Here is a 57,244-nt window from a genome sequence, read left to right on the forward strand (position 1 = left end):
GCGGTGGGAGGCGTGTCGGCGCAGGTCACCGCGGCCGATGCCTCGGCCAGCGTTTCCGCGACGGCGGGCGGCGCGGCTTCCGCCGGCGCGGGCGCGCAGCAGCAAGGGGGCCTGCTGGGCGGCATCCTGAACGGCGCGGCGTCGATCCTCGGGGGCGGGCAGGCCGGCGGCGGCCTGCTGGGCGGCGTGGTCGGCGGGCTGGCCACGCGCAAGTAATCACGATCACGCGACGCAGGAGATCCCGACCATGCTGCACCATGATTTCATCACCCACTACGCGCACGCCAGCGCGCCGCAGCGCCCCTACCCCGACACGCCGCGGCCCGAGACGCTGCACGACATCTCGCAGATGCTCGGACGGCAATTGGCGGCCTACAGCGCGGCGAGCCAGTCGGCCCTGGCCCAGACGCTGGGCCTGCCGCTGGCCCAGGTGAAGGCGCTCGAGCTCGTGGTGGAATTCAACGCGCTGCCCACCGGCCAGCTCGCCCACCTGCTGGGGATCAGCGCGGGGGGAGCGACCGCGCTGATCAACCGGCTGGAGGCGGCGGGCTTCGTGCGGCGCAGCCGCCACTCGCTGGACCGGCGCATCGTCGTGATCCAGCCCGTGGAGGAAAAATGCGCGCCGCTGCTCGAGCAGCGGGCATGGATCGCCACGGAAGTCGCCATGCTCGCGCGGCGCTTCGATGCGCGCGATGTGGAAGCCGTACACGCGTTTCTCGAGCAATGCGTGCGCGCGCTGCGGTACGAAACGCAGATCTGGCTGGAGACGGGCGTGGCCTGGCAGTCCTGAGCAGGCCGCCCGTCTCAGGACTGCCCGAAGGCCAGGCGCGGCACCGCCGCCAGGAGGCGCCGCGTCATGGCTTCGCGGGGCGAGGCCAGCACCTCGGCGCACGGGCCGATTTCGACGATGCGTCCGCCGTCCATGACGGCGATGCGGTCGGCCAGGTACTCGACCACGCCGAAGTTGTGGGTGATGAAGAGATAGGCGATGCCCAGGTCGCGCTGCAACTCGCGCAGCAGATCCAGGATCTGGGCCTGCACCGACACGTCCAGCGCCGAGGTGGGCTCGTCGCAGACCAGCACCTTGGGTTCGACCGCCAGCGCGCGCGCAATGGCGATGCGCTGGCGCTGCCCGCCCGAGAACTCGTGCGGATAACGCGACAGCGTGTTGGCGGGCAGCCCCACGCGGTCGACCAGGCGGGCGGCAAGCGCGGCCCGCCCGGCCGCCGACAGGCTGCGCCGCAGCGAGGCCAGCCCTTCGTCGAGGATCTCGCCCACGCGCATGCGCGGATCGAGCGAAGCGTACGGGTCCTGGAACACGATCTGGATGTCCTGGCGCAGGCGCAGCAGCTCGCGGCGGCCCGCCGTCAGCACATCCACGCCGCCGAGCAGGGCCCGGCCCCTCACGCGCGCGCCCTCGGCCAGCCTGAGCAGGGCCTTGCCGGTGGTGGTCTTGCCGCAGCCGGATTCTCCGAGCAGCGCCAGCGTCTCGCCCGCGTGCAGGCGGAACGACACGCCGTCCACGGCCTTGACCCAGGCCGCGACGCGGCGCAGCGGCCCTTTGCGCACGGGGTAATGCACTTTCAGATCCTGCACGTCGAGCATGACGGGGGCCTGCCCGTCCGCGGACGCGCCCTGCGCGCCCGACCCGCCGCGCGCCGCCTCCGCGCGGCGGCCTTCTTCGGTAAGCGGCGCGCCGCGCTTCTCGAAGGTGGGAATGGCCGCGAACAGCTGGCGCGCATAAGGGTGGCGAGGCGCGCGGAAGAATTCCTCGGCGCTGGCGCTTTCGACGATTTCCCCGCCGCGCATCAGCGCCACGTGATGGGCCACGTTCTTCACCACGGCCAGATCGTGGGTGATGAGCAGCACCGCCATGCCCAGTTCGCGCTGGATGTCGGCCAGCAGGTCCAGCACCTGCGCCTGCACGGTGACGTCGAGCGCGGTGGTGGGCTCGTCGGCGATGAGCAGCGCGGGCTCCGCGGCCAGGGCGATGGCGATCATGATGCGCTGCTTCTGGCCGCCCGAAAACTGGAAGGGGTAATCGTCGACGCGGCGCTCGGGCTCGGGAATGCCGACGCGGCGCAGCCAGTGCACGGCCCGCTCGCGCGCCGCGGCGCCGCGCAGCGGGGTGTGGGCCAGCAGGGTTTCGACGATCTGATCGCCCACCCGCATCACGGGATTCAGGCTGGTGGAGGGCTCCTGGAAAATGATGCCGATGCGCCCTCCGCGCACGCCGCGCATGGCGCTTTCGGGAAGCAGGTTGAGGTCCTGGCCTTCGAGGTCGATCTGGCCGCCCACGATGCGGCCCGCGTCGGGCAGCAGCCGCAGCAGCGCAAGCGCCGTCATGCTCTTGCCGCAGCCCGACTCGCCCACCAGCGCGAAGGTTTCCCGGCGCGAGATGGCGAGCTGCAGGCGCTTGACGGCATGGGTCATGCCGCTTTCGCCGGCGATGTCGACCTGCAGGTCCCGCACCCGCAGCAGGGAGGCGCCGGGGCCGCTCATGACGCGTCTCCCCGCTTGCCCGCGCCGGCGTCCGCCGCGAGCGCGGCTGTGCGGCCCGGCCCGGTCGGGCCCGGCGCGCGCGCCGGGCGGTAGCGCCGGGTACGCGGGTCGAAGGCGTCGCGCACCGCGTCGGCGAAGAGATTGGCCGCCAGCACCAGCGCCAGCATGAAGATGAAGGCCGTCATGAGATTCCACCAGATCATGGGGTCGCGGGACATTTCCAGGCGCGCGCCGTCGATCATGGAGCCGAAGGAGTTCATGCTGGGGTCCACGCCGATGCCCAGGTAGGAAAGCACGGCCTCGTAGAGCACCAGCCCCGAAAACTCCAGCACCACCGTGATGAGCACGATATGCGCCACGTTGGGCAGCAGGTGGCGCGTCATGATGCGCCAGTGCGATACGCCGAAGGCGCGCGCCGCCTGCACGTATTCGAGCTCGCGCAGCTTGAGCGTCTCGGCGCGCAGCAGGCGGCACAGTCCGGACCAGCCGGTCAGGCCGAGGATCATGCAGAGCAGGAAGAGGCGCAGGTCGGCGCGGGCGGCCGAGGTGTCGTAGAGCCCGGCGTGGTTGTCGATGTAGACCTGCATCATGAGCGCGCAGGCCGCCACCAGCAGCACGCCGGGAATGGAGGTGATGGTGGTGTACAGGTACTGGATGGCGTCGTCCACCTTGCCCTTGAAGTAGCCGGCCGCGATGCCGAACACGATGGCCGGGGGCAGCATGGCGATGGTGGTGAGGCTGCCGATGACGAGCGCCGTGCGGATGCTCTTGAGCGCCTGCCAGAGCACGTCGTTGCCGATGCGGTCGGTGCCCAGCGCGTGGTAGCCGCTGGACAGGCCGGCCAGCGCCCCGGCGGCGAGGCACAGCAAGGCGAAGGTGACGGCCATGGCGCGCCAGGGAATGTCGGACTCGCCGCGCAGCAGCGCCGCCCGCGCCTGCGGCGCGCCGGCGCGCCGCCTCAGGCAGGCATACAGGATCGCGGCGCCGGCGGCGGCCACGGCCAGGCCGCCCGCCAGCCCCGCGGCCAGGCGCCGCGCCAGGTCGGCGCCGCGGTCGCGGTCGGGATCGGCCAGATGCGCGCCCGCGCCCCGCAGCAGCGGGAAATCGCGCACGGGCTTGCCGTCGATGAGCATGGTTTCCTTGGTGAACTGGCGCACGGCCAGCGGCTCGGAGTAGGTTTTTTCGGGGCGGGTGAGCACGGTGCCGGACAGCAGCCCGTCGAGCACCGACGCGACCGAGGGCGCATAGGCCGGCGCTGCGTCGGCGGGCGCGCCGGGCGCCGGCGGAAGCAGCGGGCGGTAATGCACGGAATCGGCCAGCCCCACGATGGCGAACGCGGCCAGCACCACGGCCGAGCACATGGCGGGCGTGTCGCGCGCCACCCGGCCCCAGGTGGACCGCAAAGCGGGGCTGCGCGACACACGCCAGGCATACAGCAGCACGCCCAGCGCCATGAGCCAGAGCGCGACGTCGGTCCAGAGGAAAACGAACTTGGGCATGGCGGCTACTCGAATCGGACGCGGGGATCGGCCAGCGTGTAGGAGATGTCGGCCAGCACGAGCCCGACGATGTACAGCGCGGAACCGAGGAACACCATGGCCCGCACCACGGAGAAGTCCTGGGCGTTGATGGCGTCGATGGTGTAGCTGCCCAGCCCCGGAATGCCGAAAAAGGACTCCGAGATCAGGCTGCCCATGAAGAGCAGCGGCAAGGCCGCCACGGTGCTGGTGAGTATGGGCAGCATGGCGTTGCGCAGCACGTGGCGCAGCAGCACCACGCGCTCGGCCAGGCCCTTGGCGCGGGCGGTGCGCACGTAGTCCTTGCCGATTTCCTCCAGGAAGAGCGTGCGGTAGAAGCGCGCCTCCGGCCCCAGGCGCGACACGATGGCCACCAGCACCGGCAGCGCCAGGAACTTGGAGACGTCCCAGCCCCACTCGAAGCCGGAAAAGGGCACGAGCCGCAGCATCTTGGCGAAGAGCCACTGCCCCGCAATGATGTAGAACAGGCTGGAGATGGACAGCAGCACGACGCAGAGCACCACGCCCCAGAAATCCAGCCGCGTGGCGCGGAAGTACACCAGCCCCAGCGAGAACATCACGCTGACGAACAGCCCCAGCAGGAAGGTGGGCACGGCCAGGGCCAGGCTGGGCCCCATGCGGGTGCGGATCTCGCGGCCGATGTCGCGGCCGCCGTCGGACGTGCCGAATTCCAGCGCCAGCAGCGGCACGGAACGCTGGTAGAACACCGTGTCGGTCAGGCGGGCCGCGCCCTGGGCGCCGCTGTTGTAGAAGAGCGGCTTGTCGTAGCCGCGCTCGGCCTTCCATTTCTCGATGGCGTCCTGGCTGATCCGCTGGCCGCCGATGGACAGCCGCGCCATGTCGTCGGGCGTGTTGACGGCGAAGAACAGCACGAAGGTCAGCAGGTTGACGCCGATCAGGATCAGCATCCCGTACAGCAACCGGCGCAGAACGTAGCCGATCATGGCGCCTCCTCGCGCGCCGGCGCGGAAAAGGCCGTCTGGCGCTCGCGCCGGCGCAGCGCGGCGTACGAAGGCCACACCGCCGCGGCCAGCAGCAGCGCGAACAGGCCCAGCGGCCACCAGACGGGCCGGTTCCATTCGTCGATCTTGCGCTGGCGCAAGGGGGCGTCGATCTTCATGTATTGCAGGGTGTTGCGCACCATCTGGGTGGGCTTGGCGTTGCCCACCCATTGCTGGTAGGCGCCGCCCGACATGGGGAAATAGCCGAACATCCAGGGCGCGTCGCGCTGCACGATGGCGACCATGCGCGCAATGAGCCGTTCTTTCTCTGGGCCGTCGTCGAGGTACTTCATCTGTTCGAAGAGTCTGTCGAATTCGGGGTTCTGGTAGTTGGCCGCGTTTTCGCCCCCGGTCCTGGCCTTGGCGTTCGGCCCGTAGAGCAGGAACAGGAAGTTCTCGGCGTCGGGGTAGTCGGCGTTCCAGCCCCAGAAGAACAATTGCGCGGAGCCGCTGCGCATCTTGTCCTGGAAACGGTTGTAGTCGGTGGCGCGCACGTCGAGCTGCACGCCGAGCTTGGCCATCTGGCGGCGCATCCAGTCGAACTGCGGATTCGAGCCGCCGCCCACCATGGAATCGTAGTAGAGCACCAGCGGCGCGCCGGTCTTGGCGTTGCGGCCGTCGGGGTAGCCGGCCTCGGCCAGCAGCCGCCGCGCCACGTCGATGGACTTGCGCACCGGCTTGCCGTCCACCACGTCGTACACCACCGGGTTGATGCCCTCGGGGGGCTCGCGGTAGCCCAGCACCCCGGGCGGCACCGGCCCGTAAGCCACCGAAGCCTGGCTGTTTTCGAAGACCGCGACGTATTCCTCCCAATCGAAGGCGATGCTGATCGCCTGGCGCAGCTTGCGGTTCTTCTCGGCCTGTTCGGGCGTGTCGCCCTTGCCCACCACGGGGTCGAGCCAGTTGAAGCCCATGTACCAGTTCGCCGTCTCGATGGTGGTGGGCAGCTTGATGCCGTGCTCGCGGTACTGGCGCGCCTTGTCGGCGCTGTCGGCGGCGGCCACCAGCATGGCCACGCCGTATTCGCCGCGCTCGATCTGGGGCACGTCGTAGTAGCCCTGCATGAACTTGCCGGTGAGCGGGATGGCCTCTTTCTCGACGCTGAACACCGCGCGGTCGATGAAGGGCGTGGGCTTGCCGCAATCGGCCAGCAGGCCGGCCTCGCGGTCGCCGGGCTCGCCTTCGCAGGGATAGGGCTCGCCGTGATAGTTGGGATTGCGGGCGAGCACGTGGCGGCGGTTCTGCAGCGACTCCACCAGCATATAGGGGCCCGTGCCGACGGGCCAGGTATTGAGCGAGAGATCGTGGGCGGCCATGCCCGGCTGGCTGTAGAAGCGGTCGGCTTCCCAGGGCACGGGCGCGGTGAAGGTCATGGCGAGCCAGTACTTGAACTGGGGATACTTGCCCTTGACGCGGATGCGCAGCGTATGGGCGTCCAGCGCCTGCACGCCGGTGAAGCCGTCGGGTTCGCGCAGGTCCAGCCAGGGCGCGGCGCCCTCCGGGGCGTCGCGGCGCAGGGCCTGGTCGCGCTGGCGCAGGCGGTCGCCGTATTCTTTCATTCCCTCCACGTAGCTGGCCATGAGCGTGTAGATGGGAGACACCACGCGCGGGCTGGCCAGACGGCGGAAAGCGTAGACGTAGTCGTCGGCGGTGAGCTCGCGCGTGCCGGTTTCGGGAAAATCGGGAATGGCGTACCTGCCTTCGAGATCGGCCGGCGACAGCGGGTAATAGGCGTAGGAGCCGTCGGGCCTGCGCGCGAAGGCCGGGTGAGGCTGGAAACGGATGCCGGGGCGGATGCGGATGTCGTACACGCTGTGGGCGATCTGCTCGCCCGGCGCGTCGGCCGGCAGCGGCCTGCCCCGGGCGTCGAGGTAGACCGGCGGGTCGATGGCGGCAGCCGCGCGCGGCACGAGCTCGTAAGGCCGCTTCAGGTAGTGATACCCGTAGAGCGGCTCATAGATGTTGTAGGTGTAGGGCGTCTCGTCGCCGGAATAGGAACTGGCCGGGTCCAGGTACTTGGGCGAGCGCTTGACGAACGCGGAATAGAGCGTGTTGCCGGCCTCGGCGCCGGCGGGATAGGGGCTGTTGATGGGGCTGTGCAGGGTGTTTTCCGGGGAGCAGCCTGACAGCGCCAGCAGCAGCAACACGGCTGCCGCCCAGAGCCGCTTCGATACACGCATGCGTAATGCTTCCTTTCTGGTAGCGGTTTGAGAGCCCGCCGACTTCCGCGGTGTCGGACGCCGAGTGAGAGCATATCGCAATCGACGCCGGCGCGGCACCGGCGCGCCGCCCTATTGCGCGGCGTCGCACTGCCGCTGCCGCCAGCAGTCGTAGCGCCACTTCCAGGGCTGGACCGCGCGTTTCTGGGCCCACAGCCCCCTGCCCTCCCTCTGCGCGGCCTTCTGCAGTCCGGGCATGGCGGGATCGCGCAGGTAGGCGCCCTGGCGGGCGGTATAGGCCCAGGCGTAGCCGGCCTCCACCTGGAGCCGGTTGGCGGAACGCCCGTCTTCGAGAATCAGGGCGCAGATGTCGCGCCCGTACTGGTCCTGCTCGTAGCACTGGGCGGTGAGCGTCTTGCCCGCCACCAGGCCGGCCAGGTGCTTGCGCGCGGCCTCGGCGTAGGGCTGGCCGGGCTGCTCCGCGCCATGCCCTTCCTCGGGCGCGTCGATACTGTCCATGCGTATGCGGCGCTGGCCGCCGGGCGCGCGCAGCGTGACGGTGTCGCCGTCGGCCACGTTGACGATGGGCCCCGTGAGGGTATAGCTGCCGGCGGGCACGCCGTCGGCGGGCGCCGCGTCCCGGCTGCCGGCCGGCGGAGCGGGCGCCCGCGGCTGCAGGTGGTTCACCAGGGCGCCGGCCGCCGCCAGGATGAGCGCCACGACCAGGGCGGTCAGCTTGCCGCCGTTGCGGAATGGGGGTTTGCCGCGCAAGATTGCCGGGCTCCTTCTCGTGTGGACAGGCTGGGGAAAACGGCTGGCAGTGTGCCACAGCCGCGTCCGGCGCGGCGCGGAAGCGGCCGTTTTTGCCGCGCCGCCCGCCGGCGGCCCTAGAGCCAGCCCGACTTGCGGAAGCGCCAGTACAGGAAGGAGCAGGCCGCCGCGATGACGCCCAGCGTGACGGGATAGCCCCAGTGCGTCTTGAGTTCGGGCATGAACTCGAAGTTCATGCCGTAGATGCCCGCGATGGCGGTGGGCACGGCCAGGATGGCGGCCCAGGACGCGAGCTTGCGGGTGATGTCGTTCTGCGCCGACTGGCCGATCATGAGGCTGGCCTCGAAGGCGAAGGCCAGCGCCTCGCGCAGCGAATTGAACAGCTCGTCCACCCGCAGCACGCGGTCGGCCACCTCGCCGAAGTATGGGCGCGCGAGCTCGTCCACCGAAGACATTTCCACCCGCGCCAGGCGGCGGCAGATCTCGGCCAGCGGCGAGACCACGGTGTGCACGCGCAGCAGGTCGCGGCGCTGCCGGTAGAGCCTGCGGATATCGGCGTCCTTGGCGCCGCGGATCAGCAGCTTCTGCTCCGCGCCCTCGACCACCGCCTCGAACTTGCCCGCCGCCGCCACGTAGCGGTCGACCAGCCAGTCCAGCAGCTCGGAAGCCACGTAGTCGCTGCCGCGCTTGAGCAGGTCGGGCGAAGCCTCCAGGCGCTCGCGCAGCGGGCTGTGGCCCGCCGTGGCGCCGCGCCGCACGGTGACGAGAAAGCCGTCGCCGATGAGGAACTGGGTTTCGCCGAAAGCCGGGCGGTCGCCCTCGACCTCGACCGTGATGGCGACGATGAGCACCATATTGCCGTAGTCGATGATCTTGGGCCGCTTGTGCGGCTCCAGCATTTCTTCCTGGTTCTTGGTGCAGGCGCCGAGCTGGCTCGTCACCTGGGCGAGCAGCTCGGGGCGCGGGTTGCGCAGCCCGATCCAGAGCATGCCGTCGGGCTGCCGGATATGGGCGCCCACTTCGTCGATCGGCACTTCGCGGGCGCGGCGGCCATTGACGTAGGCGATGGACGCGACGACTTCGCCGCCCTGCCCGGCGGCTTCGCGTGCTTCGGTGGTTTCCTTGAGCATAGACGACCTCAGGCGTTCGGCCCCCGCCTGCGCAGCGTGGAATACCGACGATGATAGCCCAGGGCGCGGCCCGGATCAGGAAAACAGGTCGCGCACGCGGCGCGTGACGTCGATGCGCGGCGCCTGCGGCGCGACGCGCCCGCCCCGGCCGAACGGCAGCTCGGGCGGCTTGGGCAGGTGCTCGAAGAGGGGCAGCATGGCGTCCGTGATGAACCGGGTGCGCGAACCATACACGTGGCGGTCGCCCATGCCGGTCTGCTGGTGCACGTAGAACCGCTGCGGCACGATGAGCTGCAGCCGCTCGCGCGCGCGCGTCATGGCCACGTAGAGCAGGCGGCGCTCTTCCTCGATCTCCTCGGCCGAGCCGGTGCTCATGTCGGACGGGATGCAGCCGTCGACCACGTTGAGCACGTAGACGGCCTTCCACTCCTGGCCCTTGGCGGAGTGGATGGTGGACAGGATCAGGTAATCCTCGTCGCGCAGCGGCGCGCCCGATTCGTCGCTGGTGGCGTCGGGCGGGTCCAGCGTGAGTTCGGTCAGGAAGCGCTCGCGCGAAGGGTAGCCGGCGGCGATGCGCACGAGCTGGTCCAGGTCGGCCTTGCGCACCCGGGCATCCTCGTACAGGCGCTCGATGTGCGTGGCATACCAGCGCAGGGCCAGGTCCACATCGGCCGGCCAGCGCAGCGCCGGATCGCACAGGGCTTCGTAGGTGCGGGCGAAGGCCCGCCAGTCTTCCTGGGCGGCCGCGCCGGGCTTGAATTCGCGCAAGGTGCGCAAGGGCTCGGCCGAGGCCGCCATGGCGTCCATCAGCCTGCCGGCGGTGGCCGGTCCGACGCCCGGCAGCAGCTGCGCCGCACGGAAGCCCGCCATGCGGCCGCGCGGATTCTCGGCCCAGCGCAGCACCGACAGCAGATCCTTGACGTGCGCGGCCTCCAGAAAGCGCAGGCCGCCGAATTTCACGAACGGGATGTCGCGCCGGGTGAGTTCCAGCTCCAGCGCGGCGCTATGGCTGGCCGAGCGGAACAGCGCCGCCTGCGACTTGAGCGCCATGCCCGCCTCGCGCTGCGCCAGCACCTGGTCGGCCACCCAGCGCGCCTGGCCGGCCTCGTCGCTCACCGTCACCAGCTCCGGCCGCTGGCTGGAGGCCCGATCGGTCCAGAGGTTCTTGGCGTAGCGCTCGGCGGCCTGGCCGATGACCGCGTTGGAGGCATCGAGTATGGGCCGGGTGGATCGGTAGTTGCGCTCCAGCGTCACCACGCGGGCGGGCCGCGCGAACCGGGAGGGAAAATCCAGGATGTTGCGCACCGTGGCGGCGCGGAAGGAATAGATCGACTGCGCGTCGTCGCCCACCACCGTCAAGCCTCGCCCGTCGGGTTTCATGGCCAGCAGAATGGCGGCCTGCAGGCGGTTCGTGTCCTGGTATTCGTCCACCAGCACGTGGTCGAAGCGCGCGCCCACGTCGGCCGCGATCTCCGGATCGGACATCATTTCCGCCCAGTACAGCAGCAGGTCGTCGTAGTCGAGCGCCTGCTGGTCCTGCTTGGCGGCCACATAGGCGCGGAACAGGGACTTGAGCTCGTCTTCCCACTGCGCGCACCAGGGAAAGGCCGTGTTCAGCGCCTCGGCCACCGGCGCCTGGCTGTTGACCACCCGCGAATAGATCGCCAGGCAGGTGCCCTTGAGCGGAAAACGCGACTTGGCGGCCGACAGGCCCAACTCGTGGCGCACCATGCCCATCAGGTCTTCGGCGTCGCCGCGGTCGTGGATGGTGAAAGACGCCGACAGGCCGATGCGGCCGGCGCAATCGCGCAGCAGACGCGCCCCGATGCTGTGGAACGTGCCCGACCAGGGCAGCGAGGGCGGCTGCGCGCCCGGGCGCAGCCGCATGACGCGCGCCAGCACCCCGCCCACCCGGCGCTCCATCTCCTGCGCGGCGCGGCGCGAGAAGGTCAGCAGCAGCATGCGCTGCGGGTCGGCGCCGTTGAGGATGAGATGCGCCACCCGGTGCGCCAGCGTATTGGTCTTGCCGGAACCGGCTCCCGCGATGACCAGCAGCGGCCCGCTCTCCCCGATGCCGCCGTCCGCGCCATGCTCGACGGCCTCGCGCTGGGACGGATTGAGTTCGGCAAGAGGGTCAGCCGACCCGGGCCGGGAATCGGGGCGCCCGGCTGCGGGGCGCCCGGCTGCGGGGCGCCCGGCTGCGGGGCGCTCCTGCCGGACCAGCGCGGCATCGGAAGGCGGAAAATCGGTAGCGGACATGGGGCGGGCCGCGGGCGGCCGTCGATCGGAAAACAGGAAATCGGGAACCGGGGAACGGAAACCGGAAGGCCGGCCGCGGATTGCTCCGCGCCAGCCGGGAACTGTATATTTATACAGAATTTTCCGAATTTCGTCCGACCTCCCTCATGCGCCTGCTCACGGGCACCGCCTCCTGGACCGACCCCACGCTACTGGCCTGCGGGCGCTTCTACCCCGCGCACGCCCACACCCCCGAAGCCCGGCTGCGCCACTACGCCTCGCGATTCGGCCTGGCCGAGGCCGACGCCGGCTTCTACGCCCTGCCCACCGCGCAGACCACGCACCTTTGGGCGCAGCGCACGCCGGACGGCTTCGTCTTCAACGTGAAAGCCTACCGGCTCTTCACCGGCCACCAGACCCCGCTCTCGGCTCTGCCCGCGGACGTGCGGCGCGAACTCGCCGGCTGGCAGGCGCCGGTCATCTACGCCGACGGCATGCCCGGCGACCTTGGCGACGAGCTGTGGCGGCGCTTCCTGCTGGCCCTGGAGCCGCTGCGCCTGCCCGGCAAGCTGGGCGCGGTGCATTTCCAGTTTCCGCCCTGGGTGCGGCGCGACGCGCGCGGCCTGGCGCGCGTGGCCGAATGCGCGCGGCGCATGGAGGATTTCCTGGTGTCGGTGGAGTTCCGGCACGCGAGCTGGTTCGACGGCCCGCGCGCCACGCGGGACACGCTGGCCATGGAACGCGAGCTGGGCCTGGCCCATACCGTGGTGGACGCGCCGCAAGGAGTGGACAACACGGTGCCCGCGGTGTGGGCCTGCACGCACCCCGATCTCACGCTGCTGCGGCTGCACGGGCGCAATGCCGGCCGCTGGGGCGCCCGGGGCGCGGCGTCGTCGGGCCGTTTCCAGTACGAATACTCGCAGGAGGAGCTGGCCGAGCTGGCGCAACGCTTCGTCCGGCTGGCGCGGGAAAGCGCGCAGGCGCACGCCGTGTTCAACACCAACTTCGAAGACCAGGGCATGCGCAACGCCGCGGCGTTCCAGTCGGCGCTACGGGCGTATTGAGACGCGGTCCGCGGGGCGCGCCACTTCGGCCAGGGCGTCGAGCAGCACCTCGAACTTGCGCGCGATGTCGTGCTCGGGCACGCAGGCATAGCCCAGCAGCAGGCCCGAGCGGCGTCCCTCCTCGCCCGCGTAGTAGCGCGACAGCGGACGCGTCAGCACGCCGCGCGCCCGCGCCTCTTCCACCACCCGCAGGTCGTCCATGCCGTCCGGCAGGTTCAGCACCAGATGCAGCCCCGCCTGGCTGGCGTCGCGGTAGAGCCAGTCGGCGCCCAGACGCCGCTCGATGAGATTGACCAGCATGGCGCGCCGCCTGCCGTACAGCATGCGCATGCGCCGGATGTGGGCGGCGTAGTGTCCCTCGGAAATGAAAGCCGCCAGCGCCGCGTGCGTCATGAGGTGCCCTTCGCGGTACAGCTCGGCGTGCGCCGCCTGGAACGCGGCCGTCAGGCTCTTGGGCAGCACCAGGTACGCCACCCGCAGGCCGGGGTAGAGCGTCTTGCTGAACGTGCTCAGGTAGATGACGGGCGCGTCGGGCTCCAGCCCGAGCAGCGAGGCGATGGGACGCCCGGAGAAGCGGAATTCGCTGTCGTAGTCGTCCTCGATGATCCAGCTTCCGGCCTGGCGCGCCAGGGCCAGCAGCTGGCGGCGGCGCGCCAGCGACATCACCGGCCCCAGGGGGTACTGGTGCGAGGGCGTCACGAAAATGAAGCGCGGCGGCGCGCTGCCCGCGTCGGCCGGCACGCGCATGCCCTCTTCGTCGACGGGCAGGCGCACGGTGCGCACGCCGTTGGCGTGGAACACGCTGCGCGCTCCCCAGTAGCCCGGGTCTTCCGTCCAGGCCGTGTCGCCCGCGTCGCCCAGGATGCGGGTGACGAGGTCGATGGCCTGGTGCGAGCCCTCGGTGATGAGGATCTGCTCGGGATCGCAATCGATGGACCGCGTGATGGCCAGGTGCTGGGCCAGCGCCTCGCGCAGCGCCGGCAGGCCGCCGCCGTAGGCGTAGGTGAGCAGGTCGGGCGCGGGATTGCGCCACAGCGCGCTGTGGATGCGGGCGAACTTCTTGTGCGGGAACTCGGTGAGGTCGGGCACGCCGGGCATGAAGGCGCCCCATTGGTACGGCGAGGCCGAGACGCCTTCGACGATGGCCGCGCCGCGCGGCGAGAGCGCGGGCCGCGGGGCGGCGGCGCTGGCCTGGCGCGAGCGTCGGCCGCTGGCGAGATAGGAATCGGGCAGCGAGGCGTTGACGAAGGTGCCGTTGCCCTGGCGGCTGCGGGTGTAGCCTTCGGCCTGGAGCTGGCTGTATACGTGGACCACGGTATTGCGCGCGATGCCCAGCTCGGCCGCCAGGTCGCGCGTGGCGGGCAGGCGGGTGTCGGCGGCGATGGCGCCCTCCAGGATGGCCTCGCGGATGCCCTGGTACAGCCGGCGGTTCATGGGGCCGCTGGCGTCGGCCAGGCGCAGCTGCAGCAGGTCGCCAACGATGGAGCGCAATTGGTTCTACCAGTTTTACTAAAGTGGTTCTTACAAATGGAGCCATAGTAGCATTAAATAGGTGTTTTACCGCCCCCCCTGTCTCCGAGGTTGAGATGAAGAATCAGGATCTGAACACCCGCCGTTCCCTGGCCACGCCGCGCGGCGTCGGCGTCATGTGCGATTTCTATGCGGTGCGCGCCGAGAACGCCACGCTGTGGGATGCCGAAGGCAAGGAATACATCGATTTCGCCGGCGGCATCGCCGTGCTGAACACCGGCCACCTGCACCCCAAGGTGAAGGCCGCCGCCGCCGCCCAGCTCGACAACTTCACGCACACGGCCTACCAGATCGTGCCCTACGAGGGCTACATCTCGCTGGCCGAGCGCATCAACCGCCTCGCCCCCATCGACGGCCTGAAGAAAACCGCCTTCTTCACCACCGGCGTCGAAGCGGTGGAAAACGCCGTCAAGATCGCCCGCTCGGCCACCGGCCGCTCCGGCGTCATCGCCTTCACGGGCTCGTTCCATGGCCGCACCATGCTGGGCATGGCGCTGACCGGCAAGGTCGCCCCCTACAAGCTGTCGTTCGGCCCCATGCCGGGCGACATCTATCACGTGCCGTTCCCCAACGCCACGCAGTCCATCACCGTTGCCGACTCGCTCAAGGGCCTGGACCTGCTGTTCAAGGCCGACATCGATCCCAAGCGCGTGGCGGCCATCATCGTCGAACCCGTGCAGGGCGAAGGCGGCTTCAACATCACCCCGCCCGAGCTGATGACCGCGCTGCGCAAGATCTGCGACGAGCACGGCATCCTGCTGATCGCCGACGAAGTGCAGACCGGCTTTGCCCGCACCGGCAAGCTGTTCGCCATGCAGCACCACTCGGTGCAGGCCGACCTGATCACCATGGCCAAGAGCCTGGGCGGCGGCTTCCCGATCTCCGGCGTGGTGGGCCGCGCCGAAGTCATGGACGCGCCGGCCGCCGGCGGCCTGGGCGGCACCTATGCCGGCAACCCGCTGGCCGTGGCCGCGGCGCATGCCGTACTGGACGTGATCGAGGAAGAAAAGCTCTGCGAACGCGCCGCCCGGCTGGGCGAGAAGCTGCGCGCCCATCTCGAGGGCCTGCGCGCCAAGGTGCCGGCGATCGCCGACGTGCGCGGCCTGGGCTCCATGGTGGCGCTCGAGCTGAACGACCCGGCCACGGGCAAGCCCGACGCCGAGGCGGTCAAGCGCGTGCAGGCCCGCGCCATCGAGCGCGGCCTGATTTTGCTAAGCTGCGGTGTGTACGGCAACGTTCTGCGCTTCCTGTACCCCTTGACCATCCCCGACGCCCAGTTCGACCGCGCGCTGGAGATTCTGTCCGAATCCCTCGCGGCCTGACCCCGGCGAACCCACCGGCTTCACGGCCGGCGCGTGCCGCGGGCGTTGCGCCGCGCCGCCCTGTACGGCGGCGCGGGCAGCGCCCGCGGCCTTTGCCGGCCGACCATCCAATCAAGGAGACTCCAGCATGACCCAACTGCCTCGCCCCCTGAGCCGTCCCGACCTGCTGCGCGATGCCTGCTACATCGACGGCAAGTGGGTGGGCGCCGGCTCCGGCCCCGCCATTGCGGTGGACAACCCCTCCACCGGCAAGACCATCGTCTCCGTGCCCAAACTGGGCCGCAAGGAAACCGAGCAGGCCATCGCCAGCGCCAACGCCGCGCTGCCCGCCTGGAGCGCCAAGACCGGCAAGGAACGCGCCGCCATCCTGCTGAAGTGGGCCCAGCTCATGATGCAGCACCAGCAGGACCTGGCCACCATCATGACCGCCGAACAGGGCAAGCCCGTGACCGAGGCGGCCGGCGAAATCGCCTACGCGGCCTCGTTCCTGGAATGGTTCGGCGAAGAAGCCAAGCGCATCGACGGCGACGTGCTGCAAAGCCCCAAGGCCGGGCAGCGCCTGCTGGCGCTCAAGCAGCCCATCGGCGTCACCGCCGCCATCACGCCCTGGAACTTCCCGGCCGCCATGATTACCCGCAAGGCCGGCCCCGCGCTGGCGGCCGGCTGCACCATGGTGCTCAAGCCCGCCCAGCAGACGCCGCTGAGCGCCCTGGCCCTGGCCGTGCTGGCCGAGGAAGCCGGCGTGCCGCCCGGCGTGTTCCACGTCATCACCGGCAGCTCGCGCGAGATCGGCGCGGCGCTGTGCGAAAGCGACGTGGTGCGCAAGCTGAGCTTCACCGGCTCCACCGAAGTGGGCCGCACGCTAATGGAACAGTGCGCGCCCACCATCAAGAAGCTCTCGCTCGAACTGGGCGGCAACGCGCCCTTCATCGTGTTCGACGACGCCGACCTGGACCGCGCGGTGGACGGCATTCTCGCCTCCAAGTACCGCAACGCCGGCCAGACCTGCGTGTGCGCCAACCGCATCTACGTGCAGGCGGGCGTGTACGAGGAAATCGCCAGGCGCCTGGTCGAGAAGGTCCAGGCCATGAAGGTGGGCGACGGCTTCGCCGACGGCGTGACCCAGGGTCCGCTGATCGACGCCAACGCGGTGGAAAAGGTGCAGGAGCACATCGCCGACGCCACGGCGCACGGCGCCAAGGTCATCGCGGGCGGCAAGCCGCACGCGCTGGGCGGCACGTTCTTCGAGCCCACCGTGGTGCGCGACGTGACGCAATCCATGCGCTTCGCCACCGAGGAAACCTTCGGCCCCGTGGCCCCGCTCTTCCGCTTCGAAACCGAGGAAGAAGTGATCCGCATGGCCAACAACACCATCTTCGGCCTGGCCGCCTACTTCTACACCCGCGACTACGCCCGCATCTGGCGCGTCTCGGAAGGCCTGGAATACGGCATCGTCGGCATCAACACCGGCATCATCTCCAACGAGGTCGGCCCCTTCGGCGGCGTGAAGCAGTCGGGCCTGGGCCGCGAAGGCTCGAAGTACGGCATCGAGGAATACCTCGAGATCAAGTACCTCTGCGTGGACCTGGGAGGGTAAGGTCCACCCCCGGAGCGCCACGGGCGCGTCCCCTCCAGGGAGCGCCGCCACGGACCGGCAAAGCCGGATCCGTGCGGCCCTGGCCGGGAGGGCCGCGCCAAGCCGCCGCGCTTCTTCCTTGTGAAGACATGAGGACCGGCAGGGCGTGAAGGGGCGGGCTTCGGCCCGCCCCTTTTGCCGCCTGCGCGCCCGGCTTATCCCCGCAAATTGTGGACAACCCGGCCGAAAAGTCCTGGACAGTCTTGAAAAGCCCTTTTGATTCAATCCCTTGCGGAATGCGATCAAATGCCGCCCAGGCATGCTAGATTTGCGCGTTGCCTGGACGAATCACGATGAGCAGAACATTCACCCGCGAAGAGACGCGCCGGCTGGCGGCCATCCTGGCCGACACGGCCCAGGCCGAAGTCATGCCGCATTTCCGCAACCTGCCCGAAGGGGCCGTGCGCGGCAAGAGCTCGGCGCGCGACCTGGTCACCGACGCCGACGAAGCCGCCGAGCGCATGATCAGCGCGCGCCTGGCCAAGCTGTACCCCGGCGCCGTGCTGATCGGCGAAGAGGCGTCCACCCGCAATCCCGCCCTGCTGAACATGCTGGTCGATGCCGACCTGGCCTTCCTGATCGACCCCATCGACGGCACCCGCAATTACGTGGCGGGGCTGCCGCTCTTCGGCATGATGATCGCCGCCTGCCACCGCGGCGACGTAATCGCGGGCGTCATCTACGACCCCGTCCACCGCGACGCCGCGCTGGCGGTGCGCGGCGAAGGCGCCTGGGTGGAATACGAGCACGGCCGCCAGGCGGCGCTGGCCGTGGCCAGCCCGGCCCCGCCCTCGGAAATGGACGGCATGATCGCCACCGGCGCGCTGCCCGAGCCCCTGCGCACCACCGTCAACAGCCATCTGTCGCGGCTGGGCAGCACGGCCTCGCTGCGCTGCGCCGCGCACGAATACCGCATGCTGGCGGCCGGGCATTGCCACATCGCCTTCTACAACCAGCTCACGGCCTGGGACCACGCCGCCGGCTGGCTGCTGCACCGCGAGGCGGGCGGCTACGCCGCCCATTTCGACGGCTCGCCCTACAAGCCCACGCACCGCAGCGGCGGGCTGCTCTATGCGCCCGACGCGGGAAGCTGGCACGCCGCGCGCAAGGCGCTGCTGGGCGAGGAATAGCGGCGCGGCCCGAAGCCTGCGGCGCCCGCTCCTCGCTCAGGCCGGAGCGTACGCGGGCGGGGGCCCCGCGCGGCCGGCGGCCTCGCGGTAACGGCGGGGCGCGAGCCCGGTCAGCATCTTGAACTGGCGGGTGAATGCGCTGTGGTCGGTATAGCCGCAGCGCATGGCGATTTCCGTGATGGGCATGTCGGTGAGCAGCAGGCGGTGCGCGTGTTCCAGACGGGCCTTGTGGATCATCTGCCGCGGCGTCAGGTGGAACACGCGCTTGCAATACCGCTCCAACTGCGCGACGGACATGCCCGCGATGCGCGTGAGCTCCTGCATGGTCACCGGGCCGCCGAAATGGCGGCGTATGTGCGCTTCCACCGCCGCCAGCCGCCGGTAGGCCGGATGCGCGCCGCTGGCCGAGGGCAGGTCGACCGAAATGCCCATCAGGCCGATGATCGCATCGCGGCGGTCGCGGATCGGCCGCTTGTGCGTGAGGCACCAGCCCGGCTCCCGGCTGCCGAACAGGTGCAGCTCCAGCTGGTCCTGCAGGATCACGCCCTGCTTCAGCACGCGCCTGTCCTGCTCGGTGTATCCCGGCCCCAGGTGCGTGGGAAACACCTCCGCGCTGGTCTTGCCGAGCAGCGGCGCCAGCCGCTTCAGGCCGCAGCGCTGCACCAGCGTGCGGTTAGCCAGCAGATAGCGCGCCTGCAGATCCTTGACGAATATCGCGGCGGTGGGCACCGCGTCCAGAATCGGCAAGAACAGCGACAGGCCCGATACCAGCTCTTCGATACTCTCGGGGCGATGCGGAGCGCTTGCGCCATCCACGAGCTCCAGCAGGGTCTGCATCATGGGCATCCAGTCTCCGGCGCGTTTGGCAGGCCGAAATTATGGACATGCCGAACAAGGCGCGTCAACGCGCGGCTCCGCTCCCGCGGGGCGCCGCGCCGGCGAAATCGGAGCCGGCATCGCGACTGTGCCGATTTCATCGTTCCCGGCGGCAAAAACCATCAAGCGCCCGCCCGCCCCCGGGCCCAATAATTCAACGACCCTGACGCAGCCGACAGGCCCGGGCGCGGCGCGCGCCCGTCCGGAGCCGGCATGGAAATGCGCGGTTTCATTCATCGGATCCCATGGCACCGGGAGTTTCCCCGACCGTGCATTTATCGGACGCCGGCCGGGATGATCGATGGGAGATCGTCCGCGGACCTACGACAACCCATAAGGAGACACCATGCCAGGAAAGTTCAAGAAACAGCTCTCGCTGACCGACCTCACGTTCATCGGGCTGGGCGCCATATTCGGCTCGGGCTGGCTGTTCGCGGCCAGCCACGTTGCCGCGATCGCCGGACCCGCGGGAATTTTTTCCTGGCTGCTGGGCGGCTTCGCCGTGCTGCTGCTGGGCATCGTCTATTGCGAGCTGGGCGCGGCCCTGCCGCGCGCCGGCGGCGTGGTGCGCTACCCGGTGTACTCCCACGGTCCGCTGCTCGGCTACCTGATGGGTTTCATCACCCTGATCGCCTTCTCCAGCCTGGTGGCGATCGAGGTGGTCGCGTCGCGGCAGTATGCGGCCGCATGGTTCCCGGGCCTGACCAAGGCCGGCTCCAGCGAACCCACGCTCGCGGGCTGGCTGGTCCAGTTCGGCCTGCTCTGCCTCTTCTTCCAGCTCAACTACCGCAGCGTCAAGACCTTCGCCAAGGCCAACAACCTGGTCAGCGTGTTCAAGTTCATCGTGCCGCTGCTGGTCATCGGCGTGCTGTTCACCTTCTTCAAGCCGGAGAACTTCCAGGTCCAGGGCTTCGCCCCCTTCGGCCTGTCCGGCATAGAAATGGCGGTTTCCGCCGGCGGCATCATCTTCGCCTACCTGGGGCTCACGCCCATCATCTCGGTAGCCAGCGAAGTGAAGAACCCGCAGCGCACCATTCCGATCGCGCTGATTCTTTCCGTGCTGCTCTCGACGGCCATCTACGTGCTGCTGCAACTGGCCTTTCTCGGCAGCGTGCCCACCGCCATGCTGGCCGACGGCTGGGCCGGCGTCTCCAGCGAGCTCGCGCTGCCCTACCGCGACATCGCCATGGCCCTGGGCGTGGGCTGGCTGGCCTACCTGGTGGTCGCCGACGCGGTGATCTCGCCCAGCGGCTGCGGCAACATCTACATGAACGCCACGCCGCGCGTGGTCTACGGCTGGGCGCGGACCGGCACCTTCTTCAAGGTGTTCACCCGCATCGACGAGCCGTCGGGCATCCCGCGTCCCGCGCTGTGGCTGACCTTCGGCCTGTCGGTGTTCTGGACCCTGCCGTTTCCGTCCTGGGAAGCCCTGATCAACGTGGTGTCGGCCGCGCTGGTGCTGAGCTACGCCGTGGCGCCGGTGTCCGTGGCCGCGCTGCGCCGCAACGCGCCCGCCATGCCGCGCCCGTTCCGCGTCCGCTGCATGAGCGTGATCGGTCCGCTGTCCTTCATCATCGCCGCGCTGATCGTCTACTGGTCGGGCTGGGGCACCGTGTCCTGGCTGCTGGGCCTGCAGATCCTGATGTTCGCGGTGTACCTGCTGTGCGGCCGCCTGGTGCCCACCCGGCACCTCGACCTGCGCCAGCAGGTGCGCTCCTCGGCCTGGCTCATCGGCTTCTATGCCGCCACCATTGCGCTGTCCTGGCTGGGCAGTTTCGGCGGCCTGGGCGTGCTCGGCCATCCGCTGGACACCATCGCGGTGGCGGCGTGCGCGCTGGGCATCTATTACTGGGGCGCTGCGACGGGCGTGCCCGCCCACCTGGTGCGCCTGGCCGGAGACGATGAAAGCGAGACGGGCGCCGGCGCCGAGAGCCAGGACCGGGACCCCGGGAGCGCCTATGCCCGCGCTTCGTCCTGACGGTCCGGCCGTCTCCCCCTCCGCTCTTGCACGCTTCCAATGGACAGGTTCATGAAACGCATACATGTCATCGACTCCCACACCGGCGGCGAGCCCACGCGCCTGGTGATGCAGGGCTTTCCCGAACTGGCCGGCGCCACGCTGGCCGAAAAGCGCCATGCCCTGCGCGAGCATCATGACCAATGGCGCCGCGCCTGCCTGCTCGAGCCGCGCGGCAACGACGTGCTGGTGGGCGCCCTGTACTGCGCCCCCGAGTCGCCCGGCGCCGTTTGCGGCGTGATCTTCTTCAACAACGCCGGCTACCTCAACATGTGCGGCCACGGCACCATCGGTCTGGCCGCGTCCCTGCGCCACCTCGGAATGATCGGCCCGGGCGTGCACAGGTTCGACACCCCGGTCGGCCCGGTGAGCGCCACCCTGCACGAAGACGGCGCGGTGACCATCGGCAACGTGCCGGCCTACCGCTACCGCCGGCAGGTGCCGGTGGACGTCCCCGGCCACGGCCGCGTGCACGGCGACGTCGCCTGGGGCGGCAACTGGTTCTTCCTGGTTTCCGAACACGGCCAGTCGCTGCGGCTGGACAACGTCGAGGCGCTGACGGCATTCACCTGGTCGCTGCTCCAGGCGCTGCACGCCCAGGGCATCCACGGCGAAGGCGGCGCCCCGATCGACCACGTCGAGCTGTTCGCCGACGACGCCGAGGCCGACAGCCGCAATTTCGTCATGTGCCCGGGCAAGTCCTACGACCGCTCCCCCTGCGGCACCGGCACCAGCGCCAAGCTGGCGTGCCTGGCCGCCGACGGCAAGCTGGCGCCCGGCCAGACCTGGGTGCAGGCCGGCATCACCGGCAGCCGCTTCGAGGGCCGCTACGAATGGGAGGACGGCCGCATCCGCCCTTTCATCACGGGCCGTGCCTACATCACCGCCGACAGCACGCTGCTGATCGACGAACAGGATCCGTTCGCGTGGGGCATCTGAGCCTCCCGGCGCCCGCCTCTCCGCCTTCCCTATCCCGAACCGAACGCTTCAAGGAGCCACGACCATGACCGACAACATCTTCACCGGCTGCATTCCCGCCCTCATGACCCCCTGCACCGCCGCGCGCAAGCCGGACTTCGACGCCCTGGTGGCCAAGGGCCGCGAACTGGTCGGCCTCGGCATGAGCGCAGTGGTGTACTGCGGCTCCATGGGCGACTGGCCGCTGCTCACCGAGGCCGAACGCCAGGAAGGCGTGGCCCGCCTGGTGGCCGCGGGCGTTCCGACCATCGTCGGCACCGGCGCGGTCAATACGCGCGAGGCCGTCTCCCACGCGGCGCACGCCGCCAGGGTCGGCGCCCAGGGCCTGATGGTCATTCCCCGCGTGCTCTCCCGCGGCGCCTCGCCCGTCGCGCAGAAGGCGCACTTCTCCGCCATTCTCGCGGCCGCGCCCGGGCTGCCGGCGGTGATCTACAACAGCCCCTACTACGGCTTCCCCACCCGCGCCGACCTGTTCTTCGAGCTGCGCCGCGCGTTCCCCAACCTGATCGGTTTCAAGGAGTTCGGCGGCGCGGCCGACCTGCGCTACGCGGCCGAGCACATCGCGTCCCAGGACGAAGGGATCACGCTCATGGTGGGCGTGGACACCCAGGTCGTCCATGGTTTCGTCAACTGCAACGCCACCGGCGCCATCACCGGCATCGGCAACGCCCTGCCGCGCGAGGTGCTGCAGCTGGTGGCGCTGAGCAAGCAGGCGGCCCGGGGCGACGCCAGGGCGCGCCGCCTGGCCCGCGAACTCGAGGCGGCGCTGTCCGTGCTCTCGTCCTTCGATGAAGGCTGCGACCTGGTGCTCTACTACAAGCACCTGATGGTGCTCAACGGCGACACCGAATACACCCTGCACTTCAACGAAACCGACGCGCTCAGCGACGCGCAGCGCCGCTACGCCGAGAAGCAGTACGCGCTGTTCCGCCAGTGGCACGCCGGATGGTCGGCCGAGCAGGGCCTTGCCTGAGCCTCCCGCCCCGCCCGACAAGGATCCCTATGCCGAACGATTCCCGCAGCGACGGCGCGCCTGACGGCGCGGATGTGGACACGGACGTGGCCGTGGTGGGCGCCGGCATCATCGGCGTCGCCTGCGCCCTGGCGCTGGCCCGGCAGGGCCTGCGCGTCACGGTCATCGACGGCCAGGAGCCGGGCCGGGGCGCATCGTACGGCAATGCCGGGCACCTGGCGACCGAGCAGGTGTTCCCCATCGCCGACGCATCCATCCTCAAGCGCCTGCCGGCCATGCTCATGGACCCGCTGGGGCCGCTGCGCCTGGACTGGAAACACCTGCCGCGCGCGCTGCCCTGGTTCGCCCGCCTGCTGCTGAACCTGCGGCCCGCGCCTTTCCGGCGCACCGTGGCGGGCATCCGCGCGCTCAACGAAAACAGCCTGGATGCCTGGCGACGCCTGTTGCGGTCCATCGGAGGCGAGGACCTGCTCGTACAGGAAGGCTCTCTGCTGGTCTTCGAGCGGCCCGAATCGCGCCACGCGATCGACGCCCTGCGGGCGCGCCTGGAGCAGGAGGAGGTTCCGGTCGACACCTGGCGCGCCGGGGCGGTGCGCGATGCGGCGCCGCAATTGAGCGCGCACCTGCAGGGCGGGCTGTTCTTTCCCCGGACCGGGCATTTCGTCGACCCCTACCGCGTCGTGCTGCGCCTGGCGGAAGCGGCGCAAGCCTGCGGCGTGCGCTTTCTCAGGCGGCAGGTGCGGGGCGGCCGCCTGCGCGACGGCGGCGCTTGCGCCGGCGGGGTTGCGCTGGCGACCAGCCAGGGAGAGCTGCGCGCCCGCCGCGTGCTGATCGCCTGCGGCGCCCATTCGGCGGGACTCACAGCGCAACTGACCGGCATCCGGGTGCCGCTGGACACCGAGCGCGGCTATCACCTGAGCCTGCCCCGCGAACACGGGCGGCTGCCCTTTCCGGTCACGTCGCTGGAGCGCAAGTTCATCATGACGCCCATGGCCGGCGGGCTGAGGCTGGCGGGCACCGTCGAATTCGCCGGCCTCAAGCGGCCTGCCGACCTGAAGCGCGCCTGGCAACTGCACCGGCTGAGCCAGGGCCTGTTCGGCGCGGACCTCGATGCCGGCGACGCCACGGCCTGGATGGGTTTTCGTCCCTCCCTGCCGGACTCGCTGCCCGTCATCGACCGGGTCTGCGGCGGCCGGGTGCTGCTTGCCTTCGGCCACCAGCACCTGGGCCTCACCCACGCCGCGGTCACGGCCGAATGGATCGGGCAACTGGCCGCGCCGCCCGCCGCCGGCGCGCCGCGCGCCCTGCCCGACCTGGCCGCCTACCGCCTGGATCGCTTCTGACCCCGGTTTTCGAGCGCCCCGGAACAAGGGTTATCCCGGAGAGTTATCCCCACTATCTGTGGACAACCCTATGGAAAGGTCTGTAACAGGCCGGAAAAAGCCTTGCCGGCCAAGCACTTGAACAAACCGCTCAAAAACCGGCCGCGTCTTCGTCGCCGAGCAGCGCGGCCAGCGCCGGGGCGCAGGGCTGTTCCACCTTCAGCGTGAGGAGCGCGTCGGCGCGGGTATGGCCCAGGTTGATGGCTGCGATGGGCAGGCCGGCGCGCGCGGCCGCGGCCACGAAGCGATAGCCCGAATACACCATGAGCGACGAGCCCGCCACCAGCACCGCGTCCGCGGCCTCCAGCGCGGCGTTGGCGCGCGCCACCCGCTCGCGCGGCACGGTTTCGCCGAAAAACACCACGTCGGGCTTGACCACGCCGCCACAGCGCGGACAGGGCGGAATGCCGAAAGCGGAAAAGTCCATGCCTTCGAGGTCGGCGTCGCCGTCGGGCGCGTCGGCGGCCTCCAGCGCCGACCAGCCGGGATTGAGCGCGTCCAGCGCGCACTGCCAGTCCTTCCGGCCGCCGCGCCAGTCGCAGCGCATGCAGCGCACCTCGTCCAGCCTGCCGTGCAGGTCGACCACGGCGCGGCTGCCGGCGGCTTCATGCAGGCCGTCCACGTTCTGCGTCACGAGCAACTGCACCCGCCCGTGGCGCTCCAGTTGCGCCAGCGCGCGGTGGGCGGCATTGGGACGGGCGTGGCCGAAGCGCCGCCAGCCCACCATGCTGCGGGCCCAGTAGCGCGCGCGGGCCAGGTCGTCGCCCATGAAGGTCTGCAGCGTGATGGGCGGCTTGCGCTTCCATTCGCCCTGGGCGTCGCGGTAATCGGGGATGCCCGAGTCGGTGCTGACGCCCGCGCCCGTCAGCACGAAGAGGCGCGGATGGCGGTCCACGAAGCCGCGCAGCGCGGCCAGGTCGGAAACCCGCGTGTCCATGCGCCGGTCAGCCGCCCAGCCCGCAATCGGGCATGTCGCTCACCAGGCTGGCCTGAGTGACGTTGCTGCCGGGCGGCACGCTGCGCGTCAGCCACACGTTGCCGCCAATGGTGGACCCCTTGCCGATGGTGATGCGTCCCAGGATGGTGGCGCCCGCGTAGATCACCACGTCGTCCTCGATGAGCGGGTGGCGCGGCAGGCCCTTCTTGAGCTCGCCGTTCTCGCCCGGCGGGAAGCGCTTGGCCCCCAGCGTGACCATCTGGTAGAGCCGCACGCGGTCGCCGATGATGGCCGTTTCCCCGATGACCACGCCGGTGCCGTGGTCGATGAAGAAGCTGCGGCCGATGGTGGCGCCGGGATGGATGTCGATGCCGGTGTCGGCGTGCGCGATTTCGGCCACGATGCGCGCCAGCATGGGCACGCCCAGGCGGTACAGCACGTTGGCCAGGCGGTGGTGGATCATGGCATGCACGCCGGGGTAGCAGAGCAGCACCTCGTCCACGCTCTGCGCCGCCGGGTCGCCCTGGTAGGCGGCCAGCACATCCAGGTCCAGGGCCTCGCGCACGCGCGGCAGCTCGGCGCCAAAGCGGCGCACCAGCTCGATGGCGCGCTCGCGCGTGGCGGCCTCGGGCTCGGGATTGTCGCGCGCCACGTACTGCAGCTCCAGACAGACCTGCTGCAACAGCGCGTCCAGCGCCGCGCCGATGGTGTGGCCCACGTAGAAGTCCTCGACCTCTTCGCGCAGGTCGATGGGGCCCAGCCGCATGGGAAACAGCGCCCCGCGCAGGTCGTTGACGATCTGGCGCAGGCTTTCGCGGGACGGGAACTCGCGCACGCCGGCATGCTCTCGCAGGCGGCCGCGGGCGCCCCGCCACGCGATGCGCGCGCTGTGCAGCCGGGAAACGATGCTGTCCAGGTTCCAGTGGGCGGCCGGGAGCTTGGACGGCCCGTTCATCGCGCCCGCTCCTGGCGTGCGCCGGCCGGGCCGGAGTGGAATTGCGGTTCAGACATGGTAGTGCCTCGTTGACGGATACGGGCCGGGCGGACGGGAAGCCGCCCCGGCCCCAAAAGCCATAAGTACGTCAACTGTAACCGCTCCGGAGGGGCCGCCGGTATGCGTCCGACACGCCGCCGGGGTTATGGGGCCGGGCCGTCCTCGTCGTAGCCCTGCGGATTGCTGCGCTGCCAGCGCCAGCCGTCGGCGCACATGGATTCCACCCCTCGGGTGCTGCGCCAGCCCAGCATGCGCCGCGCCAGCGACGGGTCCGCCCACATCCGCTCCACGTCGCCGGGCCGCCGGGCCTGCACCTGCAGAGGAATGCGCAGCGCGTTCACGCGCTCGAAGGCGCCCACAAGCTCCAGCACGCTGGTGCCGCGCCCCGTGCCCAGGTTCAGCGCCACGAAGCCCGCGTTGGCGCAGGCATAGGCCAGCGCGCGCACGTGGCCCTCGGCCAGGTCCATGACGTGCAGGTAGTCCCGCACGCCGGTGCCGTCCGGCGTGCCGTAGTCGTTGCCGAATACGCGCAGATACGGCTGGCGGCCCACCGCCACCTGGGTGATGTAGGGAAAGAGATTGTTGGGCACGTCGCGCGGACTTTCGCCGATCAGGCCGCTGGGATGCGCACCGATGGGGTTGAAGTAGCGCAGCGTCACCGCGCCGAAATCCGGGTCGGCCGCGCACAGGTCCTGCAGCGCCTGCTCCACCATGAGCTTGGTGCGGCCGTAGGGATTGGCGGGCGCCACGGGATGCGACTCGGTGAACGGCAGCTCCTGCGGCTCGCCGTAGACCGTGGCGGAGGAGCTGAACACCAGCCGGCGCACGCCCGCCCCGCGCATGGCGCGCAGCAGCGCGAGCGAACCCGCCACGTTGTTCTCGTAATACTTGAGCGGATCGGCCACCGATTCGCCCACGGCCTTGCTGCCCGCCAGGTGCAGCACCGCCCGCACCGGCTCGCCGCGCGCCGCCGCGTCGGCGAACACCTCGTCCAGCAGCCCCGGCTGCCGGATGTCGCCCCGCACGAAGGGAATCTCCGCCCCGCACAGGCGCTCGACGCGCGACAGCGCCGCGGGGCAGCTGTTGCTGAAATCGTCGATCACCAGCGGGCGCATGCCGGCGGCCGCCATGGCCACCAGCGTGTGGGTGCCGATGTAGCCGGCGCCTCCCGTCACCAGCACATGGGTGCGGTCCATGGCGCGCCCCGTCAGAGATGGGCGGCCACGCCCGGCAGCCCCGCATGGCGCGGGCGCGGCGCCTGCGCATGGCTGCGGTAGCGGTCGATCCAGTACGAGGTGGAGGCGTCGTGGCCCCAGTCCACCAGCCCCGCTGACACCGGCACGGCCAGCTCGCGCTCGATGCCGGTGGCCAGGCGCTTGCCCAGCTCCACGCCCCACTGGTCGAACGGATTAATGCCCCATACCACGCTCTGCACGAAGACCTTGTGCTCGTAGAGCGCCAGCAGCGCGCCCAGCGAGCGCGGGTCGAGCTGGCGCATCACCACCAGGGTGGAGGGCCGTCCGCCCGGGTGCACCATGTGCCGCGCCAGGCTGAGCGCGCGCTCGCGGTCGTCGATGTGGGCCACGTCCAGCAGCGCCTGCTCCAGGCTCTTGCCGCGCAGCAGCGCCTGGCGCTGGGCCAGGCAGTTCGCCAGCAGCATGCGGTGCGCGTCGGGGCTGCCCGGATGGCCCTGGAGACTGGCGATGAAATCGACCGGCGCCCCGTCCTCGCTCTGGTGCAGCCACTGGAAGAAAGTGTGCTGTCCGTCGGTGCCCGGCATGCCCCAGATGATGGGCGCGGTGGGCACGCCCACGGGCTGTCCGTCGCCGGCCACGCGCTTGCCCAGCGATTCCATTTCGAGCTGCTGCAGATAGGTGACCAGGTGCAGCAGCCGCGCGCTGTAGGCGGCGATGTTGAGCGAGTTGTGGCCCTTGACGCTGCAATTGACCAGCCCGGCCAGCGCGAGCTGCACGGGCGCGTTGGCGCCGACGGGCGCCTGGCGGAAATGCTGGTCCATGGCTTCGGCGCCCGCGCGCATGCCGATCAGCACCTCGGCGCCCACGGTGAGCGCAATGGACAGCCCCGCCACCGACCACACGGAATACCGGCCGCCCACCCAGTCGCACATCTTGAAGACCTGGCTGCCCGGCACGCCCAGCGCGCGCGCGGCCGACGGATTGGCGGTGACGGCGGCCAGCTGCGCGCTGGCGTCCCTCACGCCGCCGTTGCGCAGCCAGGCGATGGCGGCGCGGGCGTTGTGCAGGGTTTCCGCCGTGGTAAAGGACTTGGACGAAATCACCACCAGGCAGCGCCGCGCGTCCAGCCCCGCCACCGCGTCGTGCAGCGAATGGCCGTCAATGTTGGACACGAAGCGGATCTGCCGGCGCTGGGCCGGCCCGCCGAAAGCCTGCACCGCGAGCCGGGGCCCCCAGTCGCTGCCGCCGATGCCGATGTGCAGCACGCTGGAATAGTCGCCCGCCTTGTCCAGCGCCCGCACATAGTCGAGCATGCGGGCGTACTCGCGCACGGACTCCGAGTCCTGGCCGTCGGGCGCTTCGCGCGTGCGGCCGGCGCGCAGCGCCGTGTGCCAGGCGGGCTTGCCCTCGGTCCAGTTGACCGGCCCGCCCTCGAACAGCGCATCGCGAGCCGCGGCCAGCCCGCGCGCCTCGAGCAGCGCCCGCCCGGCCTCCTCCAGCGCCGGCGACTGCCATTGCATGGTCAGGTCCACGCACAGGCCCGCCGCCTCTATCGTCTTCAGCGCGCCGGCGTCCAGGCGGGCCGCGTCCGCGGCCCGCGCGAACGCCTGCCATTGCGGGCTGTCCGCCAGGCTGGAGCCGGCTCCCGGCGCCGCTGTCCCATTATTGGCCTTACCCATCGCGTGATGCTCCTTAAAACGGTAAACGAACATGAGGCGCAACGCGGCGCAGCGCATTGCGGAAGTCCTCTTCGATACGGGCCAGCGCGGCCACGGTGTCTCCTTCGAAACGCAGCACCACCGAAGAAGTGGTGTTGGACGGCCGGGCCAGCCCGAAGCCGTCGGCATAGTCCACCCTCACCCCGTCCAGGTCGTTGATCGACACAGCGCCGGGGAACTCCCCCTGCGCGCGCAAGGCGTCGACCAGGGCGAACTGCTCGCCCTCGGCGGTTTCCAGCTTGATCTCCGGCGTGGCGCAGGATTGCGGCAGCTGCTCCAGCAGCGTGGAGGGGTGCGGCGCGGCCGAGACGATCTCCAGCAGGCGCGCGGCCGCGTACAGGCCGTCGTCGAAGCCGTACCAGCGCTCCTTGAAGAACATGTGCCCGCTCATCTCGCCGGCCAGCAGCGCGCCGGTTTCGCGCATGCGCGCCTTGACCAGCGAATGGCCCGTGCGGCACATGGTGGCGCGCCCGCCCGCCTCTTCCACCGCGCGCGCCACGTGCCGGCTGCACTTCACGTCGTACAGGATCTCGGCGCCCGGATTGCGCGCGAGCACGTCGCGGGCGAAGAGGATGAGCTGGCGGTCGGGCCAGATGATCTGGCCCGACTTGGTGACCACGCCCAGGCGGTCGCCGTCGCCGTCGAATGCCAGCCCGACTTCGCAATCGGAATAGCGCAGGCAGTAGATGAGATCCTGCAGGTTGTGGGGATCGGCGGGGTCCGGGGCGTGCCCCGGAAACGCGCCGTCCACTTCGCAGAACAGTTCGGTGACTTCGCAGCCCAGCGCGCGGAACAGCGCCGGGGCGACCGCGCCCGCCACGCCGCTGCCGCAGTCGATGGCCACCTTCATGGGACGCGCCAGGCGGATGTCGCCCAGGATGCGCGCCACATAGCAGGGCTGGATCTGCATCTGCGTGCGGCCGCCCGGCACGGCGGCGGCCTCCGCCGGCGCCAGCATGGCGTCGCGCAGCGCCTTGATGCCCTCGCCATACAGCGCGGCGCCTTCCATCACGATCTTGAAGCCGTTGTGGACGGGCGAATTGTGGCTGCCCGTGACGGCGATGCCCGTGCCCGTGTCCATGAGCCACGTGGCGAAATACATCATGGGCGTGGTGGACATGCCGATGTCGATCACGTGCACGCCCGCGGCCCGCAGGCCGGCCTGCAGCGCGGCGGAAAGCTCCACGCTGCTGGCCCTGCCGTCGCGCCCCACCACGATGGCGCGCACACCCTGCTCCAGCGCCCGCGCACCGGCCGCCAGGCCCAGGCCGTGCGCGAAGCGCGCGTCGATTTCGTCCGGTACTGTTCCCCTGATGTCGTATGCCTTGAATACCGTATCCCGAATTTGCGGGTTCTCCCAGCCAAACGTCCCGTGCATGCCAGCTTCTCCAGGTGGCGGTGGTTGTCGTTATTTGGAACCCGTCTGCTTGAAATCTCCGTAGTAGGCCGCGCGGGAATAGCGGTAGCCGCCGTACTTGGACCGGAAGTTGAACCGCTCCGGCAGCAGCTTGAGCCCATTGAACAGCACGCCGTCCACCGGCGCGCCGGCCTGGATGAGCCGCTTGGCGGTTTCGCGGATCTCGCCCACCGTGTTCATGCCCGATCGCACCACCACCATGACGGCCGCCGCGTGCGTGCCGACCACGGCCGCATCGGGCGAGGACAGCACGGGCGCGGTGTCCAGGATGACCATGTCGTACTGGGTGGACAGCTCGCGCAGGGTTTCGCCGAACACGGGCGAGGCCATCAGCTCCGAGGGATCGAAGGTGACCGCGCCGGTGGAAATGAAGTCCACGCCCTCGGCCACGCTGTGGCGGCGCACCTGCGCCAGCGGCACGGTGCCCGTCAGCACCTCGAACAAGCCGTCTTCCTTGGGCACGCCGAAATACTTGTGGAGCTGGCCCTTGCGGAAATCAGCGTCGATCAGCAGCACGCGCTTGCCCACGCCGCCCTGGATGAAGGCGAAGTTGGCCGACAGGAACGACTTGCCCACTCCCGCCACGGGCCCGGTGAACATGACCATGTTGTTGGCCGAGTGGCGCAGCGACGCCTGCAGCACGTTGCGGAAAGACCGCAGGCTTTCGATGGGCGGCGAGCTGCCCTCGCTTTGCGCCAGCAGCGCGGGCACCGAGGCGTTCTTGCGGCGGCTGCGCTTCCAGAGCCTGTCCTGCACGTCGCTGTAGGGAATGGCGGCCAGCACGGGCAGGCCGGTATGGCGCTCCACGTCCTCGGGTTCGGACAGCCCGCCGAACAGCGCGTTGCGGACGAAGGCGCACAGCACGCCGAAGATCAGGCCGATGGCCGTGGCCACGGCGATGATGATGGCGGCCTTGGGACGCACGGGCTTGTCGGGTTCGACGGCCGCATCGACGATGCGCACGTTGCCGATCTTGCCGGCGCGGATCAGACGCAGTTGCTGGGCGTTGTTGAGCAGCGCGGTATACAGCTCGGTGTTGACGCGCACGTCGCGCACCAGGCGCACCACATCCTGCTCCAGGTCGGGCAGCTGCTTGATGTTGCCGCCGATGCGATTCACGTCGCCCGTCAGCGAGGCGATCTGGCGGTCGATGGCCACGATGCTCGGGTGGCTGGGCGAGAAGCGGGTGATGAGCTCCTGCCGCTTGGCGCGCAATTCCATGACCTTGGTCTGGGCGTCCACCGACTGCGCCAGGATCAGCTTGGCTTCCTCGCTGAGATCGATGGTGCCGCGCTTGTTGCGCAGGGCGTTGTACTTGGTTTCGGCCGCGTCCAGCTCGCTCTTGAGCTTGGGCAACTGCTGCTCCAGGAAACCGAGCGACTTCTCAGCCTGCGCCGCCTTGCGGTTGACGTTCTGCTGCACGTATTCCTGGCCGATCTCGTTCAGGATGGCGGTGGTGAGCGCCGGGTCGTTGCCCTCCAGCGTCACGCCGATCACGCCCGAGGCGCGGCCGCGTTCGAAGATGCCCAGATGCGACTGCACGTCCTCGATGGCGGCCAGGCGCGAGGTGCGCGACACCACGAATTCGGTGCCCGGACGGCCCGAGATGGCGTCCACGTGCACGTCCAGCGCGCCGCCGCCCGGCAGCAGGAAATGCTCGGGCTTGCCTACCGTGCCCTTGAAGGTGGCGCCGGTGATCTTGTCGTTCAGCGTGTAGCGGCCCTCGCCCAGGGTCGTGATGCGAAAGGGCTTGCCCAGCCATTCGTTGGGCACGTCGAGCTGCGAGACGGAAATGGATTCGCCGCCCCAGGCATAGCCGCCATGCGGCAGGCTGGCCAGGAAGGGCAGGCTTTCGTGGCGGCGCGCCAGCCATTCGCCCACCACGGGGAAATACCGCGGCTTGGCGTGGATGTACAGCAGGAACTTGTCCACGGCGGGGCCGACCACCATGCGCGAGCGCAACACCTCCATCTCGCCCGAGGTTTCCGCCTTGGTGTCGAATATGGCGGAGACGTCGCCGAGCAGGCTGCGCGCCTGGCCGTTGGGCTGCTCTTCCTCCACCTGCACGATGATGTCGGCCGAATAGACGGGCGGCGTCACCATGATGTAGATCGCCGCCCCCAGGAAGGCCAGCATGGTGAAGGCAATGATCAGCCAGCGGTTCGTGAAGATCGCGTCGACGTGCGACGTCAGCGGCGTCTCCTGCTGGCGCGCCGGGACGGGCGGCTCAAAGGATTCGATAGGCAACGACATGCAGCTCTCCAGTAGGGGACGCCGCGCCGCGGCGCCCCCAAAGGCAAGGGAAGGATCGGTACTACTTGATGGAATGAACGGTCTGTACGGTCTGCGTGCTCGGGAACAGGTTGCTCACGAAGCGGTTCCAGCGCACCATCGCGGCCGAATCGACGAACACCACGTCCTTGGGCTGCAGCTCGAACTTCTCCGCCACCGCCAGGGCCTGCGGCGATCCGCTGTCCAGGTGATAGACCAGCGGCTTGCCCTCGTCGGTGGCGCGCACCACGAAGATCTCTGACGGGTTGGCACTCATCTGATTCGGTCCTCCTGCTTCGCCCAGCGCCTCGGTCAGCGACATGCGGCCGTCGCGCATGACCGCGGCCATGGGGTTGGTCACCTCGCCCATCACGTACACCTTGCTATCTTCGCGAGGGGTTACCCGCACGACGTCCCCGGACCGCAGCATGACCTGGTTCAGGTCTTGCCCGCGCTCGATCAGCGCCGGAATGTTCACGCGCGTCTTCTTGCCCTCGCGTATGACGTAGACGCTGCTGCGGTCGCCGGTGGGCAGGATTCCGCCCGCGCGGTTGATCGCTTCGAGCAAGGTCATGGGTATGTCGTTGATTGCCACGGTTCCGGGATTCTTCACCTCGCCGTCCACATAGACGCGTTTGCTGCGATAGCCCAGCACGCGCACCGTGATCTGCGGGTCCTGGATGTACTTGCTGGAACTGTTGACTATGAGATTGCGCGCCTGGAGTTCCGTCAACCCCGCCACTTTGAGGAGTCCCGCATACGGAAATTGGATGTATCCAGTGGATGAAACGGTATATCCCGGAATGCCCGATGCGGTGTCTCCTATGGCTAGTTCGGTCGCCCCTGTCCCGATGGCGTAGGTTTGCGTCGGAAGCACGAGCTCGGGGTGGTCCCAGACGACGATCGAGAGAATGTCTCCCGGGCCGATGACGTAAGGCCCGCCCTTGCCGAGCAGGTGGCCCACGCCGCCCTTGTTGTCGATGAGGGCTTCCCGGGCCTGGTGCTCGTCCTGCACCAGCGTTGGCGTGATCTCCTTGATCTCGGCCACGGAATTCGGGTCTAGCGGATCTACCCGATGATCGGCCTTGAATGTCATGCCGGGAGAAAGGGCGCAGGCGCCCAGCGAGGACACGAGCGCGATAGCCGCAATGGCCCGGCTCAACGTTCCGAATAGTGTCGTCATGGCAAATCCACTGTGAATGACTTCGTTGCTTGGAAAGGAGCCCGATGCGTAACGGGTTGCGACATTCCACTCTCTTTTCCGTACCCCGCACATTCGACGGATGCCCTAAGCCTTCTCCTAGTCCGTTTGGAGGTTTCGACCGCGGCGAGCACTCAATAAGATTTCCCCGGTAGCTGCAAGTTTGCGGCGGCGCACATTTTTTTCCGCGCGCCGCGAAGTGTCTGCCCAAGAAACAGGAGTGCACGATGGACCCGTCCCAAACGGATATGTCGGCGAGATTCGGCGGAGCCGGTTATCTGTACCGGCTCCTGGATGCCGCGATCGTGATCGCCTGCGGCCTGACCGCCACGGGCCTGAAATTCTCCGACGAAGCGGTGGCCGACCCGCCGCAGATCCACCTGTTCCTCATCTATCTCTGCGGACTCGGCGTGATCGCCATCTTTCCCGCGTTCCGTCTTTATGTGTCATGGCGCGGTCGGCTGCTGACCGACCTGGTGGTGCGGGCGCTGGCGGCCTGGGCCACCGTGTTCGCGCTGGGCATCTTCGTCAGTTTTCTCATGCATCAGGCCGGCGCGGTATCGCGCGTATGGGCGGCTACGTGGTTCTGCCTGGCGGCGCTGGTGCTGACCGGGCTGCGCATCGGCGTATACGCCGTGCTGGGCGCCGCGCGCGACCGGGGGCTGGACCGCAAGCGCGTGGCGCTGGTCGGCTTCGGCGCGCTGGGCCACGACCTCTGGCGCCGCGTGGAACGCTACCGCGACGCGGGCTACGAAATCGCCGGCATCTATGCCGAAGACCACGAGATCCTGCCGCCGGGCGTGCGGCGCGTGGGCAGCCTGGAGTCGCTGCACGAGTTCGTGCAGCAGCACGGCGTGCGCGAGATCTGGATCGTGCTGCCGATGGAGGCCGGCCAGGAGCTGCGCGAGGTGCTGCACCACCTGCGCAACGACCTGGTCGACATCCGGTGGATTCCGGACGTGATGTCGATCCAACTGCTGGGGCACCGCATCGGCGAGTTCCTGGGGCTGCCCGCCATCCAGCTCAACAGCCTTCCGGCCGCCGGCGTGCGCGGCATGGCCAAGGAGGTGTTCGACCGCAGCTTTGCCGCGTGCGCGCTGCTCGGCCTGTCGCCGCTGATGCTGGCGATCGCCTGCCTGGTGAAGGCCACGTCCAAGGGGCCGGTGTTCTTCAAGCAGCCCCGGCTGGGCGTGGACGGCAAAGTGTTCCAGGTCTACAAGTTCCGCACCATGACCGTGCACCAGGAGCACGGCGTGGTGACCCAGGCCACGCGCAACGACGCGCGCGTCACGCGCATCGGCGGCTTCCTGCGGCGCACCAGCCTGGACGAGCTGCCGCAGTTCCTGAACGTGCTCAAGGGCGAGATGTCGGTAGTGGGCCCGCGCCCGCACGCGCTGGAGCACAACGAAATGTACAAGGACCTGGTGCAGCGCTACATGATGCGCCACCGCGTCAAGCCCGGCATCACCGGCTGGGCGCAGATCAACGGCTTTCGCGGCCAGACCGACACGCTGCGCAAGATGAGCGACCGCGTGGAGCACGATCTCTATTACATCCAGCACTGGACGTTCCGCATGGACCTGCAGATCATCGCCCGCACCGCGCTGTCGGGCTGGACGGGCCGCAATGTCTACTGAACCGCTGGGATGGCCCGCGATGCGCGAAGCGAAACCGCCCGCGGGCGCGCTGTCCGCCTCCGACTTCCGCCGAGCCGTGGAAATGCTGCCGCTGGTGTCCATCGACCTGCTGCTGCGCGACGGCGCGGGACGCTACCTGACCGGGCTGCGCGCCAACCCGCCGGCCCGGGGCGCGTGGTTCGTGCCGGGCGGGCGCATCCGCAAGAACGAGACGCTGCGCCAGGCGCTGCGCCGCATCGCCCGGGAGGAGCTGGGCCTGTCCGTGCCGGCCGAATCGTGGCGGCCGCGCGGCGTGTACGAGCACTTCTACGGCACCAATTTCGCGGGCGAGGCGGGACGCTCCACCCATTACGTCGTGCTGGCCTATGAGGCCGACTTTCCGCTGGACATCGCCAACCTGCCGCGAGCGCAGCACCAGCGCTACCGCTGGGCCAGCGCCGAGGCGATCGCCGCCGATCCCGGCGTGCACCCCTACACCCAGGCCTACTTCAAGGAGTGAGCGCCATGACCAATCCCCTTCCCCCGTACCGGGCCGTCATTCTTTGCGGCGGATCCGGCTCGCGCCTGTGGCCGCTGTCGCGCGAACTGCTGCCCAAGCAGTTCATCCGGCTGACCAACGACCGCTCGCTGCTGCAGAACACCCTGCTGCGGCTGGGCTCGGCCGGCGCGCAGGCCCGGCCCATGCTGGTGTGCAACGAGGCGCACCGCTACATCGCGGCCGAGCAGGCGCTGGAGCTGGGCATGAAGGACGTGGAGGTCATCCTGGAGCCGCACGCGCGCAACACCGCGCCGGCCATCGCGGCGGCCACCCTGCGCGCCATGCGCGACGGGGAAGATCCGGTCATGCTCATCATGCCGTCGGACCACGTGCTGGAAGACGGCGAGGTGCTGGCCGAGGCGTTCGCGCAGGCTTACCAGGCCGCGCGCAACGGCGCGCTGGTGACGTTCGGCATCCGGCCCACATCGCCGCTGAGCGGCTACGGCTACATCCAGGCCGAAGAAGCGCCCGAGCTGGCGCCCGCCCGCCGCGTAAGGCGCTTCGTGGAAAAGCCCTCGCCCGAAGTGGCCCAGCGCTTCATCGACGAAGGCAACTACTACTGGAACAGCGGCATGTTCGCCTTCCAGGCGTCCGTCTTCATTGGCGAGCTGGAACGGCTGGCGCCCCGGATCCTGGAGCAGGTGCGGGCCGCGGTGGACGCCGGCACCGGCGAAACCGCCCTCTTCCACCTGGACGGCGCGGCCTTCGAGGCCTGCCCCAGCGATTCCATGGACTACGCCATCATGGAACGCACCGACAGCGCGGTGGTCATTCCCCTGGCCGCCTCGTGGAGCGACGTGGGCGCCTGGGACGCGGTATGGGGCATTGCCAGCAAGACGGCCGACGGCAATTCCATGTCGGGCGACGTGATGGTGGAGGACTCGCGCAACTGCCTCATCCATTCGACCAGCCGCCTGGTCGCCTCGGTGGGCCTGGACGACATCGTGGTGATCGAAACCGCCGACGCCGTGCTGGTCGCGCACAAGACGCGCTCGCAGGACGTAAAGCGGCTGGTGGAGGCGTTCAAGACGCAGCAGCGCGCGGAACTCAACCACCACCGGGAGGTGCAGCGCCCCTGGGGTTCCTACGACTCGGTCGGCCAGGGACCGCGCTACCAGGTCAAGCGCATCACCGTAAAGCCGGGCGCGCGGCTGTCCTCGCAGATGCACCACCACCGCGCGGAGCACTGGATCGTGGTCACCGGCACGGCGCGCATCTACCGGGGCGACGAGCAGTTCCTCCTGACGGAGAACCAGTCGACCTACATCCCGCTCGGCGAAGTCCACAGCCTGGAAAACCCGGGAAAGATCCCGCTGGAGATCATCGAAGTGCAATCCGGAGCCTACCTGGGCGAGGACGACATCGTCCGCTTCCAGGACATGTATGGGCGCGTCTGAGCCGCGCAACGCCCGGCCGCCCTTCTGGCGTCCGGGCCTGGCCCGCCTTTGCCTGCCGACCGCCGGGCTCTTCTTCCTGGTGATGGTGTCGGTGGGCAACCTGCCCGGACTCGCGTCCGACATGTCGGACGCCTTTGGCGACAAGCGCCTGCACCTGGCGGCCTATGGGTTTCTGGCCGCGCTGATTTACCTGTCGGTCAACCGCCGCCCCATTCTTGCCGCCCTCTTTTCGGTGGCCGTGCTGGGGACGCTAGACGAAGGAATCCAATCCCTTTTTCCCTACCGGCAGGCTGAGTTATTAGACCTTTTGGCCGATATCCTGGCGGCGGGTGTGTCAGTAACCTGCCTACACATCGGTTCCGCAGCCTTCGGCTCCTTTCGTGCAGTTTCTAAGTCTTAAGGATACAACCATGTCTAAAAGGGCACTGATCACCGGCGTTACTGGTCAAGACGGCGCCTATCTCGCGGAGTTGCTGCTGTCCAAGGGCTACGAAGTCCACGGCATCAAGCGCCGGGCCTCGCTCTTCAACACCGCGCGCATCGACCATCTTTACCAGGATCCGCATGACCAGCCGCGCCATTTCGTGCTGCATCATGGCGACATGACCGATTCCTGCAGCCTGATCCGCATCGTGCAGGCCGTGCAGCCGGACGAGATCTACAACCTCGCGGCGCAGAGCCATGTGGGGGTGTCGTTCGAGGAGCCCGAATACACCGCCAACGCCGACGGCCTGGGCACGCTGCGCCTGCTGGAGGCGATCCGCATCCTGAAGCTGGAGAACAAGACCCGCTTCTACCAGGCATCGACCTCCGAACTGTACGGCCTGGTGCAGGAGATCCCGCAGCGCGAAACCACGCCCTTCTACCCGCGCAGCCCCTATGCCGCGGCCAAGCTGTACGCCTACTGGATCAGCGTGAACTACCGCGAAGCCTACGGCATGTACGCCTGCAACGGCATCCTCTTCAACCACGAGTCGCCCAAGCGCGGCGAAACCTTCGTCACCCGCAAGATCACGCGCGGGCTGGCCCGCATCGTGCTGGGCCTGCAGGACTGCCTCTATATGGGCAACCTGTCCGCGCTGCGCGACTGGGGACATGCGCGCGACTATGTGGAAATGCAGTGGCTCATGCTTCAGCAGGACACGCCGGAAGACTATGTCATCGCCACCGGCATGCAGTACAGCGTGCGCGAGTTCATCAACACGGCCGCGCGCGAGCTGGGCATCCTGCTGGCGTGGGAGGGAGAAGGGCTGAACGAAACCGCCACCGTGCTGTTCAGCCCGGTGCACGACGTCAAGGCGGGCCAGGTCATCGTGCGCGTGGATCCCCGCTACTTCCGGCCGACCGAGGTGGAGACGCTGCTGGGCGATCCCACCAAGGCCCGCGAGAAGCTGGGCTGGTCGCCCCGCACCACGTTCGCCCAGTTGGTCAAGGAAATGGTGGAAGCCGATCTGAAGGAAGCGCGCCGGGACGCCCTGGTCGAACAGAACGGCTATGAAATCTACGCCTACAAGGAGTAGCCTGCCATGACGGACCTGGACCAACGCGTGTTCGTGGCCGGCCATCGCGGCATGGTGGGCGCGGCCATCGCCCGCGAGCTGCAGCGGCGCGGGTATCGCGGCGTTATCACGCGCAGCCGCGCGGAGCTCGACCTGGAAAACCAGGACCAGGTGCGCCGGTTCTTCGCGTCCACCCCGGTGGACGTGGTGTACCTGGCCGCCGCGAAGGTGGGCGGCATCCTGGCCAACCACACCCATCCGGTGGATTTTCTTTACCGCAACCTGATGATCGAGTGCAACGTCATCCACGCCGCCTACGAGGCGGGGGTGCGCAAACTGCTGTTCCTGGGCTCGTCCTGCATCTATCCGCGCGAGGCCCCGCAGCCCATACGCGAGGACGCACTGCTGACGGGGCCGCTGGAGGCCACTAACGAACCCTACGCCATCGCCAAGATCGCCGGGCTCAAGCTGTGCGAGGCATACCAGCGCGAATACGGCGCGCGCTTCATTTGCGCGATGCCGACCAACCTGTACGGCCCGCACGACAACTACGACCTGCAGAGCAGCCACGTGCTTCCCGCCCTGATCCGCAAGTTCCACGAGGGCCGCGAGAACGGGCAGGAAAGCGTCGTCCTGTGGGGCACCGGCGCCCCGCTGCGCGAGTTCCTGTACGTGGACGACCTGGCCGAGGCCTGCGTCACGCTGATGGAGCATCCGCAGGCCGAAGGCATCTACAACATCGGCGCGGGGCGGGACATCTCCATCGCCGACCTTGCCGCGCTGGTGGCGCGGGTGGTGGGCTACACGGGCGCCATCGTCTACGACGCCGGCAAGCCCGACGGCACGCTGCGCAAGCTGATGGATTCCTCGCGCATGCGCGCGCTGGGCTGGCGCCCGGCCACCCCGCTCGCCCGGGGCATCGAGCTGGCCTACGGCCATTTCCTGCGCGAACGCGCCCCGGGCGCCGTTTCCGTGGCCTGAGGCCACGCCCTCCGACCCACAGGCTTACCGATGTTCGGATTCGTGAGGAAATACATCGCCGGCAATGCCTCGTTCTGGGGACTCGTGGAGTACGGCGTCGGCCCGATGGCGGCGCTGGTGGCGCTGCCCATCCTGTTCCGCCAGTTGGGCACGGTGGGGTTCGGCCAGTACTCGATGATCATCGCGCTGGCCGGCTTCGGCAACGCCGCCAACCTGGGCGCGGCGGTGACGGCCACCAAGCTGGTATCCGAGCGCATGCACGAGCCGGGCGGAGCCTACCGCGCGGCCGGCGTGGGCATGGCGCTGATCGGCTGCGCGCTGGGCGTGGTGAGCGTCATCGCGGTGGCGCTGTGGCTGGCGGTGAGCCTGCTCTGGCCGCACGCCACGTTCGGCGGCGTGGCCGTCACCCTGCTCGCGATGCCGGCGCTGGCCATCTATCTGGCGCAGCAATACGACCAGCTTTTCTCCGGCTGCCTGAAAGGCCGCGAAGACTTCCGCGCCACCGCGCTGTGCGAGGTGTTCAGCCGCAGCGGCACCCTGGCGCTGGCCTGCGCCACCGCGGCCTTGACGGCCTCGCCGACCTGGACCGGCCTGGCCCAGGCGCTGGGCCTGCTGCTGGCCGGCAGCGCCAAGATGGGCGTGTTCTCCCGCGCCTATGGACACGCGGCGGTCCGGCCGGTGCGGGACCGCTCCGCGATGATGGAGGCGTTCCGCTTCTCGCGCTGGTCGTGGCTCAACAGCCTGAGCGCACTCGCCTTCGGCTCGGTGGACCGCGTGCTGGTGGGCAGCCTGATGGGGCCGGCCGCGCTTGCCATCTATACGGTGGGCGTGCAGGTCGGCCAGATGATCCACACCGCCTCGGTGGCCATCTTCCAGAAGGCGATGCCGCGGGTGAGCCGCCTGGCCGCGGCGCCGCCCTACCCCGGTGCGGCCGAGCGCGAAGTGCGCCGCATGATGCTGGCCAATCTCGCGCTGTCGGTCACGGCCACCCTGGCGGTGCTGGCGGTGAGCTCGCCGCTGCTGGATCTGATGCTGGGCTCGAACGTGGCCGAAGGCCATCTGGGCACGTTCCGGCTGCTCATCGCGGCCTCCGGCATGCTCTCGCTCAACGCGGCCGCGCACTTCTCGCTGCTCGGCCTGGGCAACTCGCGCGCCATCGCCATCCTGAACGGCTTGGGAGGACTGGCCATGCTGTGCGTCATGGCCGCGCTGGTGCACGTGGCGGGCGAACACGCCGCCGCCTGGGGCCGCATGGCCTATGCGCTCATCACGCTGGCCGGCGTGGCCCTCGCCATCCGCCAATCCCGCCCGGACATCGCGGGCGCCATACCGGCCGCCACCCGGTAAATCCTATGCTGAGGTTTCCCATGCGCAATCGTCACATCGCCCATACGCGCCAGCTCGTCGAATTCGTCAGCGAACTGCGTCCGCCGGCCCCCATCGCGGGCAACCTGCTGCCCAAGCTGACCATCGTGACGCCCTCCTACAACCAGGCGCGCTTCCTGGAGCGCACCATTCTTTCGGTGCTGAACCAGGGCTACCCCAGGCTGGAATACATCATCATCGACGGCGGCTCCACCGACGGCAGCGTGGACATCATCCGCAAGTACGAGCGCTACCTGAGCTACTGGGAAAGCACGCCCGACCGCGGGCAGTCGCACGCCATCAACAAGGGGTTCGAGCGCGCCACGGGCGAATACGTGGGCTGGCAGAACTCCGACGATCTGTATTTCCCGGGCGCGCTGCGCAAGCTCGGCGCCGCCGCCTCGCGCGTGCGCGCGCCCATCATCAGCGGCAACCTGTTCGTGGCCGACGCCGAAAACCGCATCTTCCGCAAGATCCACTACACGCCGGTCAACCGTGGCACGCTGACGGTGGTGAAGGCGTCCATTCCGAACCAGTCCGCCATCTTCCGCCGCGACCTGCTGCGCAAGCACGGGCTGCTGCAGGAGAGCATGCGCTACTGCATGGACCTGGAACTCTGGAGCCGGCTGCTGCGCGAGGGCAAGAACGTGATCGTGCCCGACGCCATGGGGGTCTACACCGCCCACGACGAAACCAAGACCGCGCTCATGCAGGACGTGCTGCAGGAAGAGCGCGAGCAGATCGTGGACCGCATCCGCCGCACCGAGCCGGGGCTGGGCAAGCTCTTCGAACTGTCGTGCCGCGCGTCCAAGGTGGCCGCGCACGCGCGCCAGGGCGACCTTTCCTACCTGATCGAAAAGCTCGCCACCAAGCTCTTCCGGCGCGACGACTGGGCGGTGCGCTAGCGCCGCCCGCCCCAGGAGCCTCTCCCATGGCCAACATCCGCAAACTCTCGACCCTGCACCTGCTGGGACTGTTCGCGTTCACCGCGCTGGCGCTGAACAACGACCATTTCGTGCTGGGCGTGGGCGGCTTCAAGCTTTCGCCCTTCGACCTGCTCTTCGTCGCCATGCTGGGCGTCAAGGCGCTCAGGCTGGCCGAGCCCGGCGCCTACGCGCTGCCGCGCGGGGCGCTGGGCATGCTGCTGGGCATGCAGTGCCTGTCGGTGATCTACCTGCTGCTGGTGTCGGCGCACCATCCGGGCATCGAGACGGGCGACGTGGCGCGCGACCTGCGCATCGTGTTCTATTTCCTGTGCACGCCCTTTCTCTGCTACAAGGACATCGACAGTCCGCACGCCTACGCCATCCTGCAGAAGTACATCGTGGCGGCCTGCCTGGCCGTGTCCACCTTCATGCTGCTGGAACAAGCCCAGGGTTTCTCCATCTCGAATCCCGTGCGCAACGTGCAGCTGGGCATCTGGGCGATTCCGTCCGGCGTGGTGTCGCTGCTGTACTTCCGCCGCACCCTGAACGTGTCGGGCCCCAAGGCCTACGCGCTCACCGTGTACATGCTGATGGCGCTGGTGTTCTCGCTCAACCGCAGCCAGTACCTGCAGCTGGCGGTGGCCGTTTTCCTGGCGATGATGCTGGCGGGCAACCCCGAGGTGCGGCGCCGCGTGTTCCTGATCTTCGCGCCCGCCACGGTGGCCGGCGTGCTGGTTTTCGCCAGCATCGGCTACCTGGACGTGCTCGCCAACCGCATCTTCAGCGTGGAGCGCCTGGACGAGGATTCGAGCTACGGCGCGCGCATCCAGGAGATGCAGGGGCAGATGGACTTCTTCGCCGAAAGCCCCGTGTTCGGCAAGGGCGCGGGCTTTCGCAGTTGGGTCATGGGCGAGAACGGCTTCGAGCTGAGCACTTTCGCGCACAACTCCTGGGCCTTCTACCTGATGAAGTTCGGCATCGTCGGCACCATCATGATCATGCTGCCGCCGCTGCTCATCCTGCTGCTCACCCTGCTGAGACGATACCGGAATCCCGGCCTGGAGCTGCATCGGCGATACCTGCTCGCCACCGTCCCGATCTACATCTTCGTGGATTCGCTGTCGGGCGGCCTGGCCTATGCCCCCAAGACCGCCTTCACCGGCTTCCTGCTCTGCTATTGCCTGTCGCTGCTGCGCAATGCCCGCGCCATGCCCGTGCCGACGCAGGCCGCCGCTTCCCCCAGCCCCCGTCCGGACGCGTCGCGCCGGGCGCTACCGCGAGTTCTGCCTCATGTCTGATGTCATGTTTGTCTCGCCGGACCTGCACGGCGGCGTCGGAAGGTGCGTCGCCTTCATCGCGGACGCGCTGCCGGAACGCGGCATCGACTCGTCGCTGTTCCTGCTGCGTTCGCGCAACCGCGAATACCCCGTGTCCAACCCCAAGGTGACCCGCGCCCTGCCCATCATCGAGTCTCCGCAACGCTTCCGGCTTATGCTGCCGCTGGCGTTCTTCAAGCTGCTGCGCCAGATCCGCCGCGAGCGGCCCGCCATCGTGTGTTCGCACGGGCTGCTGTGCAACCTGCTGGTCGTCATCGCGCGGGCGCTGCTGCGCGGCAAGTTCCGCACGGTGGCGTTCGAGCACAGCAGCCCGGCCATCCACTACGGCGCCTCCAGGCTGAGCCGGCTCAAGTGCTGGGTCGTGAGCCAGACCTACCGGCGCCACGATGCCGTGGTCGGCGTCTCGCGCGGCGTGAAGGAAGACCTGGTCAGCATGTTTCCGCCGCTGCGCGGCAAGGTCCGGTACATCTACAACGGCGTGCCGCTGGACAACGTGCGGGCCCAGAGCGGGCAGGCGTCCGTGCCGGGCGCGGCCGCGTCGCGGGAGCTGCACGTGGTGGCGGTGGGACGGCTGGAAGCCGTCAAGGACTACGCCACGCTGGTGGACGCCGCGGCCCTGCTGGACGATCCCCGCATTTCCATCACCATCCTGGGCGAGGGCTCCGAGCACGCGGCGCTGCAGCGGCGCATCGAACAGCGGCCGTCGCGCACCCGCGTAACGCTGGCCGGCCACATCGACAACCCTTTTCCCATGCTGGCGGGAGCAGGCGCCTTCGCTTCCACGTCGCTGCGCGAAAGCTTCGGCAACGTGCTGGTCGAGGCGCTCTGCCTGGGCGTGCCGGTCATTTCCACCGACTGCCCGCACGGCCCCGCCGAAATCCTCGACGCGGGACGCTACGGCCTGCTGGTGCCGGTAGGCGACGCCGCGGCGCTGGCCGACGCCGTGCGTCGCCTGGCCGACGACGCCGAGATGCGCCAGCGGCTGGCCGAACAGGGTCCGGCGCGCGCGGACTTCTTCTCTCTCGAGCGGCATTGCCTCAATGTCATCGCGCTTTTCGAGCCGCTGCTGCGGCGCGGCACGCCCTGAACAGGACAGCATCATGCAGAAGATACCGATTTCCGTCGTGGTCATGACCAAGAACGAGGAGCGAAACATCGTCAAGTGCCTGAAGGCGCTCGCCGACTTCGATGAAGTGTTCGTGGTGGACTCCAACAGCACCGACGCCACCTGCGTGCTGGCTGAATCGCTGGGCGCGAAAGTGTGCAACTTCCAGTGGAACGGCAAATACCCGAAGAAGAAGCAATGGTGCCTGGAGTCGCTGCCCTTCTCCCATCCGGTGGTCCTGTACGTCGACGCCGACGAGGAAATGACGCCGGCGCTGGCCCGCGAAATACGCGATTGCCTGCCCCGCTTCGCGGCCGGCGCGGGCGGCGCCTTCGTGCCGTTCGACTACGTGTTCTGCGGCCGTAAGCTCGAGCACGGGCACCGCGTCTACAAGCTGGCGCTGCTGGCGCGCGAGCGCTCGCGCTTTCTGGACTACGACGACCTGGACGTGGCCAACATGTGGGAGGTGGAAGGCCACTACCAGCCGCAGGTGCAGGGCGAAACCTTCGCGCTGCGCAACCGCATGGTCCACAACGACCACGATACGCTCTTCCATTACTTCGACAAACACAACCGCTATTCGGATTGGGAAGCCAACCTGCGCACCAAGGGACTGATGAACGACCCGCGCGAAGCCAACGTGGGCGCGCGCGCCCTGCTCAAGCGCATCTTCCAGGCCATGCCATTCAAGGGGCCGGTGTCGTTCCTGCATTCCTATGTGTTCCGCCTCGGCTTTCTCGACGGCAAGGCCGGCTTCGACTACGCAATCGCGCGCGCCCTGTACTACTGGCAGATCCGCATCAAAACGGAGGAAATCCGCAAGGAGCGGCAGGCCGCCCTCGGCCGGGCCAAGGGGGAAACCGTGGCGGGAGCCGCGAAATGAGCGCGCTGCAGCGGCTGGACCAGTTCACGCTGGCTCCGGGACAGCGCGGCCGCTCGGCCCTGACGGTGCAGCTCTGGTGGATCGTCCAGGGCACGCTGTTCCGCTGGTCGCCGCAGGTGGCCTACGGTTTTCGCCGCTGGCTGCTGCGCTGCTTCGGCGCGCGCGTGGGCCGCAAAGTGCTGGTGCGCCCCAGCGCCACCATCACCTATCCCTGGAAAGTGGAGATCGGCGACTATGCCTGGATCGGCGACGACGCGGTGATCTACAGCCTGGGGCAGATCCACATCGGGGCGCACGCCGTGATCTCGCAGCGCAGCTATCTCTGCGCGGCCGACCACGATCCGGCGCGGCCCGACTTCCCGCTGCGCGAACGCATGGTGCGCATCGAGGACGGCGCCTGGGTGGCCACCGACGTGTTCATCGCCCCCGACGTCACGGTGGGCCGCGAAACCGTCGTCGGCGCGCGCAGCTCGGTGTTCCGCAGCCTGCCGCCCGGCATGATTTGCCACGGCAGCCCCTGCCGCCCCGTGCGGCCCCGCGCGGCGCGGGACGCCTCATGAAAATCCTCGTCTACGGCATCAATTACGCGCCCGAGCTGACCGGCACCGGCAAGTACACCGCCGAGATGGCCGAATGGCTGGCGGCGCGCGGGCACCAGGTCAGCGTGGTCACGGCGCCGCCCTACTACCCGCAATGGCGGGTGCAGCTGGGCTACCGCGCCGGACGCTACCAGCGCGAGACGCTGCGCGGCGTGGACGTGCGCCGCGCGCCGCTGTGGGTGCCCGCGCGGCCCGGCGGCGCCAAGCGCCTGGCGCACCTGGCCAGCTTCGCGCTGTCCAGCCTGCCCTCGCTGCTGCGCGCCGCGGTGAGCCGCCCCGACCTGGTGTTCGTGGTCGAGCCCGCCCTGTTCTGCGCGCCGGCCGCGTGGCTGGCCGCGCGGCTTTGCGGCGCGCGCGCATGGCTGCACATCCAGGACTACGAAGTGGACGCGGCGTTCGAGCTGGGGCTGCTCAAGGGCGCCGGGCTGCGCGGCCTGGTGCGCCGCGCCGAGACGTGGCTGATGCGCCGCTTCGACCGCGTCTCCACGATATCGGGGCGCATGCTGGAACGGGCGCTGGCCAAGGGCGTGGATCCGGCGCGCGCGCTGCTGCTGCCCAACTGGATCGACGTGGACCGCATCTCGCCCGACGAGGGCGGCGACCTGCGCGCCGAGCTGGGCATTCCGCCCCAGGCCGTGGTGGCGCTCTATTCGGGCAACATGGGCGGCAAGCAGGGCCTGCTGACGCTGGCCGACGCCGCCCGCCGGCTGAGCGCGCACGAAGGAATCTGGTTCGTGTTCTGCGGCCAGGGCCCCGAGCGCGCGCCGCTGCAGGACGCCTGCGCGGGCCTGCGGCGCGTGGTGTTCCTGGACCTGCAGCCCGCCGAGCGGCTGGGCGCGCTGCTGCGCACCGCGGACATCCACCTGCTGCCCCAGCGCGCCGGCGCGGCCGACCTGGTCATGCCGTCCAAGCTCACGGGCATGCTGGCCAGCGGCCGGCCCGTGGTGTGCGGCGCGGCCGAAGGCACCGAGCTGGCCGGCGTGGTGCGCCACTGCGGCCTGCTGGTGGCCCCCGAAGACGGCGGCGCCTTGGCCGGGGCCGTCCGCGCCCTGGCCGACGATTCCGCCCGCCGCCATGCGCTCGGCGAGGCCGCGCGGCAGTATGCGCAGGCGCACCTGCACGTGGAATCGGTGCTGGCCGCGGCCGAGCACGCTTTCCTGGACGCCACGGGCCAGGCGCTTTCCCGGTCCGCCGCCGCGCGGGAGAGCGCCGCGCGGGAAAGCGCCGCGCGGGAGAGCGATCTCTGAAACGCGATCCCCGCCGCCGGTTTCTCGATGTGCGATCGCCGAAGCCCGGGCCGCCCGCCTGGCGCGCCATGCCGGCCGCCCTCGCCGGGCATAGAGGTGCGCGCCTGCGTGGACTGCGGACAGTCCGCGCAGGCGTGCATCCCTATGCCGCTGGTTCGCTCTTGGGCGCGAGGCCAGGCGCCGGCGGCCCGTTGCCGTGCACCAGCCCCATCTGCACCGCGATGTAGGCCGCCTCGGCCTGGTTGCGGGCGTTGAGCTTCCAGTACAGGGTGCGAGCGTGACTCTTGACCGTGGCAACCGAAATGCCCACCTGCTGGCCGATCTCCCGCATGGTCTTGCCTTGCACCAGCAATTGCAGGATTTCCTCCTGGCGCTGGGTCAGCTCGCGCAGTTCGGGCGCCGGCGCGTGGCTGGCCAGCGGCATTCTCGATGAAGGCTGCGGATAGCATTCGCCGCCCGCCAGCACCAGGCTCACCGCTGCCGACAGCGCCTCGGGACTCGATGCCTTGGGCAGGTAGCCCGCCACGCCGGCGCGCGCGCATCCCGTCATCACCAGCGGGTCCAGCACCGCATACAGCACCAGCACCAGCCGCGGCATGAACAGCGAGGTCGCCTGGGAGAGCAGGCTCAGGTCGCTATCGGCCACGCCGCTGCACCCGAGCACCAGCAATTCCACGGGCCGGTTGAGCGAACTGGACATATTGAGCAGATGGGCTGGCGAGATTGCCAGAATGTCGTCGGCGTTGCGCACGCGCTCCAGCACATGCTGGATCGCGACGCGAAGCAGCGCATAGTCTTCGATGAGTACGGTCGTCATCCTGGACGGAACCTTGTGAAGCATGGTTCAGACAACGGTTCCCGCGATCCAGGCTCACGCGCGCAGCGGCGCTGGCGAATGCGATTGGGGGCACGGGAGTCCTATCCGCGCTCCTGGATCGCTTTGGCGGCGCTGAGTAATCGCCATGCCAACCCATGCTTGCGGACACATCCCATGCTAGCAGCGGGGCTGCGCGGTGAATCTCGTTCAGGAGGATGATTGGTGGCGGAATGCGGCGGTATGGCGGGCGCCAGCGCCGTGGAAAACCGCCCTGGAATGCGAAGACAGGCCAAGCCCGGCAACGGGAAGCGCAGGGCGTTCCCGCGGCCGCCGGGCAAGCGGCGCGCGTCTGCTCAGCCGACCTTGCGCCCGTACATGTGCCCGGCGTCGGCATCCCTGTTGCTCGGCTCGTGCCATTCCAGCGTCGCGCCGCGCTGCAGCGCGGCGTACACGGCCTCTCCCTTGTTCTTCACGTGCAGGCGCTGGTAGAGCGTGCAGGCGTGCGTCTTGGCCGTGGCAACCGAAATGTTCAGCATGCGGCTCACCGTCTTGATGGGGTAGCCGCGCGCCAGCAGCACCAGCACCTCATACTGGCGCGGCGTGATCTGCAACAACTGCGCGCCGGCGCTGATGGGCATGGCGCCCTTGGAAGACGCGTCTTCGCCGTCGCGCGCGGGCAGCGCGCACGACGGCGTGGCGGGCGCCTGCAGGGCCTGCTCGCTCGGGAAGCACTGGCCGCCCGCCATGACCAGGCGGATGGCCGCTTCCAGGATTTCGACCGATGCCGTCTTCATGAGGCAGCCGTAGACGCTGGCGCCAGGCAGCCCCTGCACGGGCATGGGCAAAGGCATGACGTCCGTCAGCAGCAGAATGCGCTTGGGCGACAACACCCGCTGGATCTCCCCCAGTGCGGTCCAGGCCTCGTCCGTGTCGACCGGCAGTCCGTAGATCAGAAGATCGGCGCCCGCGTGCGCCCCATCCGCCTTGGAGATGTCGGCCAGGCCCATTCCCTCGATTTCCCAAACATCGTCCAACTTGCTGAGTATCTGCCACAACCCCAGCCGCAACAGCGGATGGGCTTCAATCAGGACCATCTTGGCCATAATGTCCTCCCGGTTTTTTCGACAGGCCTAGAAGGGGATCTTCGCTGTGCTGAAGACTATTATTTTCAGCCCCGCGGAGCTTGTTCCGCGCCATGCGGGAATATGCGGATGCGGCATATTCATGGCATGCAGGCTGAGCAACTTTGGTAGCCAACATAACGGATGGCGTGAACCCATCTTATGGTTCGCAATGGCTAAAAGCAAGACGTTTCAGGTCGATATAATCCGACAAAAACAGTAATCATCCGTTAGCCTTAAACACTTCTCATAAATAGGAATGAGATAACGAAATCATTCTTTCCGGCGGCCGGGTTTTCCCGGGGGGGAAAATGCGCCCCGCTGCCCGGGAACCCGCCCATGCGGCCCCGCTTGCCGCAAGGGGCGCAGCCGCGGCAAGCGCGGCAGGCATGAAAAACCAGAGGGAGGGGTAACGGAAATGTTGCACGCCGCCCTGGCCGGGCGGCCCGCCGCGGGGCGCTGCCCGCCGGGGAAAGTCGCGGAGGGTTCAGTCTGGAATGCTGCCTCGGCCTTCTTCTTCCAGCCTTTGCCGCGGCAGCCGGCGAATATGAAATGCATTTTCCTGGCAAAACATCCGCCTTATTCAATCCATATAGGCGAAATCAAATACCGTATGCCCGCCCTGGTAGTGCCAATGGTGCATCGAAGCATGGCGTTTTTTCAGAAAATCGGCATAGTGGATCTCGCCATCGGTTTCCACATAAGTGGAGGGCGTCAGCTCCTCGATCCGGTTGAGCGACACTCCCTTGCCGTAGTGGCAGAACCCCTGGTATTGGGCGCAGCGGATCACCTCTCCGCCAGGCGTGACAACGATTCCCGCGTTGCGGGCCCGCATGGGGTTGCGCACGATAGGGTTGCAGGCGTGCGGCGTCCATTGCGTGGAGCGCGGCGAATCGGAAAAGAAGGCGAATAATTCGTCGCAATGGCTCTGGCCGTCGGTGCGGTCGATATTGGTGAGCAGCCACCAGTATTCGCCGTGCTTGAATATTATGGTGTCGACCGCCGATATATTCGTCATCAGCGTCATGTCGAGCTCCCACCTCAAGGGAAAATCGGTGCATTTCCAGAGCTCGATGCTGCGGTTTCCGCATGTTTCCGGAACCATGTACGTGGTCCCTTCGTATTCGAATATATACGGAAAGGATAAATGGTAGGGCAGGTTCAGCGCGGTTCCTATCAGCCGGAAGTCCCCGTCGGAGTATGTCGCGACCGAAATCGTGCCTTTGCGGGAATTAAAATCGTAGTCTTCGAAGAATATATAGGGTTTCTGGTCGCGCATATAAACAAAAGGGTCCGCGAAAAACCGACCCTTCGGGGGCTGCAGCACCATGGCCTCGGACACCACGGCCTGCTGGCGCGCTGACGGAAACATGCCGATCCGCCAGCGTATGTTCTTTTTCATGATGCGGCGCACAACGAGGTCCGCCATTAATGCCGCCTGGCGCGCGATGTACGAGGCGCTATTCCATTCCACCGGGTCCGCGCGGCGCTCGCCGCTCACGATCTGGATCACGGGCGGCGCGGCGCCCCGGCGCGACCGCGCCAGCGCCTGCAAGGCGTCGTACACCATGAAATTGCCCAGACTGAACGCGCGCGCCTGGTTCTTCAGCCAAAATACTTCGGTATTGAAGCTGCGCTGGTCCAGCAGCTCGTCCTGCTCCGCCGTCGCGCCCATGCGCCAGAGCCGCACCGAGGTGTGGTCGGCGCGCTGGTACACCTCCCAGAATCCCGCGTAGCGGCTGGTGGCCACCGCGATGTCGGAGTAGCTGAGCCGCCATACGCCCAGCGCGGCCCAGTCCCGCATCTGGGCGCGGGACGCGGCCGACGAGCCCAGCGTGATGACCAGGTCGAGGCCGAGCGCGGCCACGCCGTCGTCGCCGGCCTCAGAGGCGGGCTGCAGGTCCAGCACCGGCACGCCGGGCGGCAGGCGCTCGCGCATGTCGCCGCATTCCAGCACCTGCCTCTGCCGCGCCGGCAGCAGCCGGGACTCGAGCCGCGTCAGGGTTCCGAACAGCGCCTTCACGCCCAGCCTCGGCGCGCGCCCGTCCTGCCCCAGCCCCATCACCAGCAAGGCCGCGATCTGGAACTCCCGGCTCTGGGCGAGCCAGTCGGCCATCTCGTGCATCCACCCCGGCTGCTCGTATCCATCGACCAGCAGCCCCACTCTGTAGGTCTTCATTTCCCTTTGCTCCTGTACCGGCCATATGCGGATCGTTCGAACGCCCGGGCGCAATGCGGTCCCCGCGCACATGCACATCTGTTCCCAGCCCGATACTGCGGACTTTTGCGCGCGCCTTCCAGACGGCTTTCATCCTAGGCCCGTCGTCCGAGGACAAAGGTCGCGAATGATGCGTCCGCACTAGGACAACGCTCCCCCGAACGCCTGATTCGCCTCGTCCGAAAACCCGACGCGCGCCGCGCGCCGGCTCGCCGAAGCGGCCGAGATCCATCGGGGGTAAACCCTATTGGGGATTGCCGGGGGTTCGCATTCCGATTCGTTCGGGCGCATACTCAATAAAACAAACGTTTGAATTCAACCAAATGCAAGAATCCAAGACCTCGGGCACGCGCGAGTCGATCCTGGACACCGCCGAAGCCCTGTTCGCCCAGCAGGGACACGACGGCACGTCGATGCGGCAGATCACCACGGCGGCCGGCGTGAACCTGGCGTCGATCAATTACCACTTCGGGTCCAAGGAATCGCTGGTGCAGGCGGTGCTCAAGCGCCGGCTGGCCATCGTCAACCGCGAGCGGCTGCGCCTGCTCGACGAACTGGAGGCCCAGGCGGGAGGCAAGCCGCTCAAACCCTCGCAGATCGTGGACGCGTTTTTCGGCACGCTGCTGCGCCTGGCGGCCGACCCCAACCAGGCCGGCAGCACTTTCCTGCCGCTGCTGGAGCGCACCATGACGGACCCGTCCGATTTCATAAGGGCATTGTTCGCGGAGGAGTACGCCGACGTGCTCGACCGCTACCGTAATGCCTTGTTCGCCGCGCTGCCGGACGTGCCCCGCGCCGAGATCATGTGGCGCTTCCAGTTCATGCTGGGCGCCACGTCCTACGCCATCTTCGGCACCGACCTGCTGCGCTCCGTCACGGGCTGGACCGTGGACGAGGCCGAGCAGCCCGACAACCCGGCGCTGCTGCTGCCGCGCCTCATGAGCTTCCTGCTGGGCGGGCTGCGGGCGCCCCTGCCGCCGGCGCCCGGCAACTGACCCGCGACCCGCCACGCAAGAACCAGGGAGACAAGAACCATGACCGCAGTCCTCATCGCGCTGGCCCTCGTTGCGCTGCTGGCCGCCGTGCTGCTCGGCGTGCGCCCGCTGCGCCGCGCCCTGCTGACCGCGCCCGTGTTCCGCCTCTACCGCAAGGTGCTGCCGCAAATGTCGGACACCGAGCGAGACGCCCTGGAGGCCGGCACCGTATGGTGGGAAGGCCAGCTCTTCGGCGGACGCCCCGACTGGTCCCGCCTGCTGTCCTACCCGCGGCCGCGCCTCACGGAGCAGGAGCGTCGCTTCCTGGACACGCACGTCGAGCAGGCATGCCGCATGCTGAACGACTGGGAGGTCACCCACCGGCGCTACGACCTGCCGCCCGAGCTGTGGGACTACCTGAAACGCAATGGTTTCCTCGGCATGATCATCCCCACGTCCTACGGCGGGCTGGGCTTTTCCGCCTACGCGCATTCCGAGATCGTCACCCGGCTGTCGACGCGGTCTTCGGCGCTGGCCGTGTCCGTCATGGTGCCGAATTCGCTGGGCCCGGCCGAGCTGCTGCTGCACTACGGCACCGAAGCGCAGAAGAACTACTACCTGCCGCGCCTGGCGCGCGGCGAAGAGGTGCCCGCCTTCGCGCTGACCAGCCCGTGGGCGGGCTCGGACGCGGCCGCCATTCCCGACAGCGGCATCGTGTGCAAGGGCGAATGGCAGGGCCGCGAAGTCATCGGCATGCGCGTCACCTGGGACAAGCGCTACATCACCCTCGCCCCCGTGTGCACGCTGCTGGGCCTGGCCTTCCGCCTGTACGACCCGGAGGGCCTGCTGGGCGGCGCGCGCGACGTGGGCATCACCTGCGCGCTGGTGCCGCACGACCACCCCGGCGTGGAAACCGGCCGCCGCCACTTCCCGCTCAACGCCATGTTCATGAACGGCCCCACGCGCGGCAAGGACGTCTTCATGCCGCTGGACTTCATCATCGGCGGACCGGCCATGGCGGGCCAGGGCTGGCGCATGCTCATGGAATGCCTGGCCGCGGGCCGCTCCATTTCGCTGCCCTCCTCCAACACCGGCATGGCGCAGCTCGCCACGCGCGCCGTGGGCGCCTATGCGCGGGTGCGCAGCCAGTTCCGCATGCCCGTCGGCAAATTCGAGGGCGTGGAAGAAGCCCTGGCCCGCATGGGCGGGCACACCTATCTCGTGGATGCCGCGCGCGCCATGACGGCCGGCGCGGTGGACCTGGGCGAGAAGCCCTCGGTGGTGTCGGCCATCGTCAAGTACCACGTGACCGAGCGTGCGCGCCAGGTCGTCAACGACGGCATGGACATCATCGGCGGCAAGGGCATCTGCCTCGGGCCGTCCAATTTCCTGGGCCGCGCCTACCAGCAGATTCCCATCGGCATCACCGTGGAAGGCGCCAACATCCTCACCCGCAGCCTCATCATCTTCGGCCAGGGCGCGATCCGCTGCCATCCCTACGTGCTCGCGGAGATGCGCGCGGCCCAGGCCGACGACGCGCGCCAGGGGCTGCGCGATTTCGACCTCGCTTTCTGGGGCCATGCGCGCTTCGTGCTGCGCAACGCCCTGCGCGCCCTGGGCGCGGGCCTCACCGGCGCCCGCCTGGCGCGCGCGCCGGCCGAAGCCGCGCCCGCCATGCAGGGCTACTACCGCAAGCTGGGCCGCTATTCGTCCGCCTTCGCCCTGCTGGCCGACGCCTCCATGCTGGCGCTGGGCGGCAGCCTGAAGCGCCGCGAGCGGCTCTCGGCCCGGCTCGGCGACATTCTTTCGCAGATGTACCTGGCCAGCGCCACCCTCAAGCGCTTCGAGGACGAAGGCCGGCAGGCCGCGGACGAACCGCTGGCGCACTGGGCGCTGCAAGACGCCCTGCACCGCATCGAAGACGCTTTCGAGGGAGTGCTCGACAACTTCCCCAACCGCGCAATGGCGCGCGCGCTGCGGCTGCTGGTCATGCCCCGGGGCCGCGCCTGCCGCCCGCCTTCGGACGCGCTGGGTCAGCAAGTCGCGCGCCTGCTGATCGCGCCCGGGCCGGCACGCGACCGCCTCACCGCGTGCTGCCACCTGCCCGCCACGGCCGACGAGCCGGTGGGCGCGCTGGAACAGGCGCTGGCGGCTGCGCTGGAGGCCGAGCCCGTCGAGGCGCGCATCCGCGAGTTCGAGAAACGCGGCGGCCTGCAGGGCGATCCGCGCGCCAATGTGCGCGACATCGCCGAGGCGGCCTATGCGGCCGGCGCGCTCTCCGACGAAGAATATGCGTTGGTGAAACGCCGCAATGACTTGCGCGACCGGGTGGTGAGAGTGGATGATTTTGCCTTCGACCTGGGTGCGGCCGGCAAGGCCGCAGCCGAGCGCAAAGCGGCGTGAGGGGGCTGCATGACGTTCAAGCCGGTTTATGTCGTTGACGGTGCCCGCACGCCCTTCCTGAAAGCGCGTACGGGGCCGGGGCCGTTTTCCGCCGCCGACCTCGCCGTGCAGGCCGGGCGCGCGCTGCTGCTGCGCCAGCCCTACGCGCCCACCGACCTGGACGAGGTCATCGTGGGCTGCGCCGCCCCGTCTCCCGACGAGGTGAACATCGGCCGGGTGATCGCGCTGCGCCTGGGCGCGGGCGACCGCGTGCCGGGCTGGACGGTCATGCGCAACTGCGCCTCGGGCATGCAGGCGCTGGACTCGGCCATCGCCAACATCCAGTCGGGACGGTCCCAGCTGGTGCTGGCCGGCGGCGTGGATGCGCTGTCGCGCGCGCCGGTGCTGTTCTCCGACGGCATGGTGCGCTGGCTCGCACGCTGGTATGCGGCGCGCGGGCTGGGCGCGCGCCTGGCCGCGCTGCGCGCCCTGCGGCTGCGCGATCTGGCGCCCGTGATCGGCCTGCTCAAGGGCCTTACCGACCCCGTGGCGGGGCTTTCCATGGGCCAGACGGCTGAAAACCTGGCCACGCAGTTCGGCATCGGGCGGGCCGAGATGGACGCCTACGCGGCCGCCAGCCACCAGCGCGCCCTGGCCGCACGCGCCGCGGGCGCGTATGGCGGGATCGTTCCGATCGTCGATGCGCAGGGCCGCCTCTACGACCACGACGACGGCGTACGCGAAGACTCCACCCCCGAGAAGCTCGCCAAGCTCAAGCCCGTGTTCGACAAGCCCTGGGGCAACATCACGGCGGGCAACAGCTCGCAGGTCACCGACGGCGCCGCCATGCTGGCGCTGGCTTCCGAAGAGGCGGTGGCGCGCTGGAACCTGCGGCCGCTGGGCCGCATTCTCGACAGCCAGTGGGCCGGGCTCGATCCGGCGCGCATGGGTCTGGGCCCGGTGCACGCCGCCACGCCCATCCTGCAGCGGCACGGACTGGCGCTGAACGACCTGGACCTCTGGGAGATCAACGAAGCCTTCGCGGCCCAGGTGCTGGCCTGCCTGGCCGCCTGGGACGACGAAGCCTATTGCCGCGAGCACCTGGGCACGCCGGCCTGGGGCCGGCTCGACCGCGACCGGCTCAACGTGGACGGCGGCGCCATCGCCATCGGCCACCCGGTGGGCGCCTCGGGCGCGCGCATCGTGCTGCACCTGCTCGAAGCCCTGCGGCGGCGAGGCGGCCGGCGCGGCATGGCCGCCATCTGCATCGGCGGCGGCCAGGGCGGGGCCATGCTGGTCGAAACCCTGGAGGAACGCGCATGAACGCCCCGCAAACCTGGGCGCACTGGCGCCTGTCGCGCGACGCCGACGGCCTGGCCTGGCTCGTCTTCGACCGCGCCGACGCCGCCGTCAACGCGCTGTCGGCCCGCGCCATGGAAGAATTTTCCGAGGCGCTGGACGCGCTGGAAGCCTCGCCGCCGCGCGGCCTCGTCATCCGGTCCGGCAAGACCGGCGGCTTCATCGTGGGCGCCGACGTGAACGAATTCGCCGCGCTCGACACGCCCGAACAGGCCCGCGCCCTGGTGGCGCGCGGCTGGAACCTCTTCAACCGCCTCGCCGCCGTGCGCTATCCCACCCTGGCCCTGATCGAGGGCCATTGCCTGGGCGGCGGGCTGGAGCTGGCGCTGGCCTGCCGCTACCGCCTGGTGGCCGACTCGCCCGGCGTGTCGCTGGCGCTGCCCGAGGTCATGCTGGGCATTTTCCCCGGCTGGGGCGGCATGCTGCGCCTGCCACGCCTGATCGGTGCGCCGGCGGCGCTGGACATGATGCTCACCGGGCGCGGCGCCGATGCCCGCCGCGCCGCGGCGCTGGGCCTGGCGGACGCGCGGGTGCCGCCGCGCCTGCTGGAGGCGGCCGCGCGCCAGACCGTGCTTTCCGGCAAGCCGCCGCGCCGGGCCCGCGGCCCGGGCGGCTGGCTCAACCTCCGGCCGTTCAAGGCCATCGTGGCCGCGCGCGCCCGCAAACAGATCGCCGCCAAGGACCCCGGCGGCCATTACCCCGCCGCCCCCGCCATCGTCGAGCTCTGGGAAAAGCACGACGGCAACGCCCTGCAGGCGCCGGCGCTCATCGAGCGCATCCTCGCCTCCGACACGGCCCGCAACCTGCTGCGCGTATTCCGCCTGCAGGAGCGCCTGAAAGCCAACGGCCGGCCCGCCGGCGCGTCGCCCGTGCGGCGG

The 57,244-nt window shown here is 69.1% G+C and carries 45 protein-coding genes and 1 pseudogene (2 of these 46 running past the window's edge); 27 read left to right on the forward strand and 19 right to left on the reverse strand.

Going from position 1 to position 57,244, the window contains the following annotated elements; translation table 11 throughout:
• Positions 1-216, forward strand: the end of a protein-coding gene (locus tag NGJ44_RS13070; protein WP_251864191.1) for a collagen-like triple helix repeat-containing protein. The gene continues 1,539 nt to the left of window position 1, outside the view; the window shows 216 of its 1,755 coding nt (coding positions 1,540-1,755); the start codon falls outside the window, past its left edge; its stop codon occupies positions 214-216.
• Positions 217-247: 31 nt separating this feature from the next.
• A complete protein-coding gene (locus NGJ44_RS13075) occupies positions 248-790 on the forward strand; it encodes a MarR family winged helix-turn-helix transcriptional regulator (protein WP_251864192.1) in 543 nt (180 codons plus the stop codon).
• A 14-nt stretch (positions 791-804) separates the two neighbouring features.
• On the opposite strand, the gene NGJ44_RS13080 is transcribed toward NGJ44_RS13075, so the two are convergent.
• From NGJ44_RS13080 to NGJ44_RS13110, 7 genes are all read right to left on the reverse strand, one after another.
• Entirely contained in the window at positions 805-2,502 is a 1,698-nt protein-coding gene (locus tag NGJ44_RS13080; RefSeq protein ID WP_251864193.1) for an ABC transporter ATP-binding protein, read from the reverse strand.
• On the reverse strand, positions 2,499-4,001 hold the full coding sequence (locus NGJ44_RS13085; protein ID WP_251864194.1) for an ABC transporter permease: 1,503 nt from the start codon (positions 3,999-4,001) through the stop codon (positions 2,499-2,501). The genes NGJ44_RS13080 and NGJ44_RS13085 overlap by 4 nt, the downstream gene beginning before the upstream one ends.
• A 5-nt stretch (positions 4,002-4,006) precedes the next feature.
• The gene (locus NGJ44_RS13090) at positions 4,007-4,984 is read right to left on the reverse strand and encodes an ABC transporter permease (protein ID WP_053245946.1); all 978 of its coding nucleotides are present in this window, start codon (positions 4,982-4,984) and stop codon (positions 4,007-4,009) included.
• Entirely contained in the window at positions 4,981-7,221 is a 2,241-nt protein-coding gene (locus NGJ44_RS13095; RefSeq protein WP_251864195.1) for an ABC transporter substrate-binding protein, read from the reverse strand. The genes NGJ44_RS13090 and NGJ44_RS13095 overlap by 4 nt, the downstream gene beginning before the upstream one ends.
• A 111-nt stretch (positions 7,222-7,332) precedes the next feature.
• Positions 7,333-7,971, reverse strand: a complete 639-nt coding sequence (locus tag NGJ44_RS13100) for a thermonuclease family protein (protein WP_251864196.1) — start codon at positions 7,969-7,971, stop codon at positions 7,333-7,335.
• 116 nt (positions 7,972-8,087) lie between these two features.
• Positions 8,088-9,101, reverse strand: coding sequence for a magnesium and cobalt transport protein CorA (locus NGJ44_RS13105; RefSeq protein ID WP_053245947.1), 1,014 nt, complete (start codon positions 9,099-9,101; stop codon positions 8,088-8,090).
• A 75-nt stretch (positions 9,102-9,176) separates the two neighbouring features.
• Complete coding sequence (locus NGJ44_RS13110; RefSeq protein WP_251864197.1) at positions 9,177-11,360, reverse strand: ATP-dependent helicase; 2,184 nt, start codon at positions 11,358-11,360, stop codon at positions 9,177-9,179.
• A gap of 146 nt (positions 11,361-11,506) precedes the next feature.
• Between NGJ44_RS13110 and NGJ44_RS13115 the strand changes: the two genes are divergently transcribed.
• Positions 11,507-12,403: a DUF72 domain-containing protein gene (locus NGJ44_RS13115; RefSeq protein ID WP_251864198.1), complete on the forward strand. Its 897-nt coding sequence runs from the start codon at positions 11,507-11,509 to the stop codon at positions 12,401-12,403.
• On the opposite strand, the gene pdxR is transcribed toward NGJ44_RS13115, so the two are convergent.
• Positions 12,389-13,894 (reverse strand): MocR-like pyridoxine biosynthesis transcription factor PdxR, encoded by a 1,506-nt coding sequence (gene pdxR, locus NGJ44_RS13120; protein ID WP_353506958.1) that lies wholly within the window; start codon positions 13,892-13,894, stop codon positions 12,389-12,391. The two genes, NGJ44_RS13115 and pdxR, sit on opposite strands and share 15 nt — an antisense overlap.
• 95 nt (positions 13,895-13,989) lie before the next feature.
• Here pdxR and NGJ44_RS13125 point away from each other — a divergent pair, with 95 nt between their 5' ends.
• The 3 genes from NGJ44_RS13125 to NGJ44_RS13135 all read left to right on the forward strand — a co-directional run bounded on the left by NGJ44_RS13125 (position 13,990) and on the right by NGJ44_RS13135 (position 18,021).
• Complete coding sequence (locus tag NGJ44_RS13125) at positions 13,990-15,255, forward strand: 4-aminobutyrate--2-oxoglutarate transaminase (RefSeq protein WP_053245052.1); 1,266 nt, start codon at positions 13,990-13,992, stop codon at positions 15,253-15,255.
• Positions 15,256-15,382: 127 nt separating this feature from the next.
• Positions 15,383-16,852, forward strand: coding sequence for an NAD-dependent succinate-semialdehyde dehydrogenase (locus NGJ44_RS13130; RefSeq protein WP_053245053.1), 1,470 nt, complete (start codon positions 15,383-15,385; stop codon positions 16,850-16,852).
• Positions 16,853-17,184: 332 nt separating this feature from the next.
• Entirely contained in the window at positions 17,185-18,021 is an 837-nt protein-coding gene (locus tag NGJ44_RS13135) for an inositol monophosphatase family protein (protein WP_053245054.1), read from the forward strand.
• 36 nt (positions 18,022-18,057) lie between these two features.
• On the opposite strand, the gene NGJ44_RS13140 is transcribed toward NGJ44_RS13135, so the two are convergent.
• Positions 18,058-18,861 (reverse strand): AraC family transcriptional regulator, encoded by an 804-nt coding sequence (locus NGJ44_RS13140; RefSeq protein WP_251864199.1) that lies wholly within the window; start codon positions 18,859-18,861, stop codon positions 18,058-18,060.
• Between the two features lie 382 nt (positions 18,862-19,243).
• Between NGJ44_RS13140 and NGJ44_RS13145 the strand changes: the two are divergent.
• From NGJ44_RS13145 to NGJ44_RS13160, 4 genes and pseudogenes are all read left to right on the forward strand, one after another.
• Positions 19,244-20,800: pseudogene (locus tag NGJ44_RS13145) on the forward strand (APC family permease); the annotation flags it as partial.
• A 126-nt stretch (positions 20,801-20,926) separates the two neighbouring features.
• Positions 20,927-21,853 carry a 4-hydroxyproline epimerase gene (locus NGJ44_RS13150; RefSeq protein WP_053245066.1) on the forward strand — a complete coding sequence of 309 codons (927 nt, stop codon included), beginning with the start codon at positions 20,927-20,929 and terminating at the stop codon, positions 21,851-21,853.
• 64 nt (positions 21,854-21,917) lie between these two features.
• Positions 21,918-22,865, forward strand: a complete 948-nt coding sequence (locus tag NGJ44_RS13155; RefSeq protein WP_053245057.1) for a dihydrodipicolinate synthase family protein — start codon at positions 21,918-21,920, stop codon at positions 22,863-22,865.
• Positions 22,866-22,894: 29 nt separating this feature from the next.
• Entirely contained in the window at positions 22,895-24,208 is a 1,314-nt protein-coding gene (locus NGJ44_RS13160) for an NAD(P)/FAD-dependent oxidoreductase (protein WP_053245058.1), read from the forward strand.
• Positions 24,209-24,338: 130 nt separating this feature from the next.
• On the opposite strand, the gene NGJ44_RS13165 is transcribed toward NGJ44_RS13160, so the two are convergent.
• The 7 genes from NGJ44_RS13165 to NGJ44_RS13195 form a co-directional block, all read right to left on the reverse strand.
• Entirely contained in the window at positions 24,339-25,184 is an 846-nt protein-coding gene (locus NGJ44_RS13165) for an NAD-dependent protein deacetylase (protein ID WP_053245059.1), read from the reverse strand.
• Positions 25,185-25,191: 7 nt separating this feature from the next.
• Positions 25,192-26,139 (reverse strand): serine O-acetyltransferase EpsC, encoded by a 948-nt coding sequence (gene epsC / locus NGJ44_RS13170; protein ID WP_053245060.1) that lies wholly within the window; start codon positions 26,137-26,139, stop codon positions 25,192-25,194.
• Between the two features lie 182 nt (positions 26,140-26,321).
• Positions 26,322-27,374 (reverse strand): UDP-glucose 4-epimerase GalE, encoded by a 1,053-nt coding sequence (galE, locus tag NGJ44_RS13175; protein WP_053245061.1) that lies wholly within the window; start codon positions 27,372-27,374, stop codon positions 26,322-26,324.
• An 11-nt stretch (positions 27,375-27,385) separates the two neighbouring features.
• Positions 27,386-29,053, reverse strand: coding sequence for a glucose-6-phosphate isomerase (pgi, locus tag NGJ44_RS13180; protein ID WP_251864200.1), 1,668 nt, complete (start codon positions 29,051-29,053; stop codon positions 27,386-27,388).
• Positions 29,054-29,066: 13 nt separating this feature from the next.
• Positions 29,067-30,470 (reverse strand): phosphomannomutase/phosphoglucomutase, encoded by a 1,404-nt coding sequence (locus tag NGJ44_RS13185; protein ID WP_251864201.1) that lies wholly within the window; start codon positions 30,468-30,470, stop codon positions 29,067-29,069.
• 30 nt (positions 30,471-30,500) lie between these two features.
• The gene (locus NGJ44_RS13190; protein WP_053244770.1) at positions 30,501-32,762 is read right to left on the reverse strand and encodes a GNVR domain-containing protein; all 2,262 of its coding nucleotides are present in this window, start codon (positions 32,760-32,762) and stop codon (positions 30,501-30,503) included.
• A 61-nt stretch (positions 32,763-32,823) separates the two neighbouring features.
• A complete protein-coding gene (locus tag NGJ44_RS13195) occupies positions 32,824-33,963 on the reverse strand; it encodes a polysaccharide biosynthesis/export family protein (protein WP_053244771.1) in 1,140 nt (379 codons plus the stop codon).
• 245 nt (positions 33,964-34,208) lie between these two features.
• On the opposite strand from NGJ44_RS13195, the gene NGJ44_RS13200 reads away from it, so the two are divergent.
• The 13 genes from NGJ44_RS13200 to NGJ44_RS13260 are packed head-to-tail and all read left to right on the forward strand — an operon-like array spanning position 34,209 to position 47,495.
• A complete protein-coding gene (locus NGJ44_RS13200) occupies positions 34,209-35,618 on the forward strand; it encodes an undecaprenyl-phosphate glucose phosphotransferase (RefSeq protein WP_053244772.1) in 1,410 nt (469 codons plus the stop codon).
• Positions 35,608-36,117: a GDP-mannose mannosyl hydrolase gene (locus NGJ44_RS13205; RefSeq protein WP_082308314.1), complete on the forward strand. Its 510-nt coding sequence runs from the start codon at positions 35,608-35,610 to the stop codon at positions 36,115-36,117. Before NGJ44_RS13200 ends, NGJ44_RS13205 begins: the two co-directional genes overlap by 11 nt.
• Positions 36,118-36,122: 5 nt before the next feature.
• Positions 36,123-37,553, forward strand: coding sequence for a mannose-1-phosphate guanylyltransferase/mannose-6-phosphate isomerase (locus NGJ44_RS13210; protein ID WP_053244774.1), 1,431 nt, complete (start codon positions 36,123-36,125; stop codon positions 37,551-37,553).
• A complete protein-coding gene (locus tag NGJ44_RS13215) occupies positions 37,540-37,953 on the forward strand; it encodes a VanZ family protein (RefSeq protein WP_200908012.1) in 414 nt (137 codons plus the stop codon). The genes NGJ44_RS13210 and NGJ44_RS13215 overlap by 14 nt, the downstream gene beginning before the upstream one ends.
• A 10-nt stretch (positions 37,954-37,963) precedes the next feature.
• Positions 37,964-39,073, forward strand: coding sequence for a GDP-mannose 4,6-dehydratase (gene gmd, locus NGJ44_RS13220; protein ID WP_053244775.1), 1,110 nt, complete (start codon positions 37,964-37,966; stop codon positions 39,071-39,073).
• A gap of 6 nt (positions 39,074-39,079) precedes the next feature.
• Positions 39,080-40,033: a GDP-L-fucose synthase family protein gene (locus NGJ44_RS13225; RefSeq protein ID WP_251864202.1), complete on the forward strand. Its 954-nt coding sequence runs from the start codon at positions 39,080-39,082 to the stop codon at positions 40,031-40,033.
• Between the two features lie 30 nt (positions 40,034-40,063).
• Positions 40,064-41,380: a lipopolysaccharide biosynthesis protein gene (locus NGJ44_RS13230; RefSeq protein ID WP_053244777.1), complete on the forward strand. Its 1,317-nt coding sequence runs from the start codon at positions 40,064-40,066 to the stop codon at positions 41,378-41,380.
• A 20-nt stretch (positions 41,381-41,400) separates the two neighbouring features.
• Complete coding sequence (locus NGJ44_RS13235; RefSeq protein ID WP_053244778.1) at positions 41,401-42,303, forward strand: glycosyltransferase family 2 protein; 903 nt, start codon at positions 41,401-41,403, stop codon at positions 42,301-42,303.
• 26 nt (positions 42,304-42,329) lie between these two features.
• A complete protein-coding gene (locus tag NGJ44_RS13240) occupies positions 42,330-43,622 on the forward strand; it encodes an O-antigen ligase family protein (RefSeq protein WP_053244779.1) in 1,293 nt (430 codons plus the stop codon).
• Entirely contained in the window at positions 43,615-44,748 is a 1,134-nt protein-coding gene (locus NGJ44_RS13245; protein ID WP_251864203.1) for a glycosyltransferase, read from the forward strand. The genes NGJ44_RS13240 and NGJ44_RS13245 overlap by 8 nt, the downstream gene beginning before the upstream one ends.
• 13 nt (positions 44,749-44,761) lie before the next feature.
• Positions 44,762-45,649, forward strand: a complete 888-nt coding sequence (locus tag NGJ44_RS13250) for a glycosyltransferase family 2 protein (protein WP_053244783.1) — start codon at positions 44,762-44,764, stop codon at positions 45,647-45,649.
• A complete protein-coding gene (locus NGJ44_RS13255; protein ID WP_286012357.1) occupies positions 45,646-46,209 on the forward strand; it encodes a putative colanic acid biosynthesis acetyltransferase in 564 nt (187 codons plus the stop codon). Before NGJ44_RS13250 ends, NGJ44_RS13255 begins: the two co-directional genes overlap by 4 nt.
• Positions 46,206-47,495, forward strand: coding sequence for a glycosyltransferase WbuB (locus NGJ44_RS13260; protein ID WP_251864204.1), 1,290 nt, complete (start codon positions 46,206-46,208; stop codon positions 47,493-47,495). Before NGJ44_RS13255 ends, NGJ44_RS13260 begins: the two co-directional genes overlap by 4 nt.
• Before the next feature lie 142 nt (positions 47,496-47,637).
• On the opposite strand, the gene NGJ44_RS13265 is transcribed toward NGJ44_RS13260, so the two are convergent.
• From NGJ44_RS13265 to NGJ44_RS13275, 3 genes are all read right to left on the reverse strand, one after another.
• On the reverse strand, positions 47,638-48,312 hold the full coding sequence (locus NGJ44_RS13265; RefSeq protein ID WP_251864205.1) for a response regulator transcription factor: 675 nt from the start codon (positions 48,310-48,312) through the stop codon (positions 47,638-47,640).
• A 353-nt stretch (positions 48,313-48,665) separates the two neighbouring features.
• A complete protein-coding gene (locus NGJ44_RS13270; RefSeq protein ID WP_251864206.1) occupies positions 48,666-49,415 on the reverse strand; it encodes a response regulator transcription factor in 750 nt (249 codons plus the stop codon).
• Between the two features lie 601 nt (positions 49,416-50,016).
• A complete protein-coding gene (locus NGJ44_RS13275) occupies positions 50,017-51,612 on the reverse strand; it encodes a glucosamine inositolphosphorylceramide transferase family protein (protein ID WP_251864207.1) in 1,596 nt (531 codons plus the stop codon).
• Positions 51,613-51,974: 362 nt separating this feature from the next.
• Here NGJ44_RS13275 and NGJ44_RS13280 point away from each other — a divergent pair, with 362 nt between their 5' ends.
• The 4 genes in view from NGJ44_RS13280 to NGJ44_RS13295 are tightly spaced (at most 39 nt apart) and all read left to right on the forward strand, a layout consistent with a single transcriptional unit that may run on beyond the window.
• Positions 51,975-52,646 carry a TetR/AcrR family transcriptional regulator gene (locus NGJ44_RS13280; RefSeq protein WP_053246194.1) on the forward strand — a complete coding sequence of 224 codons (672 nt, stop codon included), beginning with the start codon at positions 51,975-51,977 and terminating at the stop codon, positions 52,644-52,646.
• Positions 52,647-52,685: 39 nt separating this feature from the next.
• Positions 52,686-55,028: an acyl-CoA dehydrogenase gene (locus NGJ44_RS13285; RefSeq protein WP_251864208.1), complete on the forward strand. Its 2,343-nt coding sequence runs from the start codon at positions 52,686-52,688 to the stop codon at positions 55,026-55,028.
• A gap of 9 nt (positions 55,029-55,037) precedes the next feature.
• Positions 55,038-56,330, forward strand: coding sequence for an acetyl-CoA C-acetyltransferase (locus NGJ44_RS13290; protein ID WP_251864209.1), 1,293 nt, complete (start codon positions 55,038-55,040; stop codon positions 56,328-56,330).
• Positions 56,327-57,244: the start of a 3-hydroxyacyl-CoA dehydrogenase NAD-binding domain-containing protein gene (locus NGJ44_RS13295; protein WP_251864210.1), read on the forward strand. The gene runs 1,050 nt beyond the window's last position; only the first 918 of its 1,968 coding nucleotides appear in the window; the start codon lies at positions 56,327-56,329; its stop codon lies beyond the right edge, outside the window. Before NGJ44_RS13290 ends, NGJ44_RS13295 begins: the two co-directional genes overlap by 4 nt.

The organism is Achromobacter sp. Marseille-Q4962 (genome assembly GCF_943737005.1).
In the GTDB taxonomy this organism is placed as follows: domain Bacteria; phylum Pseudomonadota; class Gammaproteobacteria; order Burkholderiales; family Burkholderiaceae_B; genus Achromobacter.

What these genes read in the sequence shown, in the direction of transcription:
- NGJ44_RS13075 (WP_251864192.1), top strand. Translation starts at nt 248, where the DNA reads ATGCTGCACCATGATTTCATCACCCACTACGCGCACGCCAGCGCGCCG.
- NGJ44_RS13080 (WP_251864193.1), bottom strand. Translation starts at nt 2,502, where the DNA reads ATGAGCGGCCCCGGCGCCTCCCTGCTGCGGGTGCGGGACCTGCAGGTC.
- NGJ44_RS13085 (WP_251864194.1), bottom strand. Translation starts at nt 4,001, where the DNA reads ATGCCCAAGTTCGTTTTCCTCTGGACCGACGTCGCGCTCTGGCTCATG.
- NGJ44_RS13090 (WP_053245946.1), bottom strand. Translation starts at nt 4,984, where the DNA reads ATGATCGGCTACGTTCTGCGCCGGTTGCTGTACGGGATGCTGATCCTG.
- NGJ44_RS13095 (WP_251864195.1), bottom strand. Translation starts at nt 7,221, where the DNA reads ATGCGTGTATCGAAGCGGCTCTGGGCGGCAGCCGTGTTGCTGCTGCTG.
- NGJ44_RS13105 (WP_053245947.1), bottom strand. Translation starts at nt 9,101, where the DNA reads ATGCTCAAGGAAACCACCGAAGCACGCGAAGCCGCCGGGCAGGGCGGC.
- NGJ44_RS13110 (WP_251864197.1), bottom strand. Translation starts at nt 11,360, where the DNA reads ATGTCCGCTACCGATTTTCCGCCTTCCGATGCCGCGCTGGTCCGGCAG.
- NGJ44_RS13115 (WP_251864198.1), top strand. Translation starts at nt 11,507, where the DNA reads ATGCGCCTGCTCACGGGCACCGCCTCCTGGACCGACCCCACGCTACTG.
- NGJ44_RS13125 (WP_053245052.1), top strand. Translation starts at nt 13,990, where the DNA reads ATGAAGAATCAGGATCTGAACACCCGCCGTTCCCTGGCCACGCCGCGC.
- NGJ44_RS13130 (WP_053245053.1), top strand. Translation starts at nt 15,383, where the DNA reads ATGACCCAACTGCCTCGCCCCCTGAGCCGTCCCGACCTGCTGCGCGAT.
- NGJ44_RS13135 (WP_053245054.1), top strand. Translation starts at nt 17,185, where the DNA reads ATGAGCAGAACATTCACCCGCGAAGAGACGCGCCGGCTGGCGGCCATC.
- NGJ44_RS13140 (WP_251864199.1), bottom strand. Translation starts at nt 18,861, where the DNA reads ATGATGCAGACCCTGCTGGAGCTCGTGGATGGCGCAAGCGCTCCGCAT.
- NGJ44_RS13150 (WP_053245066.1), top strand. Translation starts at nt 20,927, where the DNA reads ATGAAACGCATACATGTCATCGACTCCCACACCGGCGGCGAGCCCACG.
- NGJ44_RS13155 (WP_053245057.1), top strand. Translation starts at nt 21,918, where the DNA reads ATGACCGACAACATCTTCACCGGCTGCATTCCCGCCCTCATGACCCCC.
- NGJ44_RS13160 (WP_053245058.1), top strand. Translation starts at nt 22,895, where the DNA reads ATGCCGAACGATTCCCGCAGCGACGGCGCGCCTGACGGCGCGGATGTG.
- NGJ44_RS13165 (WP_053245059.1), bottom strand. Translation starts at nt 25,184, where the DNA reads ATGGACACGCGGGTTTCCGACCTGGCCGCGCTGCGCGGCTTCGTGGAC.
- epsC (WP_053245060.1), bottom strand. Translation starts at nt 26,139, where the DNA reads ATGAACGGGCCGTCCAAGCTCCCGGCCGCCCACTGGAACCTGGACAGC.
- galE (WP_053245061.1), bottom strand. Translation starts at nt 27,374, where the DNA reads ATGGACCGCACCCATGTGCTGGTGACGGGAGGCGCCGGCTACATCGGC.
- pgi (WP_251864200.1), bottom strand. Translation starts at nt 29,053, where the DNA reads ATGGGTAAGGCCAATAATGGGACAGCGGCGCCGGGAGCCGGCTCCAGC.
- NGJ44_RS13185 (WP_251864201.1), bottom strand. Translation starts at nt 30,470, where the DNA reads ATGCACGGGACGTTTGGCTGGGAGAACCCGCAAATTCGGGATACGGTA.
- NGJ44_RS13190 (WP_053244770.1), bottom strand. Translation starts at nt 32,762, where the DNA reads ATGTCGTTGCCTATCGAATCCTTTGAGCCGCCCGTCCCGGCGCGCCAG.
- NGJ44_RS13195 (WP_053244771.1), bottom strand. Translation starts at nt 33,963, where the DNA reads ATGACGACACTATTCGGAACGTTGAGCCGGGCCATTGCGGCTATCGCG.
- NGJ44_RS13200 (WP_053244772.1), top strand. Translation starts at nt 34,209, where the DNA reads ATGGACCCGTCCCAAACGGATATGTCGGCGAGATTCGGCGGAGCCGGT.
- NGJ44_RS13205 (WP_082308314.1), top strand. Translation starts at nt 35,608, where the DNA reads ATGTCTACTGAACCGCTGGGATGGCCCGCGATGCGCGAAGCGAAACCG.
- NGJ44_RS13210 (WP_053244774.1), top strand. Translation starts at nt 36,123, where the DNA reads ATGACCAATCCCCTTCCCCCGTACCGGGCCGTCATTCTTTGCGGCGGA.
- NGJ44_RS13215 (WP_200908012.1), top strand. Translation starts at nt 37,540, where the DNA reads ATGGGCGCGTCTGAGCCGCGCAACGCCCGGCCGCCCTTCTGGCGTCCG.
- gmd (WP_053244775.1), top strand. Translation starts at nt 37,964, where the DNA reads ATGTCTAAAAGGGCACTGATCACCGGCGTTACTGGTCAAGACGGCGCC.
- NGJ44_RS13225 (WP_251864202.1), top strand. Translation starts at nt 39,080, where the DNA reads ATGACGGACCTGGACCAACGCGTGTTCGTGGCCGGCCATCGCGGCATG.
- NGJ44_RS13230 (WP_053244777.1), top strand. Translation starts at nt 40,064, where the DNA reads ATGTTCGGATTCGTGAGGAAATACATCGCCGGCAATGCCTCGTTCTGG.
- NGJ44_RS13235 (WP_053244778.1), top strand. Translation starts at nt 41,401, where the DNA reads ATGCGCAATCGTCACATCGCCCATACGCGCCAGCTCGTCGAATTCGTC.
- NGJ44_RS13240 (WP_053244779.1), top strand. Translation starts at nt 42,330, where the DNA reads ATGGCCAACATCCGCAAACTCTCGACCCTGCACCTGCTGGGACTGTTC.
- NGJ44_RS13245 (WP_251864203.1), top strand. Translation starts at nt 43,615, where the DNA reads ATGTCTGATGTCATGTTTGTCTCGCCGGACCTGCACGGCGGCGTCGGA.
- NGJ44_RS13250 (WP_053244783.1), top strand. Translation starts at nt 44,762, where the DNA reads ATGCAGAAGATACCGATTTCCGTCGTGGTCATGACCAAGAACGAGGAG.
- NGJ44_RS13255 (WP_286012357.1), top strand. Translation starts at nt 45,646, where the DNA reads ATGAGCGCGCTGCAGCGGCTGGACCAGTTCACGCTGGCTCCGGGACAG.
- NGJ44_RS13260 (WP_251864204.1), top strand. Translation starts at nt 46,206, where the DNA reads ATGAAAATCCTCGTCTACGGCATCAATTACGCGCCCGAGCTGACCGGC.
- NGJ44_RS13265 (WP_251864205.1), bottom strand. Translation starts at nt 48,312, where the DNA reads ATGACGACCGTACTCATCGAAGACTATGCGCTGCTTCGCGTCGCGATC.
- NGJ44_RS13270 (WP_251864206.1), bottom strand. Translation starts at nt 49,415, where the DNA reads ATGGCCAAGATGGTCCTGATTGAAGCCCATCCGCTGTTGCGGCTGGGG.
- NGJ44_RS13275 (WP_251864207.1), bottom strand. Translation starts at nt 51,612, where the DNA reads ATGAAGACCTACAGAGTGGGGCTGCTGGTCGATGGATACGAGCAGCCG.
- NGJ44_RS13280 (WP_053246194.1), top strand. Translation starts at nt 51,975, where the DNA reads ATGCAAGAATCCAAGACCTCGGGCACGCGCGAGTCGATCCTGGACACC.
- NGJ44_RS13285 (WP_251864208.1), top strand. Translation starts at nt 52,686, where the DNA reads ATGACCGCAGTCCTCATCGCGCTGGCCCTCGTTGCGCTGCTGGCCGCC.
- NGJ44_RS13290 (WP_251864209.1), top strand. Translation starts at nt 55,038, where the DNA reads ATGACGTTCAAGCCGGTTTATGTCGTTGACGGTGCCCGCACGCCCTTC.